At 44.3% G+C, this 57,671-nt stretch carries 50 protein-coding genes and 1 riboswitch (1 of these 51 running past the window's edge); of the genes, 30 read left to right on the top strand and 20 right to left on the bottom strand.

The genetic code is table 11. The features are described 5' to 3' along the window. The 5 genes from ACOSVQ_RS18680 to ACOSVQ_RS18660 all read left to right on the top strand — a co-directional run. Nucleotides 1–1,380: the 3' portion of an ABC transporter ATP-binding protein gene (locus tag ACOSVQ_RS18680; protein WP_491983935.1), read on the top strand. The gene continues 336 nt to the left of window position 1, outside the view; only the last 1,380 of its 1,716 coding nucleotides appear in the window; its start codon lies off the left edge, out of view; the stop codon is at nt 1,378–1,380. A 94-nt stretch (nt 1,381–1,474) separates the two neighbouring features. After that, nucleotides 1,475–3,034, top strand: a complete 1,560-nt coding sequence (locus ACOSVQ_RS18675; protein WP_165309964.1) for an ABC transporter substrate-binding protein — start codon at nt 1,475–1,477, stop codon at nt 3,032–3,034. A gap of 177 nt (nt 3,035–3,211) precedes the next feature. Beyond that, nucleotides 3,212–4,189 carry an ABC transporter permease gene (locus ACOSVQ_RS18670; protein WP_491983932.1) on the top strand — a complete coding sequence of 326 codons (978 nt, stop codon included), beginning with the start codon at nt 3,212–3,214 and terminating at the stop codon, nt 4,187–4,189. A gap of 2 nt (nt 4,190–4,191) precedes the next feature. After that, nucleotides 4,192–5,130 (top strand): ABC transporter permease, encoded by a 939-nt coding sequence (locus tag ACOSVQ_RS18665; RefSeq protein ID WP_491983931.1) that lies wholly within the window; start codon nt 4,192–4,194, stop codon nt 5,128–5,130. Nucleotides 5,131–5,293: 163 nt separating this feature from the next. Then, nucleotides 5,294–6,271: an SPOR domain-containing protein gene (locus tag ACOSVQ_RS18660; protein WP_491983930.1), complete on the top strand. Its 978-nt coding sequence runs from the start codon at nt 5,294–5,296 to the stop codon at nt 6,269–6,271. Nucleotides 6,272–6,382: 111 nt separating this feature from the next. On the opposite strand, the gene ACOSVQ_RS18655 is transcribed toward ACOSVQ_RS18660, so the two are convergent. The 3 genes from ACOSVQ_RS18655 to ACOSVQ_RS18645 form a co-directional block, all read right to left on the bottom strand. Continuing rightward, a complete protein-coding gene (locus ACOSVQ_RS18655; RefSeq protein WP_491983929.1) occupies nt 6,383–9,508 on the bottom strand; it encodes an efflux RND transporter permease subunit in 3,126 nt (1,041 codons plus the stop codon). A gap of 3 nt (nt 9,509–9,511) precedes the next feature. After that, nucleotides 9,512–10,663 (bottom strand): efflux RND transporter periplasmic adaptor subunit, encoded by a 1,152-nt coding sequence (locus tag ACOSVQ_RS18650; RefSeq protein ID WP_491983928.1) that lies wholly within the window; start codon nt 10,661–10,663, stop codon nt 9,512–9,514. Between the two features lie 356 nt (nt 10,664–11,019). Beyond that, complete coding sequence (locus tag ACOSVQ_RS18645; RefSeq protein WP_491983927.1) at nt 11,020–11,898, bottom strand: dimethylarginine dimethylaminohydrolase family protein; 879 nt, start codon at nt 11,896–11,898, stop codon at nt 11,020–11,022. A gap of 197 nt (nt 11,899–12,095) precedes the next feature. Here ACOSVQ_RS18645 and ACOSVQ_RS18640 point away from each other — a divergent pair, with 197 nt between their 5' ends. Next, the gene (locus ACOSVQ_RS18640) at nt 12,096–12,758 is read left to right on the top strand and encodes a TetR/AcrR family transcriptional regulator (RefSeq protein ID WP_491983926.1); all 663 of its coding nucleotides are present in this window, start codon (nt 12,096–12,098) and stop codon (nt 12,756–12,758) included. A gap of 70 nt (nt 12,759–12,828) precedes the next feature. Here the strand turns inward: ACOSVQ_RS18640 and gorA are convergent, their stop codons facing one another. Both gorA and ACOSVQ_RS18630 read right to left on the bottom strand, forming a co-directional pair. Then, the gene (gene gorA / locus ACOSVQ_RS18635; RefSeq protein WP_491983925.1) at nt 12,829–14,199 is read right to left on the bottom strand and encodes a glutathione-disulfide reductase; all 1,371 of its coding nucleotides are present in this window, start codon (nt 14,197–14,199) and stop codon (nt 12,829–12,831) included. Nucleotides 14,200–14,344: 145 nt separating this feature from the next. Continuing rightward, entirely contained in the window at nt 14,345–15,184 is an 840-nt protein-coding gene (locus tag ACOSVQ_RS18630) for a 23S rRNA (adenine(2030)-N(6))-methyltransferase RlmJ (RefSeq protein WP_491983924.1), read from the bottom strand. A gap of 200 nt (nt 15,185–15,384) precedes the next feature. Between ACOSVQ_RS18630 and prlC the strand changes: the two genes are divergently transcribed. Continuing rightward, nucleotides 15,385–17,427, top strand: a complete 2,043-nt coding sequence (prlC, locus tag ACOSVQ_RS18625) for an oligopeptidase A (RefSeq protein WP_491983923.1) — start codon at nt 15,385–15,387, stop codon at nt 17,425–17,427. A gap of 103 nt (nt 17,428–17,530) precedes the next feature. After that, complete coding sequence (locus ACOSVQ_RS18620) at nt 17,531–17,740, top strand: hypothetical protein (RefSeq protein WP_491983922.1); 210 nt, start codon at nt 17,531–17,533, stop codon at nt 17,738–17,740. Here ACOSVQ_RS18620 and ACOSVQ_RS18615 read toward each other — a convergent pair. From ACOSVQ_RS18615 to ACOSVQ_RS18600, 4 genes are all read right to left on the bottom strand, one after another. Continuing rightward, a complete protein-coding gene (locus ACOSVQ_RS18615) occupies nt 17,732–18,175 on the bottom strand; it encodes a DoxX family protein (RefSeq protein WP_491983921.1) in 444 nt (147 codons plus the stop codon). The genes ACOSVQ_RS18620 and ACOSVQ_RS18615 overlap by 9 nt on opposite strands. Nucleotides 18,176–18,185: 10 nt before the next feature. Next, nucleotides 18,186–18,968 carry an HvfC/BufC N-terminal domain-containing protein gene (locus ACOSVQ_RS18610; protein WP_491983920.1) on the bottom strand — a complete coding sequence of 261 codons (783 nt, stop codon included), beginning with the start codon at nt 18,966–18,968 and terminating at the stop codon, nt 18,186–18,188. Next, the gene (gene bufB, locus ACOSVQ_RS18605) at nt 18,965–19,810 is read right to left on the bottom strand and encodes an MNIO family bufferin maturase (protein WP_491983919.1); all 846 of its coding nucleotides are present in this window, start codon (nt 19,808–19,810) and stop codon (nt 18,965–18,967) included. Before bufB ends, ACOSVQ_RS18610 begins: the two co-directional genes overlap by 4 nt. 132 nt (nt 19,811–19,942) lie before the next feature. Continuing rightward, nucleotides 19,943–20,203 (bottom strand): BufA1 family periplasmic bufferin-type metallophore, encoded by a 261-nt coding sequence (locus ACOSVQ_RS18600; protein WP_491983918.1) that lies wholly within the window; start codon nt 20,201–20,203, stop codon nt 19,943–19,945. 310 nt (nt 20,204–20,513) lie between these two features. Here ACOSVQ_RS18600 and uvrD point away from each other — a divergent pair, with 310 nt between their 5' ends. Next, a complete protein-coding gene (gene uvrD, locus ACOSVQ_RS18595; RefSeq protein ID WP_491983917.1) occupies nt 20,514–22,688 on the top strand; it encodes a DNA helicase II in 2,175 nt (724 codons plus the stop codon). Nucleotides 22,689–23,500: 812 nt separating this feature from the next. Here the strand turns inward: uvrD and ACOSVQ_RS18590 are convergent. From ACOSVQ_RS18590 to rarD, 3 genes are all read right to left on the bottom strand, one after another. Then, nucleotides 23,501–24,160 (bottom strand): LysE family translocator, encoded by a 660-nt coding sequence (locus ACOSVQ_RS18590; protein WP_491983915.1) that lies wholly within the window; start codon nt 24,158–24,160, stop codon nt 23,501–23,503. An 81-nt stretch (nt 24,161–24,241) separates the two neighbouring features. Beyond that, the gene (locus tag ACOSVQ_RS18585; protein WP_491983914.1) at nt 24,242–25,036 is read right to left on the bottom strand and encodes an AraC family transcriptional regulator; all 795 of its coding nucleotides are present in this window, start codon (nt 25,034–25,036) and stop codon (nt 24,242–24,244) included. A gap of 73 nt (nt 25,037–25,109) precedes the next feature. Next, nucleotides 25,110–26,027: an EamA family transporter RarD gene (gene rarD / locus ACOSVQ_RS18580; protein ID WP_491983913.1), complete on the bottom strand. Its 918-nt coding sequence runs from the start codon at nt 26,025–26,027 to the stop codon at nt 25,110–25,112. Nucleotides 26,028–26,355: 328 nt separating this feature from the next. Between rarD and recQ the strand changes: the two genes are divergently transcribed. Both recQ and ACOSVQ_RS18570 read left to right on the top strand, forming a co-directional pair. Further along, on the top strand, nt 26,356–28,191 hold the full coding sequence (gene recQ, locus ACOSVQ_RS18575) for an ATP-dependent DNA helicase RecQ (protein WP_491983912.1): 1,836 nt from the start codon (nt 26,356–26,358) through the stop codon (nt 28,189–28,191). Continuing rightward, a complete protein-coding gene (locus ACOSVQ_RS18570) occupies nt 28,184–28,486 on the top strand; it encodes a DUF3630 family protein (protein ID WP_491983910.1) in 303 nt (100 codons plus the stop codon). Before recQ ends, ACOSVQ_RS18570 begins: the two co-directional genes overlap by 8 nt. A gap of 40 nt (nt 28,487–28,526) precedes the next feature. Here ACOSVQ_RS18570 and ACOSVQ_RS18565 read toward each other — a convergent pair whose 3' ends face one another. Continuing rightward, the gene (locus ACOSVQ_RS18565; RefSeq protein ID WP_491983908.1) at nt 28,527–30,356 is read right to left on the bottom strand and encodes an ABC transporter ATP-binding protein; all 1,830 of its coding nucleotides are present in this window, start codon (nt 30,354–30,356) and stop codon (nt 28,527–28,529) included. Nucleotides 30,357–30,493: 137 nt separating this feature from the next. Between ACOSVQ_RS18565 and ACOSVQ_RS18560 the strand changes: the two genes are divergently transcribed. From ACOSVQ_RS18560 to fhuB, 4 genes are all read left to right on the top strand, one after another. After that, nucleotides 30,494–32,623, top strand: coding sequence for a TonB-dependent siderophore receptor (locus tag ACOSVQ_RS18560; RefSeq protein WP_491983907.1), 2,130 nt, complete (start codon nt 30,494–30,496; stop codon nt 32,621–32,623). 143 nt (nt 32,624–32,766) lie between these two features. Beyond that, nucleotides 32,767–33,552 carry an ABC transporter ATP-binding protein gene (locus ACOSVQ_RS18555; RefSeq protein WP_491983906.1) on the top strand — a complete coding sequence of 262 codons (786 nt, stop codon included), beginning with the start codon at nt 32,767–32,769 and terminating at the stop codon, nt 33,550–33,552. Then, the gene (locus ACOSVQ_RS18550) at nt 33,543–34,475 is read left to right on the top strand and encodes an ABC transporter substrate-binding protein (RefSeq protein ID WP_491983905.1); all 933 of its coding nucleotides are present in this window, start codon (nt 33,543–33,545) and stop codon (nt 34,473–34,475) included. The genes ACOSVQ_RS18555 and ACOSVQ_RS18550 overlap by 10 nt, the downstream gene beginning before the upstream one ends. Further along, nucleotides 34,472–36,439: a Fe(3+)-hydroxamate ABC transporter permease FhuB gene (fhuB, locus tag ACOSVQ_RS18545; RefSeq protein WP_491983904.1), complete on the top strand. Its 1,968-nt coding sequence runs from the start codon at nt 34,472–34,474 to the stop codon at nt 36,437–36,439. The genes ACOSVQ_RS18550 and fhuB overlap by 4 nt, the downstream gene beginning before the upstream one ends. A gap of 31 nt (nt 36,440–36,470) precedes the next feature. Here the strand turns inward: fhuB and ACOSVQ_RS18540 are convergent, their stop codons facing one another. Continuing rightward, complete coding sequence (locus ACOSVQ_RS18540; protein WP_491983903.1) at nt 36,471–36,737, bottom strand: DUF1145 domain-containing protein; 267 nt, start codon at nt 36,735–36,737, stop codon at nt 36,471–36,473. After that, entirely contained in the window at nt 36,734–37,345 is a 612-nt protein-coding gene (gene rsmD, locus ACOSVQ_RS18535; protein WP_491983902.1) for a 16S rRNA (guanine(966)-N(2))-methyltransferase RsmD, read from the bottom strand. Before rsmD ends, ACOSVQ_RS18540 begins: the two co-directional genes overlap by 4 nt. Before the next feature lie 217 nt (nt 37,346–37,562). Here rsmD and ftsY point away from each other — a divergent pair, with 217 nt between their 5' ends. The 6 genes from ftsY to glpG all read left to right on the top strand — a co-directional run bounded on the left by ftsY (nt 37,563) and on the right by glpG (nt 43,080). Next, nucleotides 37,563–38,768 (top strand): signal recognition particle-docking protein FtsY, encoded by a 1,206-nt coding sequence (gene ftsY / locus ACOSVQ_RS18530; protein WP_491983901.1) that lies wholly within the window; start codon nt 37,563–37,565, stop codon nt 38,766–38,768. A gap of 79 nt (nt 38,769–38,847) precedes the next feature. Next, entirely contained in the window at nt 38,848–39,522 is a 675-nt protein-coding gene (gene ftsE, locus ACOSVQ_RS18525) for a cell division ATP-binding protein FtsE (protein ID WP_491983900.1), read from the top strand. Next, nucleotides 39,512–40,480, top strand: coding sequence for a permease-like cell division protein FtsX (gene ftsX, locus ACOSVQ_RS18520; RefSeq protein WP_491983899.1), 969 nt, complete (start codon nt 39,512–39,514; stop codon nt 40,478–40,480). The genes ftsE and ftsX overlap by 11 nt, the downstream gene beginning before the upstream one ends. Before the next feature lie 164 nt (nt 40,481–40,644). Further along, nucleotides 40,645–41,502, top strand: coding sequence for an RNA polymerase sigma factor RpoH (gene rpoH / locus ACOSVQ_RS18515; RefSeq protein WP_491983898.1), 858 nt, complete (start codon nt 40,645–40,647; stop codon nt 41,500–41,502). Nucleotides 41,503–41,898: 396 nt separating this feature from the next. Beyond that, nucleotides 41,899–42,219 carry a thiosulfate sulfurtransferase GlpE gene (glpE, locus tag ACOSVQ_RS18510; RefSeq protein ID WP_491983897.1) on the top strand — a complete coding sequence of 107 codons (321 nt, stop codon included), beginning with the start codon at nt 41,899–41,901 and terminating at the stop codon, nt 42,217–42,219. Nucleotides 42,220–42,228: 9 nt separating this feature from the next. Beyond that, on the top strand, nt 42,229–43,080 hold the full coding sequence (glpG, locus tag ACOSVQ_RS18505) for a rhomboid family intramembrane serine protease GlpG (RefSeq protein ID WP_491983896.1): 852 nt from the start codon (nt 42,229–42,231) through the stop codon (nt 43,078–43,080). Nucleotides 43,081–43,109: 29 nt separating this feature from the next. Here the strand turns inward: glpG and ACOSVQ_RS18500 are convergent, their stop codons facing one another. Next, entirely contained in the window at nt 43,110–43,514 is a 405-nt protein-coding gene (locus tag ACOSVQ_RS18500; RefSeq protein ID WP_491983895.1) for a flagellar basal body-associated protein FliL, read from the bottom strand. A 167-nt stretch (nt 43,515–43,681) separates the two neighbouring features. Between ACOSVQ_RS18500 and ACOSVQ_RS18495 the strand changes: the two genes are divergently transcribed. After that, nucleotides 43,682–44,224, top strand: a complete 543-nt coding sequence (locus ACOSVQ_RS18495) for a chorismate lyase (protein ID WP_491983894.1) — start codon at nt 43,682–43,684, stop codon at nt 44,222–44,224. After that, on the top strand, nt 44,225–45,079 hold the full coding sequence (gene ubiA, locus ACOSVQ_RS18490) for a 4-hydroxybenzoate octaprenyltransferase (RefSeq protein WP_491983893.1): 855 nt from the start codon (nt 44,225–44,227) through the stop codon (nt 45,077–45,079). A 43-nt stretch (nt 45,080–45,122) separates the two neighbouring features. On the opposite strand, the gene plsB is transcribed toward ubiA, so the two are convergent. After that, nucleotides 45,123–47,561: a glycerol-3-phosphate 1-O-acyltransferase PlsB gene (gene plsB / locus ACOSVQ_RS18485; RefSeq protein ID WP_491983892.1), complete on the bottom strand. Its 2,439-nt coding sequence runs from the start codon at nt 47,559–47,561 to the stop codon at nt 45,123–45,125. Nucleotides 47,562–47,814: 253 nt separating this feature from the next. Between plsB and ACOSVQ_RS18480 the strand changes: the two genes are divergently transcribed. The 3 genes from ACOSVQ_RS18480 to ACOSVQ_RS18470 all read left to right on the top strand — a co-directional run bounded on the left by ACOSVQ_RS18480 (nt 47,815) and on the right by ACOSVQ_RS18470 (nt 49,782). Next, nucleotides 47,815–48,150: a diacylglycerol kinase gene (locus tag ACOSVQ_RS18480; protein WP_491983946.1), complete on the top strand. Its 336-nt coding sequence runs from the start codon at nt 47,815–47,817 to the stop codon at nt 48,148–48,150. A gap of 77 nt (nt 48,151–48,227) precedes the next feature. Further along, nucleotides 48,228–48,848: a transcriptional repressor LexA gene (gene lexA / locus ACOSVQ_RS18475; RefSeq protein ID WP_491983891.1), complete on the top strand. Its 621-nt coding sequence runs from the start codon at nt 48,228–48,230 to the stop codon at nt 48,846–48,848. A 115-nt stretch (nt 48,849–48,963) separates the two neighbouring features. Further along, nucleotides 48,964–49,782, top strand: coding sequence for a class I SAM-dependent methyltransferase (locus tag ACOSVQ_RS18470; RefSeq protein WP_491983890.1), 819 nt, complete (start codon nt 48,964–48,966; stop codon nt 49,780–49,782). 72 nt (nt 49,783–49,854) lie between these two features. On the opposite strand, the gene sthA is transcribed toward ACOSVQ_RS18470, so the two are convergent. Then, nucleotides 49,855–51,255, bottom strand: coding sequence for a Si-specific NAD(P)(+) transhydrogenase (sthA, locus tag ACOSVQ_RS18465; RefSeq protein ID WP_491983889.1), 1,401 nt, complete (start codon nt 51,253–51,255; stop codon nt 49,855–49,857). Between the two features lie 281 nt (nt 51,256–51,536). Between sthA and fabR the strand changes: the two genes are divergently transcribed. Together fabR and ACOSVQ_RS18455 are read left to right on the top strand one after the other, a co-directional pair. Next, nucleotides 51,537–52,178 (top strand): HTH-type transcriptional repressor FabR, encoded by a 642-nt coding sequence (fabR, locus tag ACOSVQ_RS18460; RefSeq protein WP_491983888.1) that lies wholly within the window; start codon nt 51,537–51,539, stop codon nt 52,176–52,178. Then, nucleotides 52,178–52,552 carry a YijD family membrane protein gene (locus ACOSVQ_RS18455; RefSeq protein ID WP_491983887.1) on the top strand — a complete coding sequence of 125 codons (375 nt, stop codon included), beginning with the start codon at nt 52,178–52,180 and terminating at the stop codon, nt 52,550–52,552. Before fabR ends, ACOSVQ_RS18455 begins: the two co-directional genes overlap by 1 nt. A 76-nt stretch (nt 52,553–52,628) precedes the next feature. Here ACOSVQ_RS18455 and trmA read toward each other — a convergent pair whose 3' ends face one another. Next, nucleotides 52,629–53,738: a tRNA (uridine(54)-C5)-methyltransferase TrmA gene (trmA, locus tag ACOSVQ_RS18450; protein WP_491983944.1), complete on the bottom strand. Its 1,110-nt coding sequence runs from the start codon at nt 53,736–53,738 to the stop codon at nt 52,629–52,631. 152 nt (nt 53,739–53,890) lie between these two features. Continuing rightward, a riboswitch (cobalamin riboswitch) is annotated at nt 53,891–54,091 on the top strand. Between the two features lie 49 nt (nt 54,092–54,140). Between trmA and ACOSVQ_RS18445 the strand changes: the two genes are divergently transcribed. Both ACOSVQ_RS18445 and murI read left to right on the top strand, forming a co-directional pair. Beyond that, entirely contained in the window at nt 54,141–55,961 is a 1,821-nt protein-coding gene (locus ACOSVQ_RS18445) for a TonB-dependent receptor domain-containing protein (RefSeq protein ID WP_491983886.1), read from the top strand. Between the two features lie 118 nt (nt 55,962–56,079). Continuing rightward, the gene (murI, locus tag ACOSVQ_RS18440; RefSeq protein ID WP_491983885.1) at nt 56,080–56,880 is read left to right on the top strand and encodes a glutamate racemase; all 801 of its coding nucleotides are present in this window, start codon (nt 56,080–56,082) and stop codon (nt 56,878–56,880) included. On the opposite strand, the gene ACOSVQ_RS18435 is transcribed toward murI, so the two are convergent. Then, nucleotides 56,849–57,304, bottom strand: a complete 456-nt coding sequence (locus ACOSVQ_RS18435) for an RNA recognition motif domain-containing protein (protein ID WP_491983884.1) — start codon at nt 57,302–57,304, stop codon at nt 56,849–56,851. The two genes, murI and ACOSVQ_RS18435, sit on opposite strands and share 32 nt — an antisense overlap. Nucleotides 57,305–57,671: the final 367 nt, after the last annotated feature.

The raw sequence follows: 57,671 nt of genomic DNA, 5'->3' as shown, positions 1-57,671 counted from the left end.
ACAGAAACCATTCATGCCAATATGAAGGTTTCAGATGAAGAAGCATATCAACGTGCACTTTCTCTAATGAAGCAAGTTGGTATTCCTCAACCAGAAAACCGTCTCAAACAGTATCCTCATCAGTTTTCTGGTGGTATGCGTCAACGTGTCGTTATCGCTATCGCACTTGCAGGTGAACCTGACCTGATTATTGCGGATGAACCAACGACGGCGTTAGATGTTTCGATTCAGGATCAAATTCTAAACCTTATTCGCGAGCTGTGTATCAAGAACAACGTAGGTTGTATGTTGGTCACGCACGATATGGGTGTAGTTTCTAACGTTACTGACCGAGTAGCAGTAATGTACCGTGGTGATCTTGTTGAGTTTGGCCCAACGGCAAAAGTACTGGGCAACCCAGACCACAAATACACTCGCAGTCTGATTTCAGCTGTACCTCGTTCAGATAAAAAACTAGACCGTTTCCCTCTTGTGACGTACATCGAGCAAGCTGCGGATACTAAATCGATTGATATTAAGAACCACTGGTTGGGCAAAAGTCAGGACAACCGTAAGTACACAGGCCCACTACTGAAAGTGGAAAATGTTAACTTGCGTTTTGTTACTAAAGACTCTTTATTCGAAAGTCGTCGTGAGTACGTTCAGGCTTCAAACGATGTAAGTTTTGAGGTGCATGAAGGTGAAACATTCGGTTTAGTGGGTGAATCTGGCTCAGGTAAATCGACCATTGCACGTGTTATTGCTGGCCTATATGCGCCAAATGATGGACGAGTAACTTTTGAAGGTATCGATTTAACCGCTCTGAAATCAGAGAAAGAGCGTCGTCCTATGCGCCGCCAAATGCAGATGGTATTCCAGAACCCTTATACGTCGATGAACCCTCGTATGAAGATTTTCGATATCGTTGCAGAGCCGATTCGTTTCCATAAGCTCACCAGCGGTGAAGCAGAAACTCGACAAATCGTAAATGACTTATTAGAGCATGTTGGCTTAGGCAAAATGGCTGGCGTGAAATATCCGCACGAGTTTTCAGGTGGTCAGCGTCAACGTATTTCGATTGCACGTGCACTCGCAACTCGTCCGCGCTTATTGATTTGTGATGAACCAACATCCGCGTTGGATGTATCTGTACAGGCTCAGATCTTGAACCTTTTGAAAGATCTTCAAGATGAACTGAACCTAACCATGCTGTTTATCAGTCACGATTTACCAGTGATTCGCCAGATGTGTGATCGCGTGGGTGTGATGAAAATGGGGACCTTGCTAGAAGTTGCACCAACAGAGCAGCTTTTCAACTCACCTCAGCACGAGTACAGTAAACAACTGATTTCCTTGATGCCTGAATTTACAGGCTTGAGAGAAGAAGTAGAAACGGCTTAAAGCCGCAACCATTACCAAACGTTCTTGTTTGGCATTTTAAGCAGAAGCAAATACAACAACTAGGGATTTGGATTCCCGCATAAGGAGTTATGCAATGAAAACCATGAAAAGCAAATTAGCATTAGCTTTAATGGCCGCTGGTTTAAGCTTTGCAGCTAGCGCAGCAGATATCAAAGTAGCGTACGACGCAGACCCAGTGTCTCTTGACCCACATGAGCAACTTTCAGGTGGTACGCTTCAGATGTCTCATATGGTATTTGATCCACTAGTTCGTTACACACAGGAATTGGATTTTGAACCCCGCCTAGCGGAAAAATGGGAACGTGTTGACGATAAAACTGTACGTTTCCACCTACGCAAAGGTGTTAAGTTCCATTCAGGTAACGAACTAACAGCAGACGATGTTGTGTGGACATTCGACCGCCTACAAGTTTCTCCAGATTTCAAAGCGATTTTCGAACCGTTTGAAAAATTGGTTAAAGTTGATGATTACACATTTGACCTAGTGTCAAAAGGTGCATACCCGCTTGTTCTTCAAACCGCAACTTACATCTTCCCAATGGACAGCAAGTTCTACTCTGGTACTGGTGAAGACGGTAAAGACAAAGCTGAAATCGTGAAACACGGAAACTCTTTTGCTTCTACTCACACATCAGGTACTGGTCCGTTCATCGTAACTGCACGTGAGCAAGGTGTTAAAGTTGAGTTTGAACGTTTTGACGGTTACTGGGACAAAGCGTCTAAAGGTAACGTAGACAAACTTACTCTAGTGCCAATCAAAGAAGACGCGACTCGTGTTGCTGCGCTACTTTCTGGCGACGTAGACATGATTGCTCCTGTAGCGCCAAACGATCACAAACGTGTTGAAGAAGCGAAAGGCGTTGACCTAATCACTCTTCCAGGTACTCGTATCATCACGTTCCAAATGAACCAATCTAGCAACGAAGCGTTGAAAGATGTTCGTGTTCGTCAAGCTATCGTTCATGCGATTAACAACGAAGGTATCGTTGATAAAATCATGAAAGGCTTCGCAACAGCGGCTGGCCAACAAAGCCCTAAAGGCTACGCTGGTTATAACCCAGATCTAGTTCCACGCTTTGACCTTAAAAAAGCAAAAGAGCTGATGAAAGAAGCGGGTTACGAGAAAGGCTTCACGCTAACTATGATCGCTCCAAACAACCGTTATGTGAACGATGCGAAAGTAGCTCAAGCAGTTTCTGCAATGCTGTCTAAGATCGGTATCAAAGTTGATCTGAAAACTATGCCTAAAGCGCAATACTGGCCTGAATTCGACCTTTGTGCAGCAGACATGCTGATGATCGGTTGGCACTCGGATACAGAAGATTCAGCGAACTTCTCTGAATTCCTGACTATGACTCGTAACGAAGAGACTGGTAAAGGTCAGTACAACTGTGGTCACTACTCTAACCCAGAAGTAGATAAGCTAGTTGAAGAAGCAAACGTTGAAACAGATCCTGCTAAACGTTCAGCAATGCTACAGAAAGTAGAAGCGACTCTGTACAACGATGCAGCGTTTGTTCCGCTACACTGGCAAAACCTTGCTTGGGGTGCGAAGTCTAACGTACACGCGAAAGAAATCGTGAACGCAATGGACTTCCCTTACTTCGGCGACCTAGTGGTTGACGCTAAGTAAGATTAAGCATTAACACGTAATACCACGCCTTCGGTGTTTGACATCGAAGGCGTGTTTTAACAGCTAGACAGTTAGGCAGTTTATTTTTTCAGTCGGATAAAATGTCGTTTTTTAGGCTGAGTATTTTCGCACCGTGTGTGTGTTCCGAATTTTGCATGGAAAGTTAAGGGGCAAGGAATGTTTACGTTTCTGGTCAAGCGCCTGTTTCAGGCACTGATAGTGATGTTTGTGATCAGTTTAGTGGCGTTTGCCATCCAAGATAACTTGGGTGACCCGCTACGTGAGCTTGTCGGCCAATCTGTTTCAGAATCTCAGCGTCAAGCGCTGCGTGATGAACTTGGTCTGAACGATCCCTTCATTACCAAATATACACGCTTTGTTACTGCTGCTGTGCAGGGTGACTTAGGCACATCTTATTTCTTTAAACGCCCAGCGATAGAAGTGATTCTAGACAAGCTCGTTGCGACTCTAGAACTTGTGTTTGGCGCGTCATTAATCATTGTTGTTTGTTCGATTCCAATTGGTGTTTATACGGCAATAAAACCAAAAAGTCTGTTTACGAAAGTCGTGATGGCCGGCAGTAGTATCGGTATCTCAATCCCGGTTTTCTTAACAGCGATTATGCTGATGTATATCTTCTCAATTGAATTGGGCTGGCTGCCATCTTATGGCCGTGGTGAAACCTACAATCTACTAGGTTGGGAATCAGGTTACTTTACGGTTGATGGTTTATTGCACCTGATCTTGCCATGTATCTCATTGGCTTCAATCATGTTGCCGTTGTTTATTCGTTTAGTTCGTTCTGAAATGCTGGAAGTTCTAAGCTCTGAATACATTAAATTTGCGACAGCAAAAGGTTTACCACTGAAGAAAATCTATTATCAGCACGCTCTGAAAAACACTATGTTGCCGGTATTAACGGTAGGTGGTGTTCAGATCGGTACTATGGTGGCGTACACCATTTTGACTGAGACAGTGTTTCAGTGGCCAGGTACAGGCTTCCTATTCCTTGAGGCTATTAACCGCGTAGATACACCTTTGATTACTGCTTACGTTATTTTCGTAGGTCTAATCTTCGTTGTAACCAACACCGTGGTCGATTTGTTATACGGATTGATTAACCCAACCGTAGACTTAACAGGAAAAGGAGCATAATCATGAGTCAATTTGCAGAAGCTCCTTCACGCTGGGAGCGTTTTAAACAGTCAGATTTTCTGTACTACTTCTTACGTGACAAAGTGGCAATGGTGAGTTTTGCCATTTGTATGATATTCCTAGTGCTTTCAGTGGCGGCGCCACTTATTGCTCCGACAGACCCATACGACATGTCGTCTATCGATATTATGGACGCAGAGTTGCCACCATCTTGGATGGATGGCGGTGATGAACGCTTCCTATTAGGTACGGACGAGCAAGGCCGCGATATTTTATCGACTATGCTTTACGGTTCACGTCTTTCTCTGACTATCGGTTTTCTTGCAGTAGCGCTTCAGTTAGCTCTAGGTATCATCATTGGTCTGTCTTCAGGCTACTTTGGTGGTCGTATCGATAGCTACTTAATGCGTTTTGCGGATGTTCAGCTTTCGTTCTCAACAATGATGGTGGCGATCATTGTTTCGGCAATCTTCAAAGCGAGTTTTGGTAGTGAGTTCTATAGCGAATATGCGGTACTGATGCTGGTGGTGATCATCGGTGTGGCTGAATGGCCACAGTATGCACGTACTATCCGTGCATCAGTATTGGCTGAGAAGAAGAAAGAGTATGTGGAAGCGGCGCGTGTAATGGGCTTCAAAGCGCCTCGTATCATGTTCCGCCATATTCTGCCGAACTGCTTATCGCCAATTTTAGTTATTTCAACAGTACAGGTGGCAAACGCCATCATGTCTGAAGCGGCACTTTCATTCCTTGGCCTAGGTTTGCCAGTTGACCAACCATCTCTGGGGGCTCTGATTAGTATCGGTTTTAACTACATATTCTCTGGCTCTTGGTGGATTACTGCGTTCCCAGGTGTACTGCTCGTTACTCTAGTTTTGGTTATTAACCTGTTAGGTGACTGGCTGCGCGATGTATTTAACCCGAAAATCTATAAAGGGTGATCCTCGTCGATTGATTTTGTTGACATAATCTACCTAAACTAGAGCCGTAAGTGATTACGGCTCTTTTTTTGCTTATGTTTTTCACAGAACTAGAAATCGTTGTACAGAAACAAGCTCAGGTAGAGCAAATGACATTAGCCATAGTCACCTGAACGGAGAGCATATGGATATTAAAGGGGTCGCAATGCCGAAACTTTCTCACCTTTTTTTGATTGGATTGCCTTTTTGTTTCGCTTCTCAGCCACTTTTGGCCGCAGAGCCTGACCAGTTTTTGTGTGGAGGAACTCAAGCATCGACCAACGAGCTTCCACAACTCAACAGCAATTGCCCAATTGGTAATGGTTTGTGGGGTAACTCAGCGCCTAAAGGGAAAGATTCTCTGTTCTGGATTCAGTGTGGATTGCTGAATGAATCGATGCCATTAAGCCGGGCTAAAGTACTCTATAAACACATATCTACGGATGTATGGATGAAGCCGGAAGGCAAAGCACTACGTTGCTTAATTGGTCCATACAACGATTATGCGACAGCGAAAAAAGAACTCGCTGGAGTAAAAAGTGAGAAGCTCTATAAAGAAGCGTTCATTCGAGAAGTGCGTAAAGGTGAACAAGACGCACCGATAGTTGCGGCAAAGAAGACAGAGCCGAAACCAAAGAGCACGCCTAAAAAGGCGGTAGAAGCTAAACCAGTACCTGTGGTTAAGCCAAAACCAGCCGCTAAAGTAGAGCCAAAAACAAAAGTAGAACCCAAAACAAAAGTGGAATCTAAGAAGACCGAGAATGTTGCTCCTGCTGTAGCGAAAGAGGCGGCTATGGTGACTATTCGACGTGAGACCACAATCAATGGGCTTCGCTATGTTGTTCCTTACGTGATGGATGAAAAGGAACAGTTCTACATGGAGCACGATTTGGCGTGGAATCGCTTGAGTTATGCTGCTGCTGAGCAACGTTGTCAGCAACAACAAATGCGTTTGGCGACCGAAGTGGAATGGAAACAGCTGCTTGATTCCAAAGTGATGGAGAAAGATAAGTGGCCGGTATACTTACCCTATTGGGGTTTAAACAATAAAGGCTTCTTTACCACAGGTAAGGTCAATACGCTGAAAGGTACTTCTCTTCTCAATATCATGTGTGTGAAATAGCCAAAGCCCAGACACTGACAGCAATAAATTGAAACCAATAAAAAGCCCAGTGAATCCACTGGGCTTTTTCATCTTTTAACCACTGATAAGGGTTGCAGTGGTTAGATAAGATTATGCATCTTCTGGAATCTTATGTGGTTGCGTGCGGAAAAGCTTCATCACAATCACAAAGAACACTGGAACGAAGAAGATAGCCAGAATCGTCGCAGCAAACATACCGCCCACAACACCCCAACCAATCGCGTTACGGCTAGCCGCACCTGCGCCGGTACTGAGTGCCAGTGGAAGTACACCCAAAATGAAGGCAAATGACGTCATCATGATTGGACGTAAACGCATACGACACGCTTCGACTGTTGCTTTGATAAGATCCTCACCTTCGTCATAAAGTGCTTTGGCAAACTCTACAATCAGGATGGCGTTCTTCGCAGACAGACCGATAGTGGTTAACAGACCCACTTGGAAGTAGATGTCGTTAGACAGAGACTTCATTGTCGCAGCAGCAATCGCACCAAATACCCCTAGTGGAACAACCATGATTACCGAGAACGGCACACTCCAGCTTTCGTATAGAGCAGCAAGGCTTAAGAATACGATTAGGATAGAAAGTGCATACAGTAGTGGAGCTTGTGAACCAGTTTGTACTTCTTGGTAAGATGCACCTGTCCACTGCAGACCAATACCTTGCGGCAATTGAGCTACTATCTCACTGATGGCTTGCATTGCATCACCAGTACTCATACCCGCTGCCGCAGAACCCTGAATGTTCACGGCCGGAACACCGTTGTAGCGTTCTAGACGTGGAGAACCATAAGTCCAATCGGTAGTTGCAAAGGCATCGAATGGAACCATCTCACCGAGGCTGTTCTTCACATGCCATAGGCGCAGATCTTCTGGTGTCATACGGTATTGGGCATCCGCTTGAACGTACACTTTCTTAACACGGCCATTATCGATGAAGTCGTTAACGTAGCTAGAACCTAGTGCTGTTGATAGCGTGCTGTTGATATCAGATACAGACAGGCCCATCGCCATCGCTTTTTCGTAGTCGATGTTGATGCGGAACTGAGGAGTATCTTCCATACCATTCGGACGCACACCTGTTAGGTTCGGGTTTTGCGCCGCCATACCTAATAGCTGGTTACGTGCTTGGATCAGTTTGTCGTGGCCCAAGTTTGCGTTATCAGTGAGATAAGCATCAAAGCCCGTTGCGTTACCAAGACCCATGATTGCTGGAACGTTAAAGGTATAGATGTTTGCCTCTTTCACTTGAGAGAATGCACCCCAAGCACGACCAACGATAGCGTTTACTGACATCGCAGGGTTAGTACGCTCGTCCCAATCTTTAAGACGGATAAACGCCATACCCATGTTCTGGCCTTGACCCGCAAAGCTGAAGCCTGAAACGGTGAAGACTGATTGAACAGAGTCAGATTCATTTTCCATAAAGTGTTTTTCAACTTTATCCATCACTTCCAACGTTTGCTCTTGAGTTGAACCCGCTGGCAACTGGATGATGGAGAGGAAAATACCTTGGTCTTCTTCAGGTACGAAAGAGGTCGGTAGACGAGTCCAAAGAGTACCTAGAATAGCAACAATAATGACGTACATAGCAAGGTAGCGAATTCGTTGATTCACGCCTTTGCTCACTACATTTCTATAGCCGTGTGTACCGCGATCAAAGGCTGTGTTGAACCAAGCCAATGGGCCACGGCGAACGTGGTGTTCACCTTTATGCATTGGTTTTAGCAACGTTGCACAAAGTGCAGGAGTCAGAACCATTGCCACGATAACCGACAGTACCATTGACGATACGATAGTCAGTGAGAACTGACGGTAAATCGCACCCGCAGCACCACCGAAGAACGCCATCGGAATGAATACCGCACTCAGTACCATCGCGATACCAACCAGCGCACCAGTAATTTGCCCCATTGATTTACGAGTCGCTTCACGAGGCGCAAGACCATCTTCAGCCATTACTCGCTCAACGTTCTCTACGACAACGATAGCATCGTCAACCAGTAGACCGATCGCCAGCACTAAACCGAACATGGTTAGGGTGTTGATAGAGAAACCAAATGCGGCCATAACACCGAAAGTACCAAGCAATACCACCGGAACGGCAATCGTTGGGATTAACGTTGCACGGAAGTTTTGCAAGAACAGATACATCACGAGGAATACTAGAACGATCGCTTCAATCAGCGTATGAACTACTTCTTCGATAGAGATCTGAACGAACGGAGTGGTGTCGTATGGATAGATAACCTCAATGTTGTCTGGGAACGTTGGGGTCATCTCTTGAATACGAGCTTTCACTAGCTGAGAGGTTTCAAGTGCGTTAGCACCTGTTGCCAGTTTAATCGCAATACCAGCAGCGTATTTACCGTTGTACAGTGCAACAGCTTGGTAGCTTTCTGCACCCAGCTCAACACGAGCCACATCTTTCAAACGAATTTGCGCACCATCGGTGTCAACGCGTAAGAGGATGTTCTCGAATTCAGAGACCGTTTTCATACGGCTTTGCGCAGTGATGGTTGCGTTTAGACGTTGCCCTTTAACAGAAGGCGCTGCACCTAACTGACCTACAGACACTTGCGTGTTCTGCGCACTGATCGCTGATTTCACTTGAGCTGGCGTTAGGCTGTATTTGTTCAGTTTGTTTGGATCTAACCAGATGCGCATTGCGTTCTGTGCACCAAATACCTGAACTTCACCCACACCTTGAACACGGCTTAGTGGATCTTTTACGTTCGAAATCATGTAGTCAGAAAGGGCTGTGTTGTCCATGCTGCCGTCTGTTGAGACGAAGCCTACAACCATCAAGAATGAGCTAGATGATTTTGAAACAGTGATACCTTGTTGTTGTACTTCACTTGGTAGTGTCGCTTCTGCCAAGGCGAGTTTGTTCTGCACCTGAACTTGAGCGATATCCGCATCCGTACCACTTTCAAAAGTCAGTGTGATGCTGAAAGAACCCGATGAACTACTTTGAGACGACATATAAATCAGGTTATCAATCCCGTTCATATTTTGTTCTATCGTCTGTGTCACACTGTTTTCGACCGTATCAGCTGAAGCACCTGGGTAGGTACCTGAAATGATTACTGTCGGCGGTGCGATATCCGGATATTGGGATACCGGAAGTGTCATGATCGACAACACACCCGCTAACATGATGATTATTGAAATCACCCAAGCGAAGATTGGGCGATCTATAAAAAATCGAGCCATATCTTATTGTTCCTTAGATGATTCCATGACTTGCGGGTTAACCGTGCTGCCAGCGCGTACTTTTTGCAGACCTGCCACAATCACAGTTTCACCAGCTTCTAAGCCAGAATCGATTAACCATTCTGAACCTACAGTGCGAGTAGCCACAACTGCACGGCTTTCAACAACGTTTTCTGCGTTAACAACCAAAACAGAAGCTTCGCCACGAGCATTGCGGCTTAGTGCTGTTTGAGGAACCAAAATTGCGTCTGCACGATCTTCTGTTGGCAGTTGAGCTCGAACATAAAGACCTGGCAACAGGAACTGATCTGGGTTTGGCAGAGTTGCACGAACGTTTACTGTACCAGTGTTTTCATTAACGGATACTTCAGCAAACTGTAGCGTTGCTTTTTGCTCGATTGGTGTGCCGTCATCTAGGAATAGCTTGATGCCTTTCAACTCATCTTTTTCTTTACCTGCACTTTGGCGCAGTTTCAGAAGTTCGTTACTTGGTTGAGAAAGGTCAACATAAAGAGGATCAAGTTGCTGAATGGTAGCAAGCGCATCGGTTTGGTTAGCTGTAACCAATGCACCTTCTGTTACTAATGAACGACCGATACGACCTGAAATTGGTGCTTTAATATGTGTGTAATCAAGGTCGATTTGTGCAGCGTTAACATTTGCTTGAGCTGCTTTTACCGATGCTAGCGCTTCTTTGTAAGTAGCTTGTGCATCTTCGTAATCTTGTTGGCTTACGGCATGCTTTTTAACAAGCTCGTTGTAGCGTTTGGCTTGAAGTTCTGTACGGCTTAGCGTTGCTTCTGCTTTTGCTAGGTTCGCTTTCATACTTTCTAGCGAAGCTTGGTAAGTTGACGCATCCAGTTCAAATAGAACATCGCCTTTTTGAACTAAGCTACCTTCAACAAATTTACGAGCAGTAACGATACCGCGAACCTGAGGACGTACTTCTGCGATTCGGAAAGCATTCGTACGGCCAGGCAACGTGCTTGTTACATGAACAGGCTGAGTTGTGACTTTGATGACGTCTACCGCTACAGCTGGAGCTGCACCGCTAGCTACCGCCGCTGGTTTGGCGTCTGGTTGACATCCTGCAAGCACAATTGCGGCTGCAATTGTGGTCAACCAAGTTTTCGACAAGGATTTACCTTGGCCCATATTTCTCTCTCCTTTACCACTAGAACTCATCCTGCACGCTTCCTCTTATGCTTTAAAGGTTGTCGCTGGGCAGAACGCTAATTGGGAACTCAAATGTAGTTATACAAATATTGATAGTATAAATAACCCGCAGTTAATAATTGGTTAAGACATCGGTCCATCGCAAAATCTAAGCAAGACTTTGTCATTTATTGCACAGTTGGACAAGACCCTACACGCAAATCATCACTAATATTAATGAAAAAGATATAAATCTATGCTTGGTAAACTTTAGAAGCAGAAACCGAGAAATGAAAATGGTGGTTAGAAGTGAAAAACGGCTTACTCAAGAGTAAGCCGTTTGAAACATTCCGCTGTTATTTTGCTGACCGTACAATTGGATTGGTTAAGCATGTCGGTCCGCCTTCGCAAGCCATGCACAATGCATCACCTTCAAAAACAGTCACTTTAGTGCCACTTTCCTCCATCACAGCTTTCGTTTTTGGAAAACCATTGATCATGATGCAATGATCAGGAGAGGTTGGCAGAACATTCAGGTTGAGACCAAATGAAGCTTCAAATTCATCTGCAGGTGCGACAACCATTTCGATGCCACGTTGTTTAAGCAGAGTCCAAAGTGCTGCTGGAATCAGTGGAGGGTGAACTAAATATTTCGTTTCCGTGAGTGGAGAAATGACAGACATGAGATGCAAACATGCTTCTTCACCTGTCCAATAAGGCATATCAAATCCGAGTACGGTTACTCCATGAGGATTGAGTAATTGGTTGAGCTGTTCAACACCTTCTCGGTTGGAGCGAAATCCTAGTCCGACGATGAGTGTGTTTTCGTCTAACCAAATGATGTCGCCACCTTCTACTTTAGCGTTGCCCGTTAATTCACCCAGCACCGGAATCCCCGCTTTCTCGTAAGCGCGTTTGTGCAGTGCAGGTTCAGGAGTTCGAAGCGGTTTACCCATACGAAGTGGGATTGCACCCGCTTTGGTGACCAATGATGCATCTCTGGTAAACATAGCATCAGCCAGCTCTTCGCTCGCTTCGTCAATCCAGACAATCTCAGCACCAGAAGTTTCAATCAGGCTGGCAAACTCATCATATTGTTGTAGTGCTTTTTCAGCATTGAACAATGAGTTGTAGTGCCATTTCTGCGGGTCGGCGTTCAGCAGACTATTTCCTGGTCGGCGCATCAGTACGCGTGTCATTGGTTCAGCCATTAATTGGCAGCCGTAGTTCCCCATTGCATTCTCCTTATGACTGGGTAATTAAACTCTGCGTTAAACATTATACAAATGTATAAATTTATACAAGCGTATAATTTTGATTTTGAAAATGAGCTTTTGGGTTATGATAGTCACAGAGCGTTGAATGCAGGCTTGATTGGATGGCACTACCTTTGGTGATATAGCCACAAGCCGCTGAAATAGAATGGAATGAAATGAGTAAGCCAAACAAAGCACCAAGAGAAGAAGCATCAAACAATCGAAAAGATGAGTTGATTGAAGCCACACTGCGTCTAATCGCAACCGATGGAATTAAAGCTGCTACAGTTCGTTCTATTTCTGAGCAGGCAAATGTTACTCAAGGGTTGATTCGTTACCACTTCAAGAGCAAAGACGACCTCATTATTGCTGCTTATGAAAAGCACATGACCAATTTAATCGATTTGGCAGCGCAAGCCGCAGAAGGGGAGTTTGATTGTGCGAAGAAGCGCTTAGCTCGTTTCGTTCAGGCTTCGGTATTACCGCCAATTGTTGATTCACAGGCTATTGCCTTGTGGGCTGGTTTCTTCCAAATGTTGTTTCACAACTCAGCAATGAGAGAAAGTCATCGAAAAACCTATAACTTGCTGCGACTGCACTTAAAAAAACTGATTGAAGATGTATTGGTGGAAGAAGCGCGGAGTTTTGATGAGCCAGAACTGAGAAGGCTCAGTATCGCCTGCAACGCGGTACTCGATGGTTTATGGATTGAAGGTGGCGCGTTGCCGGAGGAACTCAGCTCACAAGAGCTGGTGGATGTGGCTGTGACGACTTTCGGTCAAGTGATTGGTGTCGAGTTGATGAGTTATATTCAATCTGAGCTACAACCACCGTGTTGAATTAACATAGTTTTTGAGTCAACAAAAAGCCCCACATTTGCGGGGCTTTTGCATTTTCGGATGTTGCGAATTAACGCATGGTAACGAATTCTTCTGAACCCGTTGGGTGGATAGCAACGACTGAGTCGAAGTCCGCTTTGGTAGCACCCATCTTCATTGCTACGCCGAAGCCTTGGATCATTTCATCGACCGCAAAGCCAATGCCGTGAAGGCCAACTACCGTTTCTTCTTCACCGGCACAAACCAACTTCATCTTACATGGTTGACGGTGCTGAGTGACGGCAGTGTACATAGCGGTAAAGCTTGAAGTGTACACTTTCACGTTATCTTCGCCGTATTTTGCAACCGCTTCAGGCTGAGTCAGACCGATAGTACCGATTGGTGGATGACTGAATACCACAGTCGGTACTAAGCTGTAGTCCATCTTCGCGTTGGTTTTACCGTTGAACAGACGCTCAGACAATTGGCGCCCCGCTTTAACTGCTACAGGTGTAAGCTCGATACCACCTTCCATGATGTCACCTACACAGTAGATGCCAGCCACGTTAGTATTTTGGTACTCATCAACTTTGATGTAGCCTTGCTCGTTGGTTGCAACACCCGTTGCTGCTAGGTTGATAGCATCTGTTGCTGGGTGACGACCAATAGCCCAAATTAAAGTATCAACGTTTTGGCTTTCACCATTTTCTAAATGAAGAGTCAGGCTACCATCGGCTTCTTTCACGACTTCTTTTGGAACGCTGTGAGTATGAAGTGTTGGACCTTCGGTGTTCATTACTTCAACCAAAGTATCGATGATCATTGGGTCGAAGCTACGTAGTGGTGATTCTTTACGGCAGAATAAGTGAGTTTCTGTACCCAGTGCGTGTAGTACACCAGCAATCTCAACCGCGATGTAACCCGCACCAATTACCGCTACGCGTTTTGGCTGTTCTGCTAGGTCAAAGAAGCCGTTTGAGTCGATACCATGTTCCGCACCAGGAATGTTAGGAATGGTTGGGCGACCTCCGACAGCGATCAGAATGTTGTCTGCAGTGTAATGAACACCGTTAACTTCTACCGTTTTCGCGTCGATGCCATCTCCAGAAACAAAGCGCGCAAAACCGCGAATCACTTCCACTTTGTTGTTACCAAGAACACGGTCATAAGATTGGTGAATACGACCAATATACGCTTGGCGGCTTTCTACCATTTTTGCCCAGTTGAAGCTTTTCACATCAACGTCAAAGCCGTAATCAGGTGCGTATAGGTTCATTGCTTCAGCAACTTGAGCACCGTGCCACATTACTTTTTTCGGTACACAGCCAACGTTTACACAAGTACCGCCAAGATCTTTCGCTTCAATCAGTGCGACTTTTGCGCCGTACATTGCAGCGCGGTTTGCTGATGCGATACCGCCGCTACCGCCACCGATACAGATGTAATCAAAATGCGTTGTCATTACTTTCTCCACTTATTTTTATTCGTTTCCCACTTTTTATTCGTTTGCCACAAGCAATTCTAAACAGCTTAGGGATAAGTTGTGTATTCAGTCTACGATACGGAAAAAACAGAGCAAAGTATTCCCATATTGTTATTCGGTACGATTACTCAGGAACAATCCATTCCACTTTGTAGTGACCGGTCGCTGGCGCGATCGCTTCTTTCAAAAACGGCAGGATTTCCTTCATCTGGCTTTCCAGCTTCCACGGTGGGTTGATAACAATCATGCCTGATGCTGTCATGCCACGCTCATTGGTATCTGGTGAAACACCTAACTCGATTTGTAAAATTTTGTTAATACCAAGGTTTTCCAAACCTTCAATCATGTCTTCGATATCACAGCGGTTTACCACTGGATACCAAATAGCATATATGCCTGTTGCCCAACGTTTGTAGCTTTGTGCAATGGCATTGACCACGTCACGGTACTCTTTCGCCAACTCATAAGGAGGGTCGATCAGTACCAAACCACGACGCTCTTGCGGTGGTAAGCTTGCTTTCAGGCGTTGAAAGCCATCTTCTTTGTAAATCGATACTTGGCGATCACGTTCGAATTCTTGTTCCAACAGAGGGTAATCGCTAGGGTGTAATTCGGTTAATACCATGCGATCTTGCGGGCGCAAGTGAGCACGCGCTACTCGAGGAGAGCCTGGGTAGTAACGCAGTTCATCACCTTGGTTTAGAGCTTTGATTGCATCGAGGTAGCTCTGAATGTCTTCTGGCACATTATCTTGCTGCCAAATGCGCGCGATACCTTGTTTGTATTCGCCAGTTTTTTCAGACCACTCATGAGTTAAGTCGTAACGACCCACGCCAGAGTGCGTATCGTGATATACGAAGGGTTTATCTTTTTGCTGCAGTGCATTGAGGATTAAGCTTTGTACGATGTGTTTCACTACATCTGCGTGGTTTCCTGCATGGAAACTGTGTCGATAACTTAACAAATTCGCCTCTAACCTGTTTTCAGGGGATGTCGGTATCAGAAATATTTCGGCTAATTATACACCCAAGTTTCGACAAAATGCTCTGAATCCTGTTCCTTACGAACAGATCACTCTTGAAAATTCACCTTGCTACCTATATTTATTAACCTAACAGACGAGGATATCTCTTCCTCACTACTCTCCATAAAAAGGAATGTTTTATGTCGAATCCACTTCTTAGCTTTACGGATTTACCTCCGTTTTCAGACATTAAGCCGGAGCACGTAAAGCCAGCGGTTGAACAGGCAATTGAAGATTGCCGTGCAAAGATTGAACAGGTACTTGAAGGTAATACTGAACCAACTTGGGAAAATGTGATTGCACCTATCGAAGAAGTGGATGACCGCTTGAGTCGTTTATGGTCACCTGTGAGCCATATGAACTCGGTGGTGAACAGCGACGAACTGCGTGAAGCTTATGAAAGCTGTCTGCCAATCCTGTCTGAATACGGCACTTGGGTTGGTCAGCACAAAGGGTTGTTTGAAGCGTATAAAGCAATCAAGAGCAGCGAAACATTCGAAACCTTAACTCAGGCACAAAAGAAGACCATCAAAGATGCACTGCGTGACTTTGAATTATCTGGTATCGGCTTGCCTAAAGCGGAACAAAAACGCTACGGCGAGATCAGTAAGCGTATGTCTGAGCTGGGCTCGAAATTCTCTAACAATGTGCTTGATGCCACCATGGGCTGGACTAAGCACATTACCGACCAAAATGAGCTAGCGGGCATGCCGGAATCGGCGCTGGCGGCGGCTCAAGCAGCAGCGGAAGGGAAAGGTCTCGAAGGCTACCTGTTAACGTTGGATATCCCTTCTTACCTACCTGTAATGACTTACTGTGATAACCAAGCGCTGCGCAAAGAACTTTACGAAGCTTACGTAACGCGTGCTTCTGACCGTGGTCCGAATGCGGGCAAATGGGACAACACCGAGAACATCGCTGAGTTGCTAAAACTGCGTTATGAAGTGGCGCGTATGCTTGGTTTCAACACCTACAGCGAAAAGTCACTGGCAACCAAAATGGCGGAAACGCCAGATCAGGTTTTGAGCTTCTTGAACAACCTAGCGACAAAAGTGAAACCGCAAGGTGAGCGCGAAGTTCAGGAACTGCGTGAGTTTGCTGAGCAAGAGTTTGGCGTTACTTCGTTTGAGCTGTGGGATATTGCTTACTACAGCGAAAAGCAAAAGCAGAAACTGTTTGAGATTTCTGACGAAGAGCTACGTCCTTACTTCCCAGAAAGCAAAGTTGTTTCTGGTCTGTTTGAAGTGCTAAACCGTGTTTTCGGCATGAAAGTACAAGAGCGTGAAGGTGTGGACACTTGGCATGAATCGGTTCGTTTCTTCGATATTTTCGACAGTAACGGCGCACTGCGCGGTAGCTTCTACCTTGATCTATACGCTCGTGAACACAAACGTGGTGGTGCGTGGATGGATGAGTGTCGCGTGCGTCGTATCAATGCCAATGGTGAGCTACAAACGCCAGTGGCGTACCTGACATGTAACTTTAACCGCCCTGTCGGTGATAAACCTGCGCTGTTTACCCATGACGAAGTGGTCACTCTGTTCCACGAAACGGGTCATGGTATTCACCATATGTTGACTCAAGTGGATGTGAGTTCGGTTTCTGGTATCAATGGTGTGCCTTGGGATGCGGTTGAGCTACCAAGTCAGTTCCTAGAAAACTGGTGTTGGGAAGAAGAGGCGCTAGCGTTTATTTCAGGTCACTACCAAACAGGTGAACCTTTACCGAAAGCGATGCTAGACAACATGCTGGCAGCGAAGAACTTCCAATCAGGTATGTTCATCCTGCGTCAACTTGAGTTCGGATTATTCGATTTCACGTTGCACACTACCTATGACCCAGAAGTCGGTCCTCAGGTGCTGGAAACTCTGGCTGAAGTGAAGAAGAAAGTGGCGGTGCTACCAAGTCTTGAGTGGAACCGTTTCTCACACAGCTTTAGCCATATTTTTGCTGGTGGCTACAGTGCGGGTTACTACAGTTACCTATGGGCAGAAGTGTTATCGGCAGACGCGTTCTCTCGCTTTGAAGAGGAAGGTATCTTCAATGCAGAAACGGGTTCAAGTTTCCTCAATAACATTCTAGAAATGGGTGGCAGTGAAGAGCCTATGGAGCTGTTCAAGCGCTTCCGTGGTCGTGAGCCGCAAATTGATGCGTTGCTTCGCCACTCAGGTATTGCTGCTTAAGTTTCGTTTTATTCAGACAATCCAGTTCAAAAAATAACATAGCCCCGCTTTATCTGGCGGGGTTATTTGTTAGAGTGGATTGGGTTTTGATAAGGAGAGAATAATGAAGCGCCGTAACCTACTAATTTGTTCTTTAACCGCCACATTCTTTCTTCAAGGATGCGCTGAAATGAAGCAAGCGGGTAAAGAAATTGGTCACGCGACACGCGACGCAACAACAGCGGTGGGACATGCAACAAGAGATACCACCAAAGCGATAGGTCATGCGTCACGAGATGCAGTGAACAGCATTCATGACGAGTTATCACAATAAGGATTTTTGACGGATCCATCGATCAACGGACAAAGGTCCTGATCCCCATACTATGATGGTTAACATCATCATTCCCCACAGTTGATGATCATAGAAACCTCTCTCCCAAAGTAGTGGATATGAGATAACGGCTACGGCATTCACAGCGAAAAGTGCGATTGCACTGAGCCTACCAAACAGCCCAACAACAAGAAAAATCGGAATGACTAATTCCGCTGCAGTAGCCAGATAAGCCGCTATTTTCCAAGAGATAAGAGGAACTTGGTATTCCCACTCAAACAGATAAAGAGTGCTATTCCAGGTGGTTATTTTTGTCAGTCCGGAGCTAAAAAATACCCAACTTACCCAGATTCGGCAGATCATCAGTACGGCAGGTGCGAGCAGAGATTCAAACCTTTCAACGGATTGGCTGAGGCGAGCAACGACGGATATCATACAGAGACTCCTAGTGAGCGTTGACCAATGAGAAACCGGCAACGATATTGAGTGCGAACAGTGACGGCAACGCGGTCAGTGCTTCGGGTGGGATTTTACCAAGTGGTATTTGGTTACAAAGATTCGTCAGTAACTGAAATTCTTTGCTGTTTAGTTCTTTTGCCCAAGGTCTACCATGTTCATCACAAGCTATGACTCCTGATTGTGAGTTATTTAGGCTTAGGCTCTCGAAATCTTGTTCGCTAAATGCTCTTTGAAGGTCGTATAAGGCAAAAGCGGCTGAAAACGGAATTACCCAAGCATGAAGATGAAGAATTACGCTGGCGTGCTGCTGTTCAGTGAGAGTGTGGATTGCTTCAATGGGTTGCAATAGCAGCTTGTCGCTCTGAGCAAATGTTTGTTGAGCTTTATCGAACGCCCACTCAAAACGCGCTAAATTACTTGCATACGGTGCGGCGTCGGTGACTTGTTGAAACTGGCTAATCACATCATCAAAATGGTTTCCATAATGACTGACATTACCTTCTGTGGGCGGCGAGCGAAGGATATATTCACGAGATAGTGCGTCAAAACATTCGTCTCCCAACACCTCTTTAAGCATTGGATAAGTTGCCTGCAGTACTTCCGTTAAACTCATGACAAAATTATTGCGGTAGATCTGCAGTCTCTCTTCAGCACTAAATCTTCCACCTATGATATCGCACGCTTCAGCTTGCTTTTGATAGCGTAAACCCTCAGCAAAGGTCGCCTGTAGCTGCGCTAATCCAAATGGTTGTTCTAATCCGAGGCTCATGATGCTTTTCTCGTCATCATGTCTAAATTTGTCAGTATCTCGCTGGCTTTACGCGCTTCTGCCAGCAAAACGTCAACAGGTGGGATATCTAAATCCCATTCAATCAGTGTTCTTCGGCTGCCATGTTTTTCACACCAGTTTTGATAGAGCTGCCAAACTTCAGCTGACACCGGTTTGCTATGGGTATCTATCCATATTTCACCTTGGGGAAGCGTGTTGATTGAAAATCCAGCAAGGTGAATTTCGTCAACCGCATGTGCAGGAATAGCATCAATGTAGTTTTGGCAGCTAAAACCATGATTAAAAGCAGAAACATGTACGTTGTTTAAATCGAGCAACAATCGGCAATCCGTACGCTGTTGAACTTGAGCCAGAAACTCCCATTCTGAAATGGTGGAATGATTAAACTGCAAATAGCTGGAAGGGTTTTCAATCAATATCGGACGTTTAATGACATCCTGAACGTCAAGTACGTTACGGCAAAAGACATTCAACGCTTCTTCGGTATAGGGAAGAGGTAATAAGTCATTGAAATAATGCCCACCATTTTCACTCCAACTTAAGTGATCTGAAACAAAAAGAGGCTGAATGTCGTCGATTAGCGACTTAAGTTGCTGCAAATGGTTGAAATTGATTCTCTGTACTGAACCTAAAGAAAGACCAACGCCGTGGCAGCTAATCTGATATTGGCTACGAATTTGTCGCAGCTGTTTACGGGCAATCGAATGGGGAGAAAAGTAGTTTTCGCTGTGAATTTCTAACCAACTTACTTGTGGCTCCTGCTGGTCAAAATAGTTGATATGGGGAGCGCGCAATCCCACTCCTACTTGGTTATGCAGCATGAAACCTCCGTGAACCTTGCGGTACATTTACTTTAGCGAGAGAAGGAAAGTGGTGCGCCTGTTGAGCAGAAAGCACCACTTAAAGGTGTGTTCAAGCGATTGATAAAACCAATCGATCAAGAAGACCAAGAATTAAGAAGACATGGTACTTCCGCCGGAAAGTTTTCCGCACAAGCCTTTTGGTACAACAACGAAGGCATCTTTCTGAGCATCTTTTTTAGAAGTTCCTGCGCATGAGCTCATTTTAGTTGCGCAGTCGTTTTGACCTGCTTTAGCCACGCCGTAGCATTTTTCTTGTTCTGCTGCGACTGCTGATGTTGCTGTTAGTAGTGTTCCGCCTACTGCAAGTAAGCTTGTTACAGCTGCCGCTACCGCTAAATTTGATTTTTTCATCATCACTTCCTCATGAATTGTTCATACCTGATATCGCAAGTTAACAACTTGTTAATCATCGAACTTGCTTATTAGAAAAGAGAGGAATCGTTACGAAAAACTTTCACTGTATGGAATAAAAAATCGACAAATTAAGTAGGGATGTGCATTAAGCGAATGAAATAATTACCAATATATGTACAAAAAAACTTCAATTATTTTTACCGAGGTTAGAAATTCACAGCAAGATTTTGGCTTGTTTAACGAGCATCTTGGTGGATTTTAGGGTTATAATCGTCGCCATTATGTATAAATAACCAGTAGCCAAGCCATGATGGATCCTTCTCTTTTACTCGACGGTTTAAACGACAAACAACGCGAAGCAGTTGCTGCGCCACTAGAAAACCTGCTGGTGCTAGCGGGTGCGGGCAGTGGTAAAACGCGAGTTCTGGTACACCGTATTGCATGGTTATTATCGGTAGAGCAGGCATCACCGTTCTCAATTATGTCGGTAACCTTTACCAATAAAGCTGCTGCAGAAATGCGTGGTCGAATTGAAGAACTGATGATGGGAAGCTCATCTGGCATGTGGAATGGTACGTTCCACGGTATTTGTCATCGTATTCTGCGTGCGCATTATCTGGATGCGAAGCTGCAAGAAGATTTCCAAATCATTGACTCTGATGATCAAATTCGCTTATTGCGTCGCCTAATTAAAGCGCAGAATTTGGATGAGAAGCAGTGGCAAGCGCGTCAGGTATCGTGGTGGATTAACGGTAAAAAGGACGAAGGCTTACGTCCGGCTCATATCGATGCGTATCGAGATCCTATCACTCAGACTTATCTTCAGCTTTATACCTCCTATCAAGATGCGTGTGATCGCGCTGGATTGGTCGACTTTGCTGAGATCTTGCTGCGAACGTTAGAGTTATTGCGCGATAACAAACATATTCGTGAACACTACCAGTCACGTTTTAAGCATATCTTGGTCGACGAATTCCAAGATACCAACAACATTCAATACGCTTGGCTACGTCTGATGACCGGCAGAGAGACTCACGTGATGATCGTGGGTGATGATGACCAGTCTATTTATGGCTGGCGTGGTGCAAAAGTAGAGAACATTGAGAAATTCACCCAAGAGTTTCCAAGCGTAAATACCATTCGTCTGGAGCAAAACTATCGCTCAACCAAAACCATTCTTGAAGCATCGAACACTCTGATTGCCAATAACAGTGAGCGTATGGGTAAAGAACTGTGGACTGATGGCGCCGAAGGTGAGCCGATTTCTGTTTATTCAGCCTATAACGAACTGGATGAAGCACGATTTGTGGTTGGCAAAATCAAAGCGTGGCACGAAGATGGTGGCTCTTTAGAAGATACTGCGATTTTGTATCGTAACAACGCGCAGTCACGTGTGTTGGAAGAAGCGTTGATTCAGGCTGGTTTGGCATATCGAATTTATGGCGGTATGCGATTCTTCGAACGTCAGGAAATCAAAGATGCATTGAGCTACCTACGCTTGATTGCTAACCGTAACGACGATACCGCATTTGAACGCGTAGTGAATACACCTACTCGTGGCTTAGGCGATAAAACCTTAGATACCATTCGTTTTGCTGCCCGTGATCGCGGTTGCACTTTATGGGATGCGAGTGTTCTGTTGCTTGAAGAGAAAGTACTGGCAGGGCGTGCTGCTACATCGCTTGGTCGCTTTGTAGAATTGGTTAATGCATTAGAAGATGACAGTGCTGAGATGTCTTTGCACGAGCAAACTGACCATGTGATCAAAACCTCTGGTCTGTTTGAAATGTACCAGCAAGAGAAAGGTGAGAAGTCGAAGGCGCGTATAGAGAACTTGGAGGAGTTGGTAACAGCAACTCGTCAGTTTGAAAAGCCTGAAGAAGCAGAAGAGATGACATTGCTAACGGCATTCTTGACTCATGCGGCACTGGAATCTGGTGAAGGTCAGGCGGATGAGTTCGATGATGCGGTTCAGTTAATGACACTTCACAGTGCAAAAGGCTTGGAATTCCCTATGGTATTCATGGTTGGCGTTGAAGAGGGCATGTTCCCTAGTCAGATGTCAGCGGAAGAAGCAGGGCGTTTAGAAGAGGAGCGCCGCTTGTGTTACGTGGGCATGACCCGTGCAATGCAGAAGCTTTACATCACTTACGCGGAAATGCGTCGTCTGTACGGACAAGATAAGTATCACAAGCCTTCTCGCTTTATTCGCGAGCTGCCAGAGAAATGCTTGGATGAAGTGCGTATGAAAGCGCAGGTGAGTCGTCCGGCAAGCAGTGGTCGCTTCAGCCAAACTGTTGTCAAAGAGAGCTTTAATGAAACGGGCTTTACGCTAGGTTCTCGTGTGCGTCATCCGAAATTTGGTGAAGGTACCATCATCAACTTTGAAGGCAGCGGTCCGCAAAGCCGTGTTCAGGTTGCATTTAACGGTGAAGGTATTAAATGGCTGGTTACTGCATACGCGAAATTGGAACGAGTGTAAGTACTTTCGCTTTTTGAAATGAAAACCTAGCCTTAGTGCTAGGTTTTTTTATGCTTGCCAGATTGGATGCATCTTTAGCGGAAGTGAGGATAGTTAAGCAGAACGAGTGCTTACGCCTTCGTTCTATGTTGTTTTTTTCAGATAAAGAAAAACCCCGAGGGCGCGAGCCCTTCGGGGTTATAGTCTTACTTGCAGCAATCCAGCTACTAATAGGTGCTCCCTGCATCTATTCCTTGATAAGTGTGCTGTGTCCTTCAGCGCAATCCTTTCATCGCCATCCTAGCGGTGTCCATGATCTTCCTGATCTGCTAACAATCCTCGTTAGCTCTCATCACTTGTTCCCTGAGCGGTGTCCCTGACATCATCCTGATGCTAAGTCCTTTCCTCATCCAGAGGTGTCCATTGTCATTCCCTTGTCGCTACCATCCTAGTAACGAATGAGTCCGTTCAATGTCCATTTCGCTTTCCATGCCGATCATTCATCCTGAATAACCGTAACTTCATCCTGAAGCTCACTATCCTTAGTGATCCATTTCCGTGTCAGCATCCTTCCGACAGGGTTCATATTACCTACAACGGGGTATTCAGCAACGCAAAGAAAACGTTTGCATGCAGGTATTTTTTGTCTAAAAAGTAACTTGTTATTAAAAATCAGTTGGTTAGTTGTTATTGACGTCATTTTTCCATTATAGAAAGAGATATTTCCCTATCTGTTTGTGAGAGATCTCGCACAAGAGTTAAGGGCGATCCGCCATTTTGTGTTTTGGGTCGAATTTCACAAACATTGAATATCTACCTACGTTTATTCACTTTTAGTGAATGAAACTGGTTAAAGACTGCCAAACAATGGTGAGACCTATAAGAGAAAAAATCACACCACACAGTAAATCGATATAGCGACTTGCCTGATTGAGCTTAGTTTGTAGACGTTCGGTAGATAGCATCCACGCAAGGCTGGCAAACCAAGCCAAAGATAAGCCCCATAAAATGAGCAATGCGATTCCTTTGCCTGTTGCTGACATGCTCGCAGGAACCAATGTCGACATTAAGCTGACGAAGAAAACCAGCGCTTTGGGGTTGAGGATATTGGTCATGAAACCGCGCGAAAACGCTTGTCTCTTATTACTCAGCAATAAAGTTTTTTGGTTGGAGGATGAGCTTTCTACGGATGAATTCCAGTGTGTTATCGTGGCTTTTAGAGCGCCAAAGCCGAGGTAAAGCAAATAGCTACCTCCGCACAATTGTAGCAACGCAAACAATACCGGTTGTTGATGTACCAAATAACTGATGCCAGTAATGCTAAGAAGCGAATGCAGCAAGATGCCAAAAGAGAGACCAAGGGCAATGTACACGCCAGTTTGGCGACCATAGCGAGTGGCGTTTTGCACCACGAGCGCGACATCGGGACCTGGACTCATGAGAGCAACAAAATGCACTCCGGCTAAAGTGATAAGAATACTGGCTTCATTCATATTAAGACTCCTACTGCGAATGACGTGATTGTGCCTCGCCCGATTCTTAATGGCTTGTAAATTTTTGACAGTGTGAAGTATTTAATTTACCGCAGAGGGGGAAACGCCGTAGCAGTGTTTAAAGGCTTTGGTAAAGTGTGCCTGATCGTAGAAACCTACCTGCATAGCGACTTCGGTACCTGTTAAACCACTCTTGACCAGTTTCATTCCCTGTTCGATACGCAGACGGGTTAGCCAAGCGTAAGGTGTCATGTTCATACGCGCTTTGAAATGGCGCTGAAACTGAGTAGGGCTAAGAGAGCAAAGAGTGGCAAGTTGTTCTAAGCGAACCGGCTGATCTAAGTGTGCTAAGAGATACTCTTTCAGCGTTGCCAGTGATTGCTTTCCAAGTGGGATCGCTGCCTTTTGTTCCAAAGCGCCATAGCGTTCAACTAATCCACCCAAACCCTCATAGGGCATGCAATCGAGAGCTAATTGACTCAAGTTTGGTTGCATGAGTTTTTTATGTAGTTGGGCAAGTGGTGCAAAGAGATGGGGATCGCTAATGATGAGTTGTTTAAAGCTCAACATATCACTTGGCTGTGTGAACTCTAGGTTATCGGTAAACCAATTCGGATCGATAGAAAACACTCGCACCTGATAGCCTGACTCGAGGATAGAGCTACCATCGTGAAGTTCGTCGGGCGGCATGATGATGATATCGCCGTAGCCAACATTATGCTGTGTGCCTTGATGGGAGAATTTTTGTTGTCCGCTGGTCATTAACCCGATATGAAAATCCAAGTGATAGTGGCGATCGAAAGCAAACTGATGATAATCAGCTTCTATCAAACTTATCCCTTGATCTTGAGTTGATGAGTAGAGGATTTTGTCCATGTTAGGCTTGGTGAAAGAAACAGCAATTCACCAAGCTTAACGAGTCACATTGGGATTGTCTTGTAAAAAACGATCACTTAGCCGCAGCAAACGTTGCTGTGCGTTTTCTACCTTGGGTTAGTCCGTCATAGCTAAATACCACTAACGCACCCCAGATAAACACAAAGGTGATGGCTTTATCTGTCGAGAACGACTCGCCGTAAATCAGTACCGCCAATAAGAACATTAAGCTAGGGCCGATGTACTGGAAAAAGCCTAAAGTGGAAAGCTTCAATTTGGTTGCAGCACCGGTAAAACACAGCAAAGGCAAGGTAGTCACGATGCCAGCACTGATTAGCAGAATGTTGAGGTGTAAATCGTTATCTGCCATTGAGCTGGTGGCTGAGTTAGCAAACCAAGTCAGATAGATGAACGCAATTGGCAGCAAAACTAAAGTCTCAATGAACAGTCCTGTTTGACCATTAACGCTAACCTTTTTGCGCAGCAGACCATAAAAAGCAAATGATAGTGCTAGCGAGAAAGCAACCACAGGCACAGAACCAAAAACGACGATCTGAATTGCTACTCCAATCGCTGCCAGTGTTACAGCAAACCATTGAAGTTTACGCAGACGCTCACCCAAAAACAGCATGCCGAAGACGACGTTGATCAGCGGGTTAATGTAGTAGCCTAAACTTGCGTCAAGCATATGGTTGGCATTGATTGCCCAAATGAAAATCAGCCAGTTTCCACCGATAAGCAGCGCTGTAGCAATCAGATATAACATCTTCGATTTTGACTGGAAAATGCTGACAACGTTACGCCATTGGTGACTAAAGTGGATGATTATCGCCAAAAAGAAGAACGACCAAATAACGCGATGGCTGAGGATTTCCAGAGCAGGAACGAAAGTAATGGTTTTAAAATAAATAGGTGCGATACCCCACATAGTGTAGGCACCGATAGCCAGTAATACGCCTTTTTTGGCGTTTGTTTGCTCTTCTGGAGTCATTATTTATTCTCGATTGAGAGTGTTCGATACCGACTATAAATGGCAGCACTTACAGAGGTATTACAGAATGTTTCGAAAGGAGTGGGCAGTATATACGCAAAATACCTGACTGTGCAGCTAAGGAATTAAGCACTGGCGAAATAAAATACCGATTGTGCGAAGGTTTGATTTGTCGAACTTTTCTCTTAACCGCTGTGAGTTCGCCATTTTCTTATACATTTAGCGGTTTTATTCACTGTTAAACGTCTCTACAATATCGGGCTAATTTTGATGTTTGCGCATCAATGGATTTACCTATCAATGTATTTACCCATCACTGAGATCTTGCATGACTGCCACTTTAATTGCTGAACACTCTGAGTCACCGTTGACTGCGACAGATGTCCTGCGTGACGTATTCGGCTATCAATCTTTCAGAGAAGGTCAGCAAGAAGTTATTGATACAGCGATTGAAGGCAATGACAGCCTAGTCATCATGCCAACCGGTGGTGGTAAGTCTCTCTGTTATCAGATCCCAGCTTTGGTCCGTTCGGGAGTGACCGTGGTGATTTCACCACTGATTTCATTAATGAAAGACCAAGTTGATCAGTTGAAAGCCAATGGTGTGTCAGCGGAATGCGTTAACTCGACGCAAACTCGTGAAGAGCTGGTCAGTGTTTACAACCGCATGCATGCGGGTCAGGTGAAGCTGATTTATGTGTCTCCGGAGCGTGTGCTCACCAACGAATTTATCGAGCGTTTACACAACATTCCGCTGTCGATGATTGCAGTGGATGAAGCGCACTGTATTTCTCAGTGGGGGCATGACTTCCGCCCTGAGTATGCATTGCTAGGGCAGCTAAAACAGCTATTTCCACATGTGCCGATTATGGCGCTGACTGCGACCGCTGACGACGCGACTCGAAGCGACATCCTGCACCGCCTTAATCTGACTGAGCCTCATATCTATCTGGGCAGTTTTGACCGTCCAAATATCCGCTATACCCTAGTTGAAAAGCACAAGCCGGTTTCTCAAGTCATCCGTTATTTGGGGACGCAAAAAGGGCAGTGTGGAATCATCTATTGCGGCAGCCGCAAGAAAGTGGAAATGCTGACCGAAAAACTGTGCAACAACCACATTCGCGCAGCCAGCTACCACGCTGGGTTAGAGGTGGATGAGCGTGCGTACGTTCAGGAAGCCTTTCAGCGAGATGATATTCAGATTGTTGTCGCTACAGTGGCGTTTGGTATGGGGATTAACAAACCGAACGTCCGTTTCGTGGTTCACTTTGATATTCCAAGAAATATCGAGTCTTACTATCAGGAGACAGGTCGAGCTGGTCGTGATGGTTTACCCGCAGAAGCGATGATGTTGTATGACCCTGCTGATATTTCATGGCTTCGCCGTATGCTGGATGAGAAAGACGAAGGACCGCAAAAGCAGGTTGAAACCCATAAGCTGACCGCGATGAGTAACTTTGCTGAAGCGCAGACGTGTCGTCGCCAAGTTTTGCTTAATTATTTTGGTGAATATCGTGAAAAGCCTTGCGGTAACTGCGATATTTGCCTTGATCCGCCAAAGCATTTTGACGCGACAGATGAAGCGCGTAAAGCGCTGTCGTGTGTTTATCGTATCAACCAAAACTTCGGTATTGGTTATGCGGTTGAAGTGCTGCGTGGCATGCAAAATATCCGCGTGCGCGAAAATGGTCACGATAAAATCTCTACTTACGGTATTGGGCGAGACCACAGCCACGATTACTGGGTAAGCATTTTCCGCCAGTTGATACATAAAGGCATGCTGTATCAAAACATCACCCGAAATTCGACACTGCAACTGACCGAAGAAGCGCGCCCATTGTTGCGTGGTGATATGACGTTAGAACTTGCTGTTCCTCGTCTCGATACTGCTGTTCGCGCGGCTAAATCCGATAAGCTATCGAGCAAGAATTACGATAAGAAGCTGTTTGCGAAATTACGTAAGCTGCGTAAATCCATTGCGGATGAAGATGGTTTGCCACCTTACGTGGTGTTCAGTGACGCAACTTTGATTGATATGGCGGAGATTTTGCCAACTTCTTACGGTGAAATGTTGGCAGTCAACGGTGTTGGTCAGCGCAAGCTAGAAAAGTATGCCGACCCATTCTTAGATTTGATTCAGGAGCATTTAACCCACCATGGTTGAGTTCGGTTTAAAGGAATATCTGGCACAGGAAGGTCGACTGATTGTTCAAACTCAGGCGTTTGAGTTTGATAGTTTTCCTGCCATGGGTGAGCGTTTACTTACTTTGTTGTCTGCAAGCGCAGTAGAGAAACAACAAGATGCTGATCTGCATTCATGGCTGATTGATTTCGAAGGCAGTCGTTTGATGCTGCGCGCTGAGCACTACAGTGAATGTGTGTGGCTAGAAGCGTTGGGTGAAGCTCAGAGCAAAGAAGAACTGGATTTCATTGCCGGCTTGTTAGCTCGCGGAATTTAAGATTTTAGTTCTCCCCCTCGAAGGAGGAGAACTAAGGCGATTATTCCTCGCCAATAAACCCACCAGTTTGGTGAGTCCACAACTGAGCATATACCCCATTTTGAGCAAGTAGCTCTTGGTGTGAGCCTTGCTCGATGATTTCACCTTTATCCATGACGATCAGGCGATCCATCGCTGCAATGGTTGATAGTCGGTGCGCGATGGCAATAACGGTTTTGCCCTCCATAAGCACTTCAAGGTTCTCTTGAATCGCAGATTCCACTTCTGAGTCCAATGCGGATGTTGCTTCGTCCATAATCAAAATCGGTGCGTTTTTCAGTAGTACACGCGCGATAGCGATACGCTGACGCTGACCACCTGAAAGCTTCACGCCTCGTTCACCCACTTCCACATCGTAACCCGTGCGACCTTGTTCATCTTTTAAATCGATAATGAAATCATGAGCGTGTGCTTGCTTGGCTGCGCAGATAAGAGCTTCTTCATCAGCGTTTGGATCGCCATAAAGAATGTTTTCACGAATCGAACGGTGCAGAAGCGATGTATCTTGCGTGATCATACCGATTTGTTGACGCAGAGATTCCTGTGTCACTGCCGCGATGTTCTGACCATCAATAGAAATTGTGCCGGATTGCACGTCGTAGAAACGCAATAGCAAGTTAACTAAGCTCGATTTACCCGCACCTGAGCGTCCAACAATACCGACTTTCTCACCCGGTTTTAGATCCAGATTCAGCGATTGGAAGACAGGTTTATTTTCACTGTAATGGAAATCGACCTGATTAAACTCCACCTTGCCTTGTGTCACTGTCAGATCAGGCGCATTGGCTACGTCTTTGATTTCAACATCGCTGGAGATGGTGTTCATGCCATCTACTACCGTACCGATGTTTTCGAACAGCGCACTCACTTCCCACATGATCCACTTAGACATGCCCTGAACACGCAAAGCGATACTAATTGCAACTGCAATCACACCCACGGTAACGGCGTTATCTAACCAGAGATTGATAGAGAGCGCAGCGATGGAAAACAGCAACAAGTAGTTAATGGCATCCACGCTAAATAGCAGGCAAGTCACCATACGCATTTGTTTATAAACGGTTTTCAAAAACAGCTTCATGCTGCTTTCTGCATAATCCATTTCACGTTGCGAATGTGAAAACAGTTTTACTGTCGTGATATTGGTGTAACTGTCGACGATGCGACCTGTCATTACAGAGCGAGCGTCTGCTTGCTCGGTAGCCACTTGCTTCATCTTTGGAATGAAGTAGAACTGAATAACGATGTAGGTGATTAACCAAATCAGAATTGGCAGCATCAGTACCATATCAGATTCGCCCATCATCCAAATCATCGAAACAAAATAGACAGAGATATACACCAGTACATCGACCATTTTCATCACGGTTTCACGTACTGAAAGGGCACTTTGCATCACTTTAGTGGCAACGCGCCCTGAGAAATCTTTCTGAAAGAAGCCGACGCTCTGTTTCAACATGTAGCGGTGTACTAACCAGCGGATCGACATCGGGTAATTGCCGAGCAAGGTTTGATGCATGATGTTGGAATGCAAAAACGCCAGTAACGGCATAACCAATGCGACAAGAATCGCCATCGACCAGAGGCGACCGCTTTGATCTGCCCAAAAAGTTTCTGGATTTTGGCTGCTTAGAATATCAACCAGTTCACCCATATAACGCAGAAGCGTTACTTCAGCGATAGCAACACAGGCACTTAGAATCGACATGATCAGTAATGGCTTTTCAAAACCACGAGTGTAATGACGGCAAAAAGCAAACAAGGTTTTTGGCGGTTTTTGAGGCTCTTCTCGCGGAAATGCCTCGGTAAGTTTTTCAAACCATTGGAACATGTTTTATTTGACCTAGATTAATGAAATTGAGATTGCTTCGCATTTGTACTTCCAATTGTGATATTTATCAGTAAAATGCTGTACGCATAATAATGATAATGACAATAATTCTCAAATTTTTAGCAGGGGTTTCCATCATGGTAAATACGCGCCCAACAAGGCTCGGACAATCAATCCGCACCGCACTTCGCTTTAGCTTGGTGCCATTTTTTCTTCTAATTAGCCAAAACGTTTTGGCAGAAGACGTTGCCCAAAAAGATTCTCAAGCAGTAGAGACCATCGTCGTTACTGCGTCTGCGCTGAAGGTTGATACGCCAGCGCAAGAAACACCTCAATCTATCTCTGTAATTACACAAGAAGACCTTGAGCAAAAAAATGTTCAAAAGTTAGATGAAGCATTTCGTTATACCAGCGGTGTAGCAACTCAGGTTTATGGTTCAGACAATAACTCTGAATGGTTCCGTGTTCGTGGCTTTGAAGCTACTAGATACCTAGACGGTAACCGAGTATACAAAGATGGTTACTATGCTTGGGTTGTTGAGCCTTTTGGTATGGAAAGATTAGAACTGCTAAAAGGACCTTCATCAATTCAATTTGGTGAGTCTTACCCTGGTGGTGTGGTCAATGCTGTTCAGAAAAAACCAACAGACTCGCCACAAGGTTCATTTAGTGCTTCTGTTGGCAACTTAGCTCAGCGTCAGTTTAGTGTAGATGTTTCTGACTGGGCGAATGAAGACGGTTCTCAACGCTATCGCTTAGTCGCTACCTACAAAGGTGAAGATGGTGTTTTAGACTACACCGAAAATGAACGTTTATACATCGCACCTAGCTATACATTTGATTTCTCAGACGCTACATCTTTAACCTTATTAGCGAGTTTCTTAAAAGATGATGGAATTCCAACTGGTGGGTTCTTCCCTGCGTATGGAACTTATTTTGATACACCACAGGGTAAAATTGATTCGTCAACTAACCTAGGTGATCCAAGTTATGAAACAAATGAAGTTACTCAGATTTCCTTAGGCTATTTGTTAGAGCACCAAATTGACGACATTTGGGCATTTAATCAAAACTTTAATTATGGATATCATGATCTGAAGTTGATTAGCAGTACCTATGGTTGGAGTGCAAACCTGAACACTTCATTTGATAATTTATCTCGTGATATCGTTTACGATGAAGGTGATGCTCAGAGTATTACTTTAGATAATAAGTTTACTGCCAAGTTTGATACTTCAAATGTAAACCACACGCTTGTATTAGGTACTGATGCTCAATATTTTAAAAACAAATATAAATCTCTACCTTGGTCTGCAGGATCTGGTGCGATGTCTCTTGATGATGCGTTTAATCCAAGCTATGGAGGCGGTACACCAGATTTAAGTTCCGCTACTCAAAATAAACGCGAGAAGTCACAGCTTGGTCTTTATGCTCAATACCAAGCAGAGGTTTATCAAAAGCTAATCGCTAACTTGGGTGCACGTTACGATTACGTAGATTTTGAGAATACAGCAGCTTCTACCGAAACATCAGGAAATGTTGATAACACAACATTTAACGCAGGCTTAATGTACTTGTCTGATATGGGATTATCTCCTTACATCAGCTATGCAGAAGCTTTCGAAGTATTAACTTCTATAGATTCGTCAACGGGTGAAGTTTATAAGCCTCAAAGAGGTAAGCAGTATGAAGTTGGTGTTAAATACACGCCAAGTTTCCTTAATGGATATATTAACTTAGCTTGGTTTGACTTAACTCAGGAAAACGCTCTTACTTCAGTGGGTAGCTATACTATTCAAAGTTCTGACACGGATGAAGTCGTATCTAGAGGTGTAGAAGTAGAATCTGTAATTCAAGCGACAGACGCTCTAAGAATCAGCGCAACTTATACTTATACTGATGCAAAAGAAGTTTCAAAAACCAAAGGTGAAATTGACGCAGTATTAATCCCAGAACAGCAAGCATCTTTATGGGTTGATTATAATGTGGCTTCGTTAAACTTACCTGAGCTAACGGTTGGTACTGGTGTTAGATATGTTGGCGAGTCAATTGGTTATCAATCATGGGGTAACTACGATGATAAATACATTGTAAGTAGTTACACCTTGGTGGACTTGATGGCTAAATATGACATTAGTAAACAGTGGCAAGCACAAGTTAACGTGAGCAATGCTTTGGATAAAGAGTATTTAGCTTCATGTAACTCTGGTTACTGTTACTACGGTGATACTCAACGTATCACAGCAACAGTTAACTACAACTGGTAATCCTTTTAAACTCACTCTCATAAACGAGAGTGAGTTTTTTGCTTTAATACCCTTTTCCCGCGCTGGCGGGAATTGTCGTTTTTATCCCTATAGGCTTTGCACTAGCAAGTTATTGGGGATTTCCCAGATTTAGGGAGAGAGAGATGTATCACTTACAAAGTGTTGAAATGGTACGAGGTGGTCGAACTATCTTGTCTGTGGATTCGCTGAACATTCCCACCAATGAGTTAACGGTTGTGCTCGGTCACAATGGCTCTGGTAAGTCTACTTTAGTCAGCCTTTTATCTGGCCAGCAAGCGCCGGATAAAGGTCGAGTTGAACTAAATGGACAATCTCTCTCATCTTTAGCTGCAAAAGAATTGGCGAAATCCGTCGCATTTCTGCCGCAAAAGTTGCCTACCTCAGCAGGTTTAACAGTACGTGAATTGGTTCGTTTAGGGCGTTTCCCTTGGCGCGGTGCATTAGGTCGCTGGAAAGCCGAAGATGAAACCATTATTGATGAGTCTATCGCCAAAACAGGTGTGACAGACTTTGCCAATACTCTAGCGGATGAACTGTCTGGAGGTGAGCGTCAAAGAGCTTGGGTTGCGATGTTACTGGCACAGCAATCACCGGTCTTGATCCTTGATGAACCTACTTCGGCGCTTGATGTACACCATCAATATCAATTAATGGCTTTGCTTTCTGAACTCAACCAGACACAAGGGTGTGGCATCATAGTGATTCTTCATGACCTGAATTTAGCTCTGCGTTATGCCACTCACATTGTTGCCCTTAAGCAAGGACGAATAGCTTTTGAAGGCGCTGCGGAATTGCTGCTTGATGAGCAGCGACTCTCAGAGCTTTACCATTCCCCTATCAAATTGATTGAACACCCGCAGCCAGTGGCTGAATCTAAAACCAATAAGGTCGCCATCGTATGTGCTTAAAAAATTTGAAAAAGGCATGCCAAAGCCTCGCTGCTATTTCTGGTTTATTACTTTCTTGTCAGGCACTAGCGGAGATTCATATTCAAGATAGTCGCGGTGAGCAGGTTTTCGCTCAATCTCCTCAACGTGTGGTGGTGTTGAACTGGGATTTATTGGAGCAGGTTTTAGAACTTGATATCACACCAGTTGGGGCGCCAAATTTGCCTTCATATACTGAGTGGGTTGCTCAGCCTGCGATCCCTGCTGGCGTTGAGGATATCGGTACTCGTGCCGAGCCTAATCTCGATAAAATTTCAGCGTTAAAGCCGGATGTGATTATCGCAGCTTCTCCACAGAAGGATTTGATTCCAACTCTTGAACGTATTGCACCTGTGATTTATCTATCGAACTTTGAACAGAACGACCAGTCTGCTCAAGTTGCGATTGAGCAATTCAAAACTTTGGCGGTGTTATTTGGCAAACAAGAATTAGCACAACAGAAGCTCGCTGCTATGAATGAGCGATTTAAGCAATTAAGCACATCGTTACATCAGGCATTTGGCGAAGAACTGCCATCGGTTGTCGCAATGCGCTTTGCCAGCACCACATCTGTGTTTCTTTATGGTGAAAACTCTGGGGCGCAGTACGTTATTGAACAGCTGGGCTTAAAAACAGCGTTACCACAGCCAGCAACTCAGTGGGGTATTGTTCAGAAGCGATTGAATGAATTGCAGAATGTGAAAGACGGTTATGTGCTTTATATCTTGCCTTTCCCAGAGCAAGAAAAACTCAATAAGTCCATGTTGTGGAAGGCGATGCCTTTTGTCCGCAGCGGCAAGGTGAATGCGGTTCGTACAGTTTGGAGCTACGGTGGTGCTATGTCATTACTTTACACGGCTGAAGCATTGACCGAGAGCCTGCTTGAGGTTGCGCCAAAGTCATGAGGTTGGGTCATTTAAACCTGCTTGGTTTATTGGTGCTGCTTGCGGCAGCGCTCAGTTTGCAGATCGGCAACGAACTCAGTTTGTCGATGCAGTGGAGCCTCGCAACTTTAGCTACTGAAGCGCAAGAGTTTGCGGACTTCAATTTTTTCTATGCTCAATTACCAAGGGCGGCTATCACTATTCTCGTCGGAGCTATGTTAGGTCTAGTAGGTAGCCTAATGCAGCAGCTCACGCAAAACTCTCTGACTTCACCACTGACACTGGGCACATCTTCCGGTGCTTGGCTGGCATTAATTGTCGTTAATATCTGGTTTCCGGATTTAATCGCCGATTACAGTGCGCTTGCAGCCATGGCCGGAGCATTGTGTGCATTCGGTGTGATTGTATTAATAACAGGTGTTAACAACATGACCGGCTTGCCTTTAGTGGTGTCTGGCATGGTTGTGAATATTCTCCTTGGCTCAATCGCTACAGCGATCATTTTGCTCAATGAACAGTTCGCCCAAAACGTATTTATGTGGGGAGCTGGCGATTTAGCACAGAATGGTTGGGAGTGGCTTGAGTGGTTACTTCCGCGTTTAGCTATTGCAATCCCATTGCTCATTGTAGCGCCCAGAATTCTCACCTTGATGAGATTAGGACATCAAGGAGCCGCTGCTCGTGGTTTGTCTGTGATTCCTGCTTTCCTGTTATTGATGGTTGCGGGCATTTGGCTGGTATCGGCATCCATTACGGCGGTAGGTGTGATTGGCTTTATCGGTTTATTAACGCCAAACATTGCTCGTGCTATGGGGGCTAGAACGCCAAAGATGGAGCTTTATTCGAGCATGTTGCTTGGTGCGTTGTTGCTACTGTGTACCGACATGCTTTCTATGTGGCTCAGCTTATGGACGGCGGAAGTCGTTCCTAGTGGCATCACCACCGCAGCGATTGGTGCACCAGCATTAATCTGGTTTAGACGCCGTCAATTAAAAGCACAAGATACGCTGTCTATCAGCTTGCCTCATCATCGCAGTAATGTGAGTAAACGAAGTGTGTTGATTCTTGTCACTGCGTTTGTTTTCGCCATTGCTTTACATGCATTTGTGCAAGTGAGTGATAACAGCTGGAGCTGGATTATTCCAAGTGACTATCAATGGCAGCTGCGTTGGCCTCGTGCGTTAACGGCTTTATTCGCCGGTATTGGTTTGGCGATTGCAGGGACGATTCTGCAACGTTTGATTTATAACCCGTTGGCAAGCCCAGACATTCTGGGTGTCTCTTCCGGTTCCACATTTGCCCTGGTGTTCTCTAGTTTGTTCCTTGGGCAATCAATGATGAGCACTAACTGGGCAACGGCTTTACTCGGTAGTGTGATTGTTTTGATTGCTCTGCTGGTTTTAGGTAAGCGCCATCAGTACGCTCCTTCTAGCCTAATCCTGACGGGTATTGCGATTACTGCATTGCTAGAAGCACTGGTGCAGTTCTGTCTTTCAAAAGGGACGGCTGACAGTTATCAAATCTTGTTGTGGTTAGCGGGCTCAACTTATCGAGTAACCGCCTCACAGAGTCTCTACTTGGCTATCGGCGTAGTGGGGTTGTCTTGTTTTGCTTTGTTGGCGTCACGCTGGCTAACTTTGATTTCTATTGGACGCTGTTTTGCCGGTGCACGAGGCTTAAGCCCACAAACAGCCAGTTTAGTTCTGCTCATTGTGGTCGCTCTATTATGTGCGCTTGTGACAGCAACGATGGGACCAGTCTCTTTCGTTGGCTTAATCGCACCACATATGGCGATGATGTTGGGAGCCCAAAAAGCAAAACAGCAACTAATGGTGGCAAGTTTAGTTGGCGGCTCGTTAATGCTATGGGCGGATTGGTTAGGGCAGGTAATGCTTTATCCAATGCAGATTGCGGCAGGAACCATAGTCGCAATTTTGGGTGGCAGCTATTTTCTGTTACTGCTGGTTTTCAGCCGAGCTAAATAAAGAAAAAGAAAAGAGCCCATTCGGGCTCTTTTTACATCATATGTTTACGGCGAATATCGAGCAGAGCGAAGATGCCGAAAATCAGTATTGACCATTTTTCCCAAGCGCTGGTTTTTACTTTGTCGCCAAATGCGCCGACAAATATCAGCATTTGCAATCCATGCATCATGAAGAGGAATGCGGTCATAATATAAAGAGCGATAGCCGCTTTACCGGGAAATGGCATAAAGATGTTAAGCAGTAAAACGATCCAGACAAATGCGATGGCTGCTTTGGCTAAAACTAATAGGGCTTTCATTCAGTGGTCCTTTCAAACGTTTTTTCAAATAAGCGGTAACATACTTGGCCAGCACTTTTTTCTCGGTATAGCTGCCAGCTTTCTGGTAATTCAGGTAACAATAATTCTTTTTCAGTTTCTATGTAAATCATAGCGTTATTAGCAAGCCATCCATTTTGCTCAAGCAGTTGTAGTGTTTCTTCTAACAAGCCTTTACGAAATGGCGGGTCGATGAATACCACATCAAAAGGTGAGCCGCTTTGTTTTAGATAAGTTAAAGAGTCGGTATTGATTGCTTCGATATTGGTTGCTTTTAACGTAGCAATGTTGGTTTTTAACTGGTTGAAAGCTTGAGGGTTTAATTCCAGCATAGTCACACTTTCTGCCTGACGTGAAGCACACTCAAAGCCTAAACCGCCAGAGCCTGCGAATAGATCAAGGCATTTGGCATTTGGCACGTCTTGAGCAATCCAGTTAAACAGAGTTTCTTTGACTCTATCTGTGGTTGGGCGCAGACCCTCAGCATCGTGAACGGGTAGTTTTCTTCCGCGCCATAAGCCGCTGATAATACGAACTTGCCCACTTGGAGCACGATTTTGTGATGGGTTTTGTTGGCGACGTCTTACCATAGATTTTTTGACCGCTAATTAAGTGTTACTATAGCCAACCTTTCAGTAATAATAGTTTTGCTGAAGATAAGCATTCATAAATATGGCAAAGTTTACCAAGTGAAGAAGAAAGTTATCACTGCTTTGTCATTTTTCTTTTCTTTTTAAGGATAATTCTTTAAGAAAAGAGTCATAGTTTAGAAAAATAATCAGTTAAGAAAATCTAGGATATCCTCAGATGACGGAAAAAAAGAAGCGTGGCTTACTGTCATGGCTTGGCTTTGGTGATGAAGAACCGAGTCAAACAAAAGCAACCGAAGAACAGGTAGAACAATCAGAACCAGAACAAGCGGTTGAAGAGCTGATTGAGGAAGTCGAAACTGAAAAAGCAGAAGCAGAAGCAGAAGCAGAAGCAGAAGCAGAAGCAGAAGCAGAAGCAGAAGCAGAAGCAGAAGCAGAAGTTGTTGAAGACGAAGAACCTCAAGTTCAAGAGCCACGAATTCAAGAGCAGGAAAAGCCAACAGAAAGCTTTTTCGCACGCCTAAAACGCAGTTTAAGCCGTACTAAAGCCAACATTGGCGCAGGTTTCTTTGGCTTATTCAAAGGCAAAAAAATAGACGATGATTTATTTGAAGAGCTAGAAGAACAGCTGCTTATTGCAGATGTGGGCATGGACACCACACTAAAAATCATCGAAAACCTGACAGAAAAAGCATCTCGCCAACAACTAAAAGATGGCGAAGCGCTGTACGATCTACTGAAAGGTGAGTTGGCAGAAATTCTGTCGACCGTTGAACAGCCTCTGGTTGTGGATACCGCAAAAACACCTTATGTGATCCTAATGGTTGGTGTTAACGGGGTTGGTAAAACGACAACGATCGGCAAACTGGCGAAACAGTTCCAGTCTCAAGGTAAGAAAGTCATGCTTGCTGCGGGTGACACATTCCGAGCTGCAGCCGTTGAACAGCTTCAAGTGTGGGGCGAGCGAAACAAGGTTCCTGTTATTGCTCAGCATACTGGCGCAGACAGTGCTTCCGTAATTTATGATGCGATTGAAGCTGCCAAAGCACGTGGTGTTGATGTGGTCATCGCAGATACAGCAGGTCGCTTACAAAATAAAGCGAACCTAATGGAAGAGCTGCGTAAAATCGTTCGCGTGATGAAGAAAATTGATGATTCAGCGCCACATGAAATCATGCTGACGCTGGATGCGGGTACAGGTCAGAACGCGATTAGCCAAGCAAAACTGTTTAGCGATGTAGCGCCTATTACAGGCATTACTCTAACTAAGCTTGACGGTACGGCTAAAGGCGGTGTGATTTTCGCAATTGCAGATCAGTTCCAAATTCCGATTCGCTTTATCGGTGTAGGTGAAGGTATTGAAGATCTTCGCCCATTCGAAACTCAACAGTTTATCGACGCACTATTTAGCCGCGACGAGTAGTAACTGACATTAAAACGAACAGTAACATACCCTAGAGAGATACCCGTTTGGGTATCTCGATGCAAAAAAGGAATGATGCGTGATCAAGTTTCAACAGGTGAGTAAGGTATATCGAGGTGGGCGACAAGCACTGCAGAAAGTCGACTTCCATTTGCGTCGCGGTGAGATGACTTTTTTGGGCGGTCATTCCGGCGCAGGTAAAAGTACTTTGCTTAAGCTCATTTGTGCTATCGAGCGACCTACTGATGGCAAAATCAGTTTCAATGGTCACGATGTGACACGCATTCCCAGTAAAGATATTCCTTTTTTGCGTCGTAATATCGGGATTGTTTTCCAAGACCATCGCCTTTTGATGGACAGAACTGTATTTGATAACGTCGCGTTGCCAATGCGCATTGAATCTATCTCTGAAAATGACATTAAACGTCGCGTCTCAGCAGCACTAGATAAAACAGGGTTGTTGGACAAAGCTCGCTGTCTGCCAAGTCAATTGTCTGGTGGTGAGCAGCAACGTGTCGGTATCGCTCGTGCAGTAGTAAATAGACCGACGCTCTTATTAGCCGATGAACCTACGGGTAACCTTGATCCAGAGCTGTCGACGCGTATTCTGCATCTGTTTGAAGAGTTTAACCGAGCTGGTGTGACTATCTTATTAGCTACTCACGATCATAATTTAGTGAACTCTCGCCCTCAGTACCGCCACTTAGAGTTAAATCAGGGCTTTTTAAGTGAGGTTGAAGATTATGGCCGCTAAGCCGAAAAACAAAAAAGCACCTCAGACTCGTGATGCAAAAAGAGTGAAAACCGATGGCTTTTTAAAGGTTCACATTAAACAAGCGAAAGCCTCTTTCTCAAGTCTTTGGCAGCGTCCAATGGGCAATATTCTAACTTTAGCCGTTATCTCTATGGCTTTAACATTACCAGCATGTTTGTATCTGCTGAGTAAGAATATTGCGTCTGTGGCTGGAAATGTCGCTAGCCCTTCTCAAATCAGTGTTTACATTAAAGAAGATACTCCTGAGCCAAGAATCATGGTTCTTAAGGATGAAATCGAAAGCCGTGCTGAAGTTGATAAAGTTGAGTACATCTCACCACAGCAAGGTTTACAGGACTTAAGCCAGCATTCGGGTTTCGATCAAGCCATCAGCTTACTTGATGAATATTCTCTACCAGGTGTTTTGATTGTTTCTCCTAATGTGGAAACCGACCAAGAAATCAAAGCGATTGCCGAATCTATTCGCGGGCAAGAAGGCGTGACAGATGTTCGCTTGGATGAAGACTGGCTTGCTCGCCTAGATGCTATACGTCATTTGGCGACGATTGTAGTGATAAGTTTATCGGTGCTGATGTTAGCGTCGGTATTCCTGATTATTGGTAACACACTTCGTTTCAACGTTCAGGCAAACAAAGAAGAAATTCAGACCATGAAGCTTATCGGTGCAACCGACAGTTTCATTCTGCGTCCGTACTTATATGTAGGGATGTGGTTTGGTGTTTTGGGCGCGGTATCGGCTTGGCTATTAACGGCGTTTATTACTATCGTGCTCAATGGTGCCGTTGAAGACTTGGCGAAGTTGTACGACAGTCAGTTTAGATTAATTGGTTTGAACTGGGATGAATCTTTACTGCTGCTTATGCTCGGTACATTTTTGGGATGTGTTGCAGCGAAAAGTGCAGCTCAGCGTCACCTAAAAGAAATTGAACCTGTTTAACGAATCCTTGTCATTATTAGACAAAAACAATCATTGAGTGGCTAGTTGACTTGTCACTAACATTTGTTTATGCATAATAACCAATCGGTCTTGAATCCTGTTCATTTTGGGTTCAAGATTGTTAGATTAAATTGGCTCCAGATCAGAGATTGATGAGGAATTGAATGACTACTTCAACATATCAATTAGCACTTGTTTCGCAAGATAGCTTAGATAGTTATATCCGCACAGCGAATAGTTACCCTATGCTGACCGCAGAGGAAGAACGTGAGCTTGCTGAGAAGTTGCATTATGAAGGTGATATCGAAGCTGCGAAAGGCTTGATTTTGTCACATCTTCGTTTCGTTGTTCACGTTGCTCGCGGTTATTCTGGCTACGGTCTGCCTTTAGCGGATCTTGTTCAAGAAGGTAACATTGGTCTGATGAAAGCGGTTAAACGCTTCAACCCTGAAGTGGGTGTAAGACTGGTGTCTTTTGCTGTTCACTGGATCAAAGCTGAAATTCACGAATATGTGTTACGCAACTGGCGTATCGTGAAAATTGCGACCACTAAAGCGCAACGCAAACTTTTCTTCAATCTACGTAAATCGAAAAAACGTCTAGGTTGGTTTAATAACGGTGAAGTTGAGACAGTAGCTCGCGAATTAGGTGTAGAGCCTTCAGAAGTTCGCGAAATGGAATCTCGTCTTGCGGCGCAAGATGCCACATTTGAGTTTTCTGCTGATGATGAAGACAACAGCAACTCTTATGCAGCGCCAATGCTTTATCTTGAAGACAAGAATTCAGATTTAGCAGACAATCTAGAAGAGCAAAACTGGGAAAAACATACCACTCAACGCTTGAGCTTTGCTCTCGCGAGTTTGGATGAGCGTAGCCAACATATCGTACGCTCTCGTTGGTTGGATGACCAAAAGGCAACATTGCAAGAGCTAGCGGATATGTACGAAGTATCTGCTGAGCGAATTCGTCAGCTAGAAAAGAATGCGATGAAGAAACTAAAAGAAGCGGTAGGCGAGCTGTAATATCCCCTAGCACTTTTGTGAACACTGAAAACCGAGGTCATTTGATCTCGGTTTTTTTATTTCGGATCGAAAAGTGTTTAGGATTTTATTTGGATATCTGTGGATAACTCTGTGATAAATTTATTTACTGACTGTCATCAAGTAGGGTAAATAAAGGTATGAACGCTGTTTTTTATTTGGGGATACTTTTAGATCTACACACAGAAAAATCAGGATCATCACTAGATGTTGTGGATCGATCTTAAGAAAAACACTTTATCACCACAATTCACAGGATTATCCACAGTTGATGAACAAATGATCGCTGGTGGATAACCTTACTTCGCTCATGTACTTGTCATCCATTGGATAGGTTACAATGATGCTTGAAAAATATTATTAAAGTGAGAGTAAATCATGGACCAATTTCAGCATATAGATGTAGCGGCGGCTCAAACCCTCATCGAACAAAAGAATGCCAAGCTAGTGGATATTCGAGATCCACAGTCGTTTGCAACAGTACACGCTAAAACAGCATTCCACTTAACTAATGACAGCATCGTTTCATTCATGGAACAGGCTGAGTTCGACGAGCCTGTATTGGTGATGTGTTATCACGGAATTAGTAGCCAAGGTGCTGCTCAATACTTGGTTAACCAAGGCTTTGAACAGGTGTATAGTGTTGATGGTGGCTTTGAAGCTTGGCACCGTGCCAACTTACCTGTTGAAGCGAGTTAAAAAATACAGATGATTAGATTGATCACTTTAAATAATCCTCGAATGGCGCAAGCATTTATTGATTACATGGCGTCACGGCACATTGAGATAAAAATGATGCCAGAGGGGAGTGGTCAATTTGCACTGTGGCTGATGGAGGATGAACATCAGCTAGAAGTCGAAAGTGAAATAAAACAGTTTCTCGCCAATCCCAACGACGGTAAGTATCAGGCTGCCTCTTGGGATATGGCGGAGAGCCGTAAACCTCAGTTCCAGTATAAATCTCCAAGTATGATGGCGATGTTGAAAGCAAAAGCGGGTCCTTTAACTTTATCGGTCATGGCCATATGTGTTGTTATTTTTGCTCTACAGCAATTGGGCATGACTAACGCCGTATTCGCAACATTGCATTTCCCTGCTGAAAGTGGACAACAATGGCAACTGTGGCGCTGGGTGAGCCATGCATTACTGCATTTTTCAGTGTTGCATATTGTGTTCAATCTGTTGTGGTGGTGGCAATTTGGCGGAGATATAGAGAAGCGTTTAGGTAGTTTCAAGCTGTTGCAGCTTTTCTTGGTCTCTTCTGCGTTTTCTGGTGCAGGACAATACTGGGTAGAAGGGGCTAATTTTGGCGGACTTTCTGGTGTGGTTTACGCATTGGTTGGATACTTGTGGATGCTTGGTTGGCGAGCGCCTGCTCTTGGTTTAGGTATTCAGAAGCCTTTAGTTGCTTTCATGCTAGTTTGGTTGGCACTTGGATTTGTTCAACCTTTTATGGCGATTGCTAACAGTGCTCATCTAGCTGGTTTAGTTGTTGGGGTGTTGATCGGGCTTAATGATGCGAATCGTTATTCTCTGAAGAAACAAAAAAACGGCTCGTAAGCCGTTTTTTTCTATTCAAAATTTGGTCACTACTGGTAAAGGTACTTGGTAAACAGCAGGTCTGCGATTATGGTTCGGCCTGTTTCTGGTAAAAGAGTATTGTTTAGCTGTTCAACCAGAGTTTTACGTAAGTCTTCGCGACCGGCTAGAGACTTAATAACATCTTCATTTTGTTTACCGAGTAATTCGACAACAGCGTCTCGAATCAAAGGTTGGTGCTTTTCTACCAGTGGTAAATCAGCGCTGTTACTTACCATGACATCGATACGTACTTGGATATAACCAAGTTTCTTGCCTTTGGTGTAAAAATTCGTTGTAACGTCAGGCTCGAGCGTAAAATAAGCCAGTTTTGGCATTTCTTCTTCAGCACTGACTAAGCCGGAAGATAAAAGGCCAAATACGAGTATTATCGGAGCTAGGTATTTTCTAAGCATATGTCTATTAATTCTTTTCTCTGTTCAAGATACTCGAATCGCCCGAGTCTTGTTACAATAGAGCATCTTTTTGTAAATAAAAATACTCTATTAGGTTTCATGTCCTTGGTTTGAGACCATGAGCGGACTTTCTTTCGTGATGACTGCTCGCTGTATTGAATATTAGTATGAATCTATCAATTTCGCTGTACCTGACTGCTTTAAGTCAAGTGAACTGGTCATCGCCAGAAGAATTTACATTTCCAGATCCTAATGCAAAAGCATGGTTGCTAGAGCAGGGGTCACTCTCTCGTCGACTATCAGAAAATTGCCAACATTTGACTGTTGAACTGCTGAATAACCAATGGGTTGACTCTTCGTTCTTGAACAAGAGTGAAACGGATTTGTTGCCAAATGAGTCGTGTCTTTTGAGAAAGGTTATTCTACAAGGAGATGGTAAGCCTTGGATAGTCGGAAGAACATTGATTCCAAAATCATCAGTTCAAGATCAATCGCATAATCTCGAACATCAAGGCGAAATTCCTCTTGGAGTGACAGTGTTCAGTGCCGATAATGTTAAGCGTGATGCGTTGCAAGTCGGTTGGGTTGAGACTTCGGATGGTATGCTTTTGGCGCGTCGTTCACGTTTATGGATGAACAATAAGCCGATGTTAGTGGCCGAGTTGTTTCTAAGTGATTCCCCTGCTTATTTTTCAAAGGAGCAAGTATAAATGAGCGCTGTAAAGGCAAAGGCATATTGGCAGCTAATGCGAATGGATCGTCCTATTGGTTCATTGTTGCTGCTATGGCCTACCATTTGGGCACTTATTTTATCAGCTCAAGGTTTTCCAGATATCAAGGTGCTCATCGTATTTATCCTTGGGGTATTTATGATGCGTTCAGCAGGATGTGTGATTAATGATTTCGCCGATCGTAAAGTTGACGGTCATGTAAAGCGTACGTCTCAGCGACCTCTTCCATCAGGAAGAGTGACAGCGACAGAAGCGGTGATTCTGTTTCTCGCGTTATCTATTGCGTCGTTCCTGTTGGTATTAACCATGAATTCTCTGACCGTTCAGCTTTCTTTTGCTGGTCTGGTGCTTGCGTTCATTTATCCATTTATGAAGCGATTTACTCACTTACCGCAGCTGTTTTTAGGTTTGGCGTTTAGTTGGTCGATTCCGATGGCTTGGGCGGCGCAGGCCAACGAACTGCCACTCATTGCTTGGTTTGTTTTTGCCATCAATGTGGTATGGACGGTAGCTTATGATACTCAATATGCGATGGTCGATAGAGATGATGATTTAGTGATTGGCATTAAGTCGACAGCTATTCTCTTTGGTCGATATGACAAAATGATCATCGGTGGTTTACAGCTTTTAACGATTGCAATGCTAATTATGTTGGGCAATCACTATCAACTTGGTGCGAGCTACTATTGGGGATTATTGGTGGCTGGTGGATTGTTTGTCTATCAACAGCATTTGATTCGTCACCGAGAAAGGCAGCCTTGTTTTCAGGCGTTCTTAAACAACAACTATGTGGGAATGGTTGTCGCGATTGGTTTACTGATTTCGTACTTCTAAAAGAAAAGGCACCCGCGATGGATGCCTTTTTTGTCTTCACTGTTTATTTCACAAGATGTTGGTCGTATTGATAAATACTCTCTTGAATGGTTAGCCTTACTTCTGGGTAAAGCATTCCGTACAGCTTACGAGCAAGGCGTTTTGTCGGCTCAACGTTGCATTCACCATCATTGTCTAGATAGCCTTCCGATTTCAACGTGACAAATAGCGCTGAGAACACCCCTTTATCGAAGAACTCAGGGGCGTTAATGCCATGCAGGCGACCAAGACGCTGTGCAATCTCCTGACTCTTCGCTTCCAAATCAGATTTACCAAGCTCTGGGTTCTCTACCAGTAGGTTCAAAGCAATCGCATAACGTTGCAGAGTTTCTGAAATAGTGCGACCAAGCAGCATTAACACTTGGGTCTTCGCTTGGTTAATTGTCACCATACCATCGTTAATTGAAATTAAATCTTGGCGTTGCAACTCATCCAAATAATGTGTCACTTTCTCTGCGATCTGCTCACTATCAAGGCTTAGGAACAGCTCTTGTTTAAGGAAAGGATAGATCAAAGCAACATTTTCTTGAATCTTCTCGACACTTAACTTTTGCTGGCGAATCAGCATTTGAGCAATCAGTGATGGTAGTGCAAGCAAGTGAATGATGTTGTTACGGTAGTATGTCATTAGAATCGACTGGTTACGGTCTAATGAGATAATGTCGCCCATGGTATCGGATTCGATAACAAACTTATCGAGAGATTCCGCGTGATTAACCAAGCTTTCTGCACTGTCGTCTGGAACCGTAGAGGTCTTTGAGTACGGAACATTACGCAGAATGTTCAAGTAACAGTCTATCTGGTTAATCAATGTGTCTCTTGATAATGCACGTTGACGAGAGGCAAGCAGAGCGGTTGCACACAGGGTGAGTGCGTTAGTTGCTGCCGCGTCGTTAATGTGGGTCATCATTTTGGTTGCTAGCTGGTTCACCACAGGATTCATCCATTGTGGTTTGGTTGCACCAATCGGATCAATATCTTGAGTCCAAGATGGTACTTGCTCATTCAAGAACTGATTCAATGGAATTGGCTCACCGAAGTTCACATAGCCCTTACCAAAGTTGCGTAGTTTACGAATGGTACGAAGTACTAAGCCTGCATTTTCTTTCTCTTTTTGTTTACCACGTAACTCTTTTGCGTAAGTGCTTACTTCCATTACGTGTTCGTAACCAATATAAACAGGTACAAGTGTCACTGGGCGATTCAGACCACGTAACATGGCTTGGATAGTCATTGCCAGCATGCCTGTTTTCGCCGTTAGCAAGCGACCAGTACGAGAGCGGCCACCTTCACTGAAGTATTCAACGGAATAACCTTTCGAAAATAGTTCTGCGAGATATTCACGGAAGATAGTTGAATACAGCTTGTTACCTTTAAAACTTCGGCGCAAGAAGAACGCTCCACCGCGGCGGAAAATCGGTCCCGCAGGGAAGAAGTTCAGGTTAATACCCGCAGCGATATGTGGTGGAACTAAGCCTTCGTTATAGAGTACATAAGACAGAAGTAAGTAGTCCATGTGACTTCGGTGACAAGGTACATAAACAATTTCATGTCCGTCTTGCGCTAGGCGGCGAACCGTCGAAGCATTATTTATGTTTAAGCCTTGGTATAAACGGTTCCAAAGCCAGCGCAAAACACGGCTGCCTTTTTTAACTAAGGAGTATGAAAAGTCCGCTGCAATTTCATCCATGATGTCATGGGCAGCTTTGCGTGCTTTCTCAATCGAAATGTTTTTAGCTTGTGCTTCGTCATGAATCGCTTTGTCAATCGCAGGAGATTGCATCAAACGGCGGAACAGTACTTCACGTTGAGGTAGGTTTGGGCCTGAAGCTGCCAATTTCTGACGAGAAAAGTGAATGCGCGCAACGCGAGCCAGTTTATGAGCAATCGCTTCATCTGTACCGTGCGAGTTTGCCATATGGCGCAGCGATACCACTGGGCTAAAGCGTACTAAACAATCACGACCTGCCACGATAACTGCTTGTGCTTTTTGTAAACCATTCATCGGTTGAAGGTATGGCTTTTCACTGCCTTCTTTACCTGGTTTTCTTCCCCACAAAACAGAAGCTGGAATCACTTGTACATCCAACTCCTGATCGTTGTGATGCAGTGCTAGAAGCTCAGTAAATGTGACAATTGAGTCACTTGGTACATGGCTATCGTTTTGTAGCAATGTTGGACGTGAAGAGATAAACACGTAACGTTTTAAAGTCTTACCCTGAATTTCGAGAGGAGATAGAGGATCTGGCAAGCCGGCTTCTTTCGCGTGAGTTTGCAGTGTGAGCAAATCAATATTTGAACGGAAAGGTAGTGCATAAATGATTGGCTTGTTAATATCGATGCCGATATCTTCAATCGGATTTGACGGAATTGCCGTCCCTTTTACTAGTAGCGCTGTCGGTAACTTTAAAAGCGAACGTGATAGTGATTGTCCAGAAGACATAAGAGTTCAAAGCCTCAAAAATCAGTACAAAAACTGAAGTGGATTTCCGTGTTCCTAACTTGTTTGAAAGGAATAGGGAGATACACCTAAGTTGGTCTTTATTTTTCGAGCTGCAAGAATACCAGAAACTGGTCAAACCTTTTAATTTTATTCAGTGATGTTTTCTTTTTGAGCAGTTTTTCTGAATTTTCTTGCAGATTGATGTTTTTAATACGTGGAACACAGAGTGTATAAGAAGAATCCTCAAGGGCTAATGCGCCTATTCAAAGCTACAGGTTATTCCTACAAAGGTATTTGTGCGGCGTTTAAACATGAAGCCGCTTTTCGAGAAGAAGTATTGCTTGCTGCAGTTGCTATTCCATTAGCTTGTTGGTTAGACGTGACTCAAATTGAACGCATTTTGATGATTTCGAGCGTGCTGCTCATCGTTTTGGTGGAACTATTAAACAGTGCATTAGAAGCGGTTGTTGATCGTGTTGGTCAAGAACATCATGAGTTGTCCGGTAGAGCGAAAGATATGGGCTCTGCTGCGGTATTTATTGCGATGATTATTGCTGGTTATGTTTGGCTAGAAGCTCTATTTATCTAAAAAATAAGCAATTGGCTTTGCATTTAATAAATTACTGGATATACTCACAGTCAACTGTATAAAAAAACAGGTGAACTATGAAGCCGTTAACGCCACGCCAGCAAGAAGTTTTTGATTTAATCAAAAGCAAAATCGATGAAACAGGAATGCCACCAACGCGCGCAGAAATTGCTCGTGAACTGGGTTTTCGTTCTGCAAACGCTGCAGAAGAGCACTTGAAAGCTCTTGCTCGCAAACAAGCAATTGAGATTGTGCCAGGGGCTTCTCGTGGTATTCGAATTTTAGTTGAAGCGGCAAACGATGAAGAGGAAGGTTTACCTCTGATCGGTCGAGTAGCGGCAGGCGAGCCAATTCTAGCCCAAGAACACGTAGAGTCTCATTACCAAGTGGACCCGAATATGTTCCGCCCACATGCTGACTTCTTATTACGTGTTCACGGCGAAAGTATGAAAAACATCGGTATTATGGACGGCGATTTGCTCGCGGTACATAAGACTCAAGATGTACGTAATGGTCAGGTTGTTGTTGCTCGCGTTGAAGATGACGTGACTGTTAAGCGTTTGGAACGTCGTGGTTCAAAAGTTCTGCTTCATGCTGAGAACGAAGAGTTTTCTCCAATTGAAGTGGATTTAACATGTCAAAGTCTTTCGATTGAAGGCATTGCAGTAGGTATTATTCGTAATACTGACTGGATGTAATCAGTTAAATCACAAGTAGCTCTTAGGTATTAATAGCGTTTATAAAATCGATACCTAAAGATTTGCAAATCTAATTGATATTCATTATCATCTTCTTTGTCGCGATACAAGGAAGATGATGATGCGCAATCCTCACATTCAAAACCCTCAACGTTATCAAATCCCTACCAATTTGGTTCAACCTCTTTGGTTACGTAGTCGTGAAAGCTTGGTCGATAACGGCCTTGTTTATGATCCTATTGCTGCCACTGCTTGTCAGCGTTGTCATCTTGCTCCCGATTGCATCAGTGGAGATATCGATCAGAAGCAATTACTGCATGTCACTCTCACACAACTCTGCGATAAACAAGTACGTCGATTTTTAGATCAACATCCGGATGGTTGGATCATCAACGTTGGTGCGGGTTTGGATACGCGTTTCTACCGTATTGATAATGGGCGCTGTCATTGGATTGAATTGGATGTGACAGAAAACCTATTGTGGCGACAAAAGCTTTTCCACCGTAGCGAACGTTATCTACACCAGTGCGGTAGTGTTGGTGAAATTGATTGGTTGGAACGTCTACCTATTCCTGAGTTTGCACCTGTATTAATTCTGTGTGAGCACGCGCTATTAGATTGCGATGCTGCACAAGCATCTCGATTCATCCGTTCTCTAGGATTGAGTTTTGCCAATGCGAGTGCATGCATAGTTCTGGCTGGAGATAAAACTTGTACGCGATTAGGGCAGAAAATGGGGTCAGGTACTTATACACATGGCTTTTCAATACCCAAAGATGCTGTAATGAATTGCTTGCCATGGGCAAGACAAGTCAGCACTTATTCACCTCTTGATAGTCAATGTGGTCGCTGGAAATTTTGGCAGCGAGTGTTAAGTAAATTTTCTGGCTTGAAGCAGCGATTTACACCAGTGGTTGTCCACGTACAGTGGTAAAGCACCACGATTTGACATTGAATCAAGTAAAAAACGCAGCCTTATGCTGCGTTTTTTACTGTTCTGCTTTGCTTAAAACAGACGGTTTAAGCCGTTTAATGCAGCCACGCGATACGCTTCAGCCATGGTTGGATAGTTAAAGGTGGTGTTGACGAAATACTCGATGGTATTGGCTTCACCTTTTTGTTCCATAATTGCCTGACCGATGTGGATGATCTCTGCAGCACGCTCACCAAAGCAGTGAATACCTAAGATCTCTTTGGTTTCACGATGGAAAAGAATCTTTAAGCTTCCCACATCTTTACCCGCGATTTGCGCACGAGCCAAATGTTTGAATGATGAACGACCTACTTCGTAAGGCACTTTTGCTGCCGTGAGTTCTTGTTCCGTTTTACCCACCGAGCTAATTTCAGGAATGGTATAAATACCAGTCGGGATATCTTCAATTAGCTTGTTGGTTGCTTGACCTTGTGAGATCGCTTGAGCAGTAAAGCGCCCTTGGTCATAAGCTGCACTTGCAAGGCTTGGATAACCAATGACATCACCAACAGCATAAATATGGCTCACTTCAGTCTGATAGTTGCTATTTACGTTCAGCTGACCGCGAGAATCCGGTTTCAAACCAACCACTTCAAGATTTAGTCTGTCTGTATTACCGGTACGACCGTTCGCGTAAAGCATACAGTCTGCTTTCATCTTCTTACCGGAATTTAGATGAACGATAACGCCATCATCGGTACCTTCAATCTTGCTGTAGGTTTCATCGTTGCGGATAACCACACCGCTATTCCAGAAGTGATAAGAAAGCGCATCTGATGTCTCGTTGTCTAGGAATGATAGCAGACGGTCACGGGTGTTGATTAAGTCGGTTTTAACGCCCAATCCACGGAAAATCGAAGCATATTCACAGCCGATGACTCCAGCACCGTAAATGATGATGTGTTGTGGATCGTGCTCGAGGTTCAAAATTGAGTCGCTGTCATAAACGCGAGGGTGGTTGAAATCGACATCGTCAGGACGGTATGGTCGAGAGCCTGTCGCGATAATAAATTTATCGGCAGTGTAGTGTTCAACCGTGTGGTCAGCTTTGGTTACTGCCACGGTATTGGCATCAACAAAATGTGCCGTACCAAAAATAAGGCTGCACTGGTTACGGTCATAGAAGCCTTGGCGCATTCTGGTCTGCTTATCAATCACGCTTTTCGCATGACCAAGAATGGATGAGAATGTAGAGTGCAAACTAGAGTTGTTGTTACAGAACAGAGGGTTGCTGTTAAATTCGATGATGCGGCTAACCGCATGACGCAATGCTTTAGAAGGGATGGTACCCCAGTGTGTACATCCACCACCTACGCTGGTTTCTTTTTCGATAATGGCGACATTCAATCCCGCTTTGGTTAACCCCATTGCTGCACCCTCACCGCCAGGTCCACTGCCTATTACGATGACGTCAAAGTGGTTATTCAGTGCCATAGAAAATCCTTGTTATAATTTGGTTAACATTGCGATAGCGAGATTTTAACTGATCTGTGCTAGGCGTGAAACCTAAACCCCTTATAGAGTGGAGATGATCACGAGATTAGAACAAATATTGGTGTTTTCGCGCTTGAGTCGAATGGTTGATGAAAAATGCAACGGTTATGTTAGGAAATTGTCTGGCGCTTCAAATTGGTCTGTTTTGCCTCTTAGATATGTTGGTTAATCGCGCTATAGTAGGCGCCTTTGGTGACTGACTTGGCAGGACTTGGCTTAAAATGAAATCCTTGGGAATTCGCGCACAACAGAAAGAAAAAACGCGTCGTTCGCTGATTGATGCGGCATTTAGCCAATTAAGTGCTGATCGTAGTTTCTCTAATTTGAGCTTACGTGAAGTAGCGCGTGAGGCAGGAATCGCACCGACATCTTTCTATCGCCACTTTAAAGATATGGATGAGCTCGGTTTGACCATGGTTGATGAAGGCGGTTTGTTGCTGCGCCAACTGATGCGTCAGGCTCGCCAGCGTATTGTTAAAGAGGGCAGTGTGATTCGCACTTCTGTGGAAACATTTATGGAGTTCATTGAAAGCAGCCCAAACGTATTCCGCCTTTTACTACGCGAGCGTTCAGGCACTTCATTCGAATTCCGTACCGCTGTATTTCGTGAGATACAGCATTTTTCGGCAGAACTTTCTGAATATCTGATTGCGACTGGGATGAATCGTGAAGAAGCCATTACTCAAGCAGAAGCCTCAGTTACTTTGGTTTTTAGCTCTGGTGCAGAAGCATTAGACCTTGAGAGACGTGAACGCGATGAACTTGCAGAACGTCTCATCATGCAGTTGCGAATGATAGCCAAAGGCGCTTTCTGGTATCGCAAAGAACGTGAACGTAATCGACTAAAAGGCGGGATGAATTAATGTCGAATGAAAGTAGTAGCACCATTAATCATGGTTCAGAACGTAAAACATTGGTACTCGCGCTCATCGCGGGTATGTGTGGGGACGCTTTGTTGTCTTGGATGACCATTAGCGAAGTCCCATTCTCCATTTTCCCTGTGATCGCTTTAGTGCTGTCTGTGCAGGCGTTGTATCAAGAGTATCTACGTAACCCAGTAGCAGAAGATATTCCGTTAGTGGGTTTGGCATGTTTCTTTGTCGGAGCCTTTGGTCACTCTGCTTTTGTGAAAGCTCAGTATCCAGAAGCGGGTTCCAATTTCTTCTCGATAATAGTGGCTCTGCTGCTTTTGCTATGGGTAGGAAAGAAACTCGGATTTATCGGACGTTCAGAATAATAGAATGTTAATGAATACAAAAAAACGAGCCACTGGGCTCGTTTTTCTATTTATGTCGGTTTATTTGAAAACGTGATTAGGCTTTGCGTTCAAGCATTACACCCGCTTCCATATGGTGGGTATATGGGAACTGGTCAAACAGAGCAAAGCGAGTCACTTTATGTGTCTCACATAGAACATCTAAGTTTTCTTTTAATGTTTCTGGGTTACATGAGATATAGAGAATTCGCTCGTAACCTTGAACCATTTTACAGGTATCGATATCCATACCAGAACGAGGCGGGTCAACAAAAATGGTATTGCAGTTGTAGCTCTTTAAATCGATACCAGCTTCTTTCAGGCGATTAAATTCGCGTTTACCTTCCATTGCTTCGGTAAACTCTTCTGCCGACATACGAATGATTTGTACGTTATCGATTTTGTTGGCAGCAATGTTGTACTGCGCAGAGTGTACTGATGGTTTTGCTAATTCGGTTGCCAACACGCGATCGAAGTTTTGCGCCAATGCCAGCGAGAAGTTACCGTTACCACAGTAAAGTTCTAAAAGGTCGCCTTTGCTCTCTTGAGTACAATCGACAGCCCATTCCAGCATTTTTTCAGCCACTTTACCGTTTGGTTGGGTAAAGCTGTTTTCAACTTGTTGGTAGATGTATGGTTTACCGTTCACACTCAGTTTTTCGACCACAAAGTCTTGGTCTAGCACAATCTTCATTTTACGTGCTCGACCAATAATATTGAGATTAAAACCTTCATTATGCAGAGTCTGCTTAAGTGCTTTTGCAGCAGTAATCCATTCATCATCTAATTGGCGATGGTAAAGCAGTGATACCAGAACTTCGCCACTCAGTGTTGATAGAAAATCCACTTGGAAAAGTTTGCGACGTAGAGTGTCATTACCTTTCATTGATTCAATAAGCAGAGGCATCAAATCGTTGATAAGACGGCTTGCAGCTGGGAACTGATCAACACGGTATTTTTCACGAGTTTGCTGGTTGAACATGATGTAGTACATCTCATCACCTTCATGCCAGATACGGAATTCTGCTCGCATACGGTAAAACTGAGCCGGAGACTCAAAGACTTCCAACTCAGGCACACCATATGATTCAAACATCTCTCCTAGTCGAGTGATTTTCTCATCCAGTTGCGCTTGGTAGTTGTCTGGGTTTACATCAAGAGTCGCCATTGCTTTACCTTTTTCTGGTACGTTCAAATAAAGAGCGCAGATTTTATTCAATCTCCCGCTTATGTCCAGTCTTGTTCTAAAATTGATGTTTTGTTGCACGTAAAAACTATAGCTTATATCAATCTATGCTAGACAAGTTATCGATTGCTCAATACTATCAACGGCACGCTGGTGTTGTTTAGAAGCCTAGACGGCTAAAATAACTTAAGAGGGAATCTGGTGAAAATCCAGAACTGACGCGCAGCGGTAAGAGAGAACGAAAACTCAAAAGACACTACGTTTGTGGGAAGTCGAGTAAGTAGGTAAAAGATGTGCTCTCAAGTCCGAAGACCTGCCAGCAGCCGAGCAAACCAATGGGATGGACCCATGCTCGGTAGGATTAACGCGATTTAGGACAATATAATGAATAAATCCCTTCTAGCGGTGGCAGTGGCGTCGCTGTTTTCTTATACCTCTTTTTCATACGCACAAGAAGCAACGGCTGATGAGACTGTTGTGGTAACTGCGAACCGTTTTGAGACCAAAGTAAACGAAACTATCGCTCCAGTTGAAGTTGTAACTCGTGAAGAAATTGATGCGATTCAAGCGCAATCATTAACAGATGTATTACGTCGATTACCTAGTGTTCAGGTTGTAAACCAAGGTGGACCGGGTCAAAGCTCAGAGTTATATATTCGTGGTCGCGCGAGTAAAAACGTTTTGGTCATGATTAACGGTGTTCGCATCGGTAGTGCTACATCAGGATCTGCAGATCTATCTGCTATTCCTCTGAACGGTGTGGAGCGTATTGAAGTACTGCGTGGCCCTCGTGCAGCAGTATACGGTTCAGATGCAGTTAGTGGTGTAATTAACATTATTACGACTAAAAATACTAATGGCCATAACTCAGTGAAAGCTGGTGTTGGTAGTGATGGTGTTTATGAAGTCGGAGCCAGTCTGGCGGCAGTTTCTGCTTCAGAAAGTTGGCTGAATGTAGCGGCTACCCATAAGGCAGCAGAGGGCTATGATGTTCAGCCGCTAAATACTACGGGCGCAAATTCAGATGACGATGGATATAAATCTCAGTACTTGTTGATTGATGCTGGAACAAAGATCTCTTCGGAATTAACATTAAAAACCAATGCGTATTACCAAAAACAATACGTAGAGTTTGATAGAACAGGTGGCGATAAAACCGATGGCGATTTATATAATCTGGCTGTAGTGGGTGAGTATCAACAAGATAAGTGGCAAAGTCATTTAACTCTAGCAGCAAACCAGGATGATGCAGAGACCTATGGGCAAGGAAGTTCACCAAGCACTTATGCGACTAATCGTTATGTTTCATCGTGGGATAATTTGTATGCAACCAGTGAAGATTTGTCGTTTGTAGGTGGTGCCGAATGGTATCGTGAAAACGTAAAGGTGACTTCTGCTGATTACACGAAAACAGAGCGAGATAATACAGCTATTTATGTGGGGAGCTATCTAAATAAAGGTAACTTTTCGGCTGAAAGTAATTTCCGCTGGGATGATAACAGTGCTTATGGTTCATTCTGGACATACCAATTTGGTTTGGGTTATCAATTATCGGAATCGCTGAAAGCGGTTGGTTTATATGGTACATCCTTTAAGGCTCCAACGTTTAATAGTCTTTACTATCCTTTGGAATGTAGTGAATGGGGATGTTATGAAGGTAACGCAAATCTAGTACCGGAAGAAACGGAAAGTAGTGAAATTGCTCTAGAAGGTACCTATGCACTGTTCAGTTGGCGTGTAGCTGGTCACTATAGTGCAGTAGATAAGATGGTTGCTTATACGGGGTCGACATATGTAAATATCGACCAGGCAGAAATCAAAGGTGTAGAAGTGAACGCTGAGTTTGAGACCGGACCTATTGCTCACAGTATCTCTTATGATTACCTAGATACAGAGAACAAGTCGACGGGGAATGAACTGGCGCGTAGAGCAAAACATAGTGCTAAATGGAATCTCAATTATGCATTAGCTGCATGGAGATTTGACTTAAGTTACCTGTATCAAGGCGAGCGTTATGACGATACAGCCAACACAACTGTATTGGATCCGTATTCATTGGTTGATTTTGCCACATCTTACTATTTTGCTAATGGTGTTACAGTCAGTGGCAGAGTAGGCAACTTATTTGATGAGGACTACGAGACTGCTAAGGGTTTTAAAACGCAAGATAGAAATTACTACGCAAGCATCGCATACCAATTTTAATAAAACCTAAAACCGCCTTCGGGCGGTTTTTCGCAATTTGCTGTTTTAACAATCATTGCCAATTGATATAGAGCGAGTATGATCGCTGCGTTATCGTTGTACTTATCTGGTTCCCGTTGTGTCTAATCAATCTGTTCCTAAAGTCCTAATCTTCGACTCTGGTGTCGGTGGTCTATCTGTTTATAGAGAAATTGAATTGCGTCTCCCGCAACTCTCTTATACCTACTTATTTGACAATGCCGCCTATCCATACGGAGAACTAGAACAGAGCGTTTTACTGCAGCGGGTTGAGCGGTTAATTACCGGGTTAGTTGAACAACAAGGTTTCGACATAGTCGTGATTGCTTGCAATACCGCAAGTACCATTGTGCTTCCGACATTGCGTTCTAAGTTATCTATACCTGTTGTTGGGGTTGTCCCAGCAATCAAGCCTGCATCATCACTAGCGAATAAAGCCGTTGGGCTTATTGCCACCCCTGCAACCATTACTCGCCAATACACACATGATCTTATTCGTAGCTTCTCTGCCGACAAAAATGTAGAGCTGCTTGGCTCAACACGCCTTGTCGATATGGCGGAAGAAAAACTCAGGGGTAAAGCAATAGACTTACAGGAATTGCAAAGTATCTTAAGTCCACTCATCGACCATATAGATGTCGCTGTTTTAGGATGTACTCATTTCCCGCTTATTAAGGATGAAATACAGCATGTGTTAGGGAAAGGCGTGGTGCTGGTGGATTCGGGTGAAGCGATTGCAAGACGGGTAAAAGACTTACTGAGTGTAGAAAGCGGTGCTCGTTCAGAAAACAAGCACACAATCTATTCAAGTGCACTTCCTTGGGAAGAAAGTGCACTGAATGAAAGACTAGAGCAGCTCGGGTTTTCTGCTATTCGTCCATATCCTCTTCAGGGTGTTTAGGATCGTTTGCAATCCTAACTTTTAATGTGCGCTGCATGTAATCATGTTCGTTCAATGCATCAATCGCTGATTGAGCGTGTGTCGCGGCCATAACCACAAAACCAAAACCTCTACGCTTTCCTGTTCGCTTATCTTTCATTAGGCGAACAGCGAACACGTCACCATGTTGGGCAAACAAGTCACGTACGTGGGACTCATTCGCTTTGTATGGCAAGTTACCGACATAAAGTGTTTTAGTTGGTAATGCTGGATCTTCGTCTTCATTAATAGAGGGTGATGATAGGAAAAGTTTGAATACAATAGTTGCTGCCACAACACCCACAATAAAACTTACAGCTGGAGGAATGCCTGGAACTAGAGAAATTATTGCACCGCCAATAATCGCAATCGCGATATTCAAAAACATTGGTTTATTTAAGTTCATATAAGAATACTACTTGTAAGAATAAAATTAGATGCGTATCTACGATTAACAAAATAGATACATGAATCTTACGTATATGCTTAGGTTTTTTCCAACCAATTGCTGTGACCCCCCTCAAATGTTGAAATTTTATTCGATAAACAGTACTTTGCTTGCTTTTTGAGCGAACGAAAAATTATTTGAAAAAAGTGCTTGTCTAATTCTTTTACCTCCCTATAATGCCGCCACACCGACACGGAGTGAGACGAACATCACAACGTATCGAGTAAGAGAGAAAAGAAAGTTTAAAATAAACGTTGACTCTCAAAAATTAAAGCGTATTATACGCACCCCTAGCGATAAGGCTTTGAGAGCCGAAATCGATAGA

The organism is Vibrio sp. HM8-C (assembly GCF_058630515.1).
This window is presented reverse-complemented; position numbering and strand designations above follow the sequence as displayed.

Bases quoted from the DNA above. Each gene is read 5' to 3' on its own strand.
- ACOSVQ_RS18675 (WP_165309964.1), top strand. From the start codon at position 1,475: ATGAAAACCATGAAAAGCAAATTAGCATTAGCTTTAATGGCCGCTGGT.
- ACOSVQ_RS18670 (WP_491983932.1), top strand. From the start codon at position 3,212: ATGTTTACGTTTCTGGTCAAGCGCCTGTTTCAGGCACTGATAGTGATG.
- ACOSVQ_RS18665 (WP_491983931.1), top strand. From the start codon at position 4,192: ATGAGTCAATTTGCAGAAGCTCCTTCACGCTGGGAGCGTTTTAAACAG.
- ACOSVQ_RS18660 (WP_491983930.1), top strand. From the start codon at position 5,294: ATGGATATTAAAGGGGTCGCAATGCCGAAACTTTCTCACCTTTTTTTG.
- ACOSVQ_RS18655 (WP_491983929.1), bottom strand. From the start codon at position 9,508: ATGGCTCGATTTTTTATAGATCGCCCAATCTTCGCTTGGGTGATTTCA.
- ACOSVQ_RS18650 (WP_491983928.1), bottom strand. From the start codon at position 10,663: ATGGGCCAAGGTAAATCCTTGTCGAAAACTTGGTTGACCACAATTGCA.
- ACOSVQ_RS18645 (WP_491983927.1), bottom strand. From the start codon at position 11,898: ATGGGGAACTACGGCTGCCAATTAATGGCTGAACCAATGACACGCGTA.
- ACOSVQ_RS18640 (WP_491983926.1), top strand. From the start codon at position 12,096: ATGAGTAAGCCAAACAAAGCACCAAGAGAAGAAGCATCAAACAATCGA.
- gorA (WP_491983925.1), bottom strand. From the start codon at position 14,199: ATGACAACGCATTTTGATTACATCTGTATCGGTGGCGGTAGCGGCGGT.
- prlC (WP_491983923.1), top strand. From the start codon at position 15,385: ATGTCGAATCCACTTCTTAGCTTTACGGATTTACCTCCGTTTTCAGAC.
- ACOSVQ_RS18620 (WP_491983922.1), top strand. From the start codon at position 17,531: ATGAAGCGCCGTAACCTACTAATTTGTTCTTTAACCGCCACATTCTTT.
- ACOSVQ_RS18615 (WP_491983921.1), bottom strand. From the start codon at position 18,175: ATGATATCCGTCGTTGCTCGCCTCAGCCAATCCGTTGAAAGGTTTGAA.
- ACOSVQ_RS18610 (WP_491983920.1), bottom strand. From the start codon at position 18,968: ATGAGCCTCGGATTAGAACAACCATTTGGATTAGCGCAGCTACAGGCG.
- bufB (WP_491983919.1), bottom strand. From the start codon at position 19,810: ATGCTGCATAACCAAGTAGGAGTGGGATTGCGCGCTCCCCATATCAAC.
- ACOSVQ_RS18600 (WP_491983918.1), bottom strand. From the start codon at position 20,203: ATGAAAAAATCAAATTTAGCGGTAGCGGCAGCTGTAACAAGCTTACTT.
- uvrD (WP_491983917.1), top strand. From the start codon at position 20,514: ATGATGGATCCTTCTCTTTTACTCGACGGTTTAAACGACAAACAACGC.
- ACOSVQ_RS18590 (WP_491983915.1), bottom strand. From the start codon at position 24,160: ATGAATGAAGCCAGTATTCTTATCACTTTAGCCGGAGTGCATTTTGTT.
- ACOSVQ_RS18585 (WP_491983914.1), bottom strand. From the start codon at position 25,036: ATGGACAAAATCCTCTACTCATCAACTCAAGATCAAGGGATAAGTTTG.
- rarD (WP_491983913.1), bottom strand. From the start codon at position 26,027: ATGACTCCAGAAGAGCAAACAAACGCCAAAAAAGGCGTATTACTGGCT.
- recQ (WP_491983912.1), top strand. From the start codon at position 26,356: ATGACTGCCACTTTAATTGCTGAACACTCTGAGTCACCGTTGACTGCG.
- ACOSVQ_RS18570 (WP_491983910.1), top strand. From the start codon at position 28,184: ATGGTTGAGTTCGGTTTAAAGGAATATCTGGCACAGGAAGGTCGACTG.
- ACOSVQ_RS18565 (WP_491983908.1), bottom strand. From the start codon at position 30,356: ATGTTCCAATGGTTTGAAAAACTTACCGAGGCATTTCCGCGAGAAGAG.
- ACOSVQ_RS18560 (WP_491983907.1), top strand. From the start codon at position 30,494: ATGGTAAATACGCGCCCAACAAGGCTCGGACAATCAATCCGCACCGCA.
- ACOSVQ_RS18555 (WP_491983906.1), top strand. From the start codon at position 32,767: ATGTATCACTTACAAAGTGTTGAAATGGTACGAGGTGGTCGAACTATC.
- ACOSVQ_RS18550 (WP_491983905.1), top strand. From the start codon at position 33,543: ATGTGCTTAAAAAATTTGAAAAAGGCATGCCAAAGCCTCGCTGCTATT.
- fhuB (WP_491983904.1), top strand. From the start codon at position 34,472: ATGAGGTTGGGTCATTTAAACCTGCTTGGTTTATTGGTGCTGCTTGCG.
- ACOSVQ_RS18540 (WP_491983903.1), bottom strand. From the start codon at position 36,737: ATGAAAGCCCTATTAGTTTTAGCCAAAGCAGCCATCGCATTTGTCTGG.
- rsmD (WP_491983902.1), bottom strand. From the start codon at position 37,345: ATGGTAAGACGTCGCCAACAAAACCCATCACAAAATCGTGCTCCAAGT.
- ftsY (WP_491983901.1), top strand. From the start codon at position 37,563: ATGACGGAAAAAAAGAAGCGTGGCTTACTGTCATGGCTTGGCTTTGGT.
- ftsX (WP_491983899.1), top strand. From the start codon at position 39,512: ATGGCCGCTAAGCCGAAAAACAAAAAAGCACCTCAGACTCGTGATGCA.
- rpoH (WP_491983898.1), top strand. From the start codon at position 40,645: ATGACTACTTCAACATATCAATTAGCACTTGTTTCGCAAGATAGCTTA.
- glpE (WP_491983897.1), top strand. From the start codon at position 41,899: ATGGACCAATTTCAGCATATAGATGTAGCGGCGGCTCAAACCCTCATC.
- glpG (WP_491983896.1), top strand. From the start codon at position 42,229: ATGATTAGATTGATCACTTTAAATAATCCTCGAATGGCGCAAGCATTT.
- ACOSVQ_RS18500 (WP_491983895.1), bottom strand. From the start codon at position 43,514: ATGCTTAGAAAATACCTAGCTCCGATAATACTCGTATTTGGCCTTTTA.
- ACOSVQ_RS18495 (WP_491983894.1), top strand. From the start codon at position 43,682: ATGAATCTATCAATTTCGCTGTACCTGACTGCTTTAAGTCAAGTGAAC.
- ubiA (WP_491983893.1), top strand. From the start codon at position 44,225: ATGAGCGCTGTAAAGGCAAAGGCATATTGGCAGCTAATGCGAATGGAT.
- plsB (WP_491983892.1), bottom strand. From the start codon at position 47,561: ATGTCTTCTGGACAATCACTATCACGTTCGCTTTTAAAGTTACCGACA.
- ACOSVQ_RS18480 (WP_491983946.1), top strand. From the start codon at position 47,815: ATGCGCCTATTCAAAGCTACAGGTTATTCCTACAAAGGTATTTGTGCG.
- lexA (WP_491983891.1), top strand. From the start codon at position 48,228: ATGAAGCCGTTAACGCCACGCCAGCAAGAAGTTTTTGATTTAATCAAA.
- ACOSVQ_RS18470 (WP_491983890.1), top strand. From the start codon at position 48,964: ATGATGATGCGCAATCCTCACATTCAAAACCCTCAACGTTATCAAATC.
- sthA (WP_491983889.1), bottom strand. From the start codon at position 51,255: ATGGCACTGAATAACCACTTTGACGTCATCGTAATAGGCAGTGGACCT.
- fabR (WP_491983888.1), top strand. From the start codon at position 51,537: ATGAAATCCTTGGGAATTCGCGCACAACAGAAAGAAAAAACGCGTCGT.
- ACOSVQ_RS18455 (WP_491983887.1), top strand. From the start codon at position 52,178: ATGTCGAATGAAAGTAGTAGCACCATTAATCATGGTTCAGAACGTAAA.
- trmA (WP_491983944.1), bottom strand. From the start codon at position 53,738: ATGGCGACTCTTGATGTAAACCCAGACAACTACCAAGCGCAACTGGAT.
- ACOSVQ_RS18445 (WP_491983886.1), top strand. From the start codon at position 54,141: ATGAATAAATCCCTTCTAGCGGTGGCAGTGGCGTCGCTGTTTTCTTAT.
- ACOSVQ_RS18435 (WP_491983884.1), bottom strand. From the start codon at position 57,304: ATGAACTTAAATAAACCAATGTTTTTGAATATCGCGATTGCGATTATT.